Genomic DNA, 56,678 nt, shown 5'->3' with positions numbered 1-56,678 from the left:
CTCACTGCCGTGGGAACGGACCTGTTCGCCGCCGAGATCCACGCCGGCAGCGACGCCGCCCGGGTGGACTGGCGCAGCGACTACGCCGCCCTCAGCTACGACATCTGCGATGTGCCCGACGACGTACGGGCGGGCGTGCTGGGCTGGATGGAACACTTCCGGCTCAACTTCGGCGCGTTCGACTTCGCCGTCACCCCGGCCGGCGACTGGGTGATGTTCGAGTGCAACCCCTCCGGAGAGTGGTCCTGGATCCAGAACAAGACGGGCCTGCCGATCGCCGCGCACATCGCTGACCTACTCGCCGGAGAACGACCATGACGACGCAGACCGAAGAGCGCGCCGAGCAGCTGCGCGCGGCCCTAGCCGACGACCTCCTGGCCAGCGGCCAGCTGTACGACCCGACGTGGCGCAAGGTGTTCGAGACCGTTCCCCGGCACCCGTTCGTGCCGGAGTTCTGGAGCCTGGTCGACGCCGAGGTCCGGCATGTGCTGTTCACTGATCCGGACTGGCTTGACCTGGTGTACGTGGACGACGCGCTGGCGACGCAGATGACCGACGGCGTGGCCACCTCGTCGTCCACGGCGCCCGGCCTGATGCTCGCCATGCTGCAGGCTCTCGACGTCGCGGACGGGCACCGGGTGCTCGAGGTGGCCACCGGGACCGGCTACAACGCGGCCCTGCTCTGCGAGCGGCTCGGCAGCCACAAGGTCGTCACCATGGAGGTGGACCCGGAGCTCGCGCAGCTGGCGAGGAGCAGGCTGCGGCGCTGCGGATACACCCCGCAGGTCGTCGCCGGGGACGGCCGCGACGGGTACCCGGCCCCGGCACCGTACGACCGGCTGATCGCCACATGCGGCTTCACCGCGATCCCGGCCTCGTGGCTGGAGCAGGTGAAGCCGGGCGGTGTGATCGTCTGTCCGGTGGGCTGGGGGACGGTGCGCCTGGTCGTCAGCTACGACGGGCGCGCCGAGGGCCGGTTCCTTCCGGCGGGCTCGTACTTCATGGCCGTCCGCGACGCCGCCACCACCGGTACCGCGCCGCACCCGGGCAGTCCGGACTCGACGAGCGACCGGCCCACGAGCCTCGACCTGGTCGCGTTCGACGAGGACGACTCGTTTCGTTTCGTCGTGTCGCTGGCCGCACCTGGTACGGCGTTCGCCCTGGAGCGCAACGACGAAGGGCGGGTGGCGGCTGTGGAGCTGTGGGGCGCTGACGGAGCCTGGGCGCGGGCCGAGGGCGGGATCGTGTGGCAGGCCGGGCCGCGGGCGCTGTGGGACGCGGTGGAGGCCGCGCACGAGCTCTGGGCAGCGCACGGGCGGCCGGGCCGGGAGCGCTTCGGCGTTACCTCGACCGCCGCCGGGCAACGCGTCTGGCTGGACTCCCCAAGCCGTCCACTGCCCACCGCTGCCGTCGAGTAGCCGCAAGCTCCCCTTGCCGTGGACCGGAAACCGCGGTGAGGGGACCGCCCGCCCCGTTGGAGGACCGGAAACCTCTGGCGGGGCGGGCTTCGTTCTGCGCCCATGACCAGCCCGGGCGCCTAGACTTTCCTCTGACCCTCATGGCGCCTCCTGGGCGCCGCACGCGCGGCCCGCTGCACCCACCCGGCAGCGGGCCGTCCGCGTTCGCGGCCAGCGTCAGCACCCGCTGCCCCCGTCAGACCACGTTGGATTCCACGCCGAACTGGTTCAGCAGCCCGGAGGATAGCGACTGAGCGCAGTCCCGAAGCACAACGCGACTCGCTGCCCCGGGCAGCTCAGAGCCCGCAGGAAGGATCTTCATCGGCGTTCTCGCGTGCGAGGGCACCTCCAAGAACGAGTGATTCTCAATGAGCGGCGCGAATCCGATGTAGTGGAGGATGGGCGGCCTCTCATGAGCCGCGGGATCGCAGACGATCACTGCGGTCAGGTCGCTGCCACTGTCGATGCGACGTGCGAACCGGGACTCGTGGGCGAGAGCGACGGCCTCGCATACGCCGATCTGCACGGTCCTGGTTTCGACGGGCACGTACGGCATATGGATCGGACTCTTGGGGACCTCGTTCTTCTGCAGCACATAGCGCGACACGTCGACGGCGTACACGACCGTTCCGTCATGGTGCAGTTCCACCAGCATGAGTCGGCTGTTTGGATGTGCTCCCTGGAACGGCTGCAGGAAGTTGCCCTCAACCCAGCGCCGCAACCCGACCTTGGGCGCTCCGGCGAGGGCGTCGCGCATGAGGGCTGGGCCTCGAAAGTCGCCCAACATGTCGGCCGCCGTGCCGAGCGCAGCCCTGAGGACCTTCCGGGCTTCATCCCTTGTAGGTGCAGGCACTAGCGGGGGGACAGGCCGTGCCGGGCGGGATACGACGATGAGCCACGCGACCATCGGGTCACCCTCCGTCAAAACGACTTCCCGGGTCTGCTCAAGCTGCCGCGCCAGAGCTCGGTCGGCTTCGGCCTGCCGCGCGAAGCGCTCCCGGTAAGCCCTGTCGATCTCGTGCTCGGCGAGCCATCCGGTGTGGTCCGCGTACCGGAAAGGCACTGCAAACGCGTGCAACTGCTTCTCGCGGGGCGACGTGCCGAGGACGAAGTGTGGCGCCATGGCGCTCGCTGGGACATCGACTACCAAGACGCTCTTGCTGCCGTCAGCGGATGAGCGTATGTACGCATCGACGCCGGTCACGAAGGGTTGCGTGTTCGCCCGCAGCCATTTGTACAGATGCTCTGTGTTGGCGGCGTCCGGGTCGATGCCGGTGATGGTGCGGTCGTTGCGGACCCCATAGATAAGCAGGCCGCCGCGAGCGTTGGCCATCGCGGCGACGTCCTTCGCGAACTCGTTCCACTCGCCCGGCTCGGCCTTCTTCGGAAGATCGCGCTTCCAGTCGAGATCATCCCGCTCCCCCTCGATCTCGGCCGCAGCCTGCTCGATCATCTCGTAGGTGACCGGGACGGGCGGAGCGCCGAGTTCCTGATGAATGCGAGTCCATGAGGTGGCCATTGCGTCAGCATAGGAGCGCACAGCGGGGTGAGAGCTTTCCCCGAGCCGCCCGACCGTGCCACGGACGTGCCAGCAGCCATCGAAACAGCAGTTCAAAGACGCGGAACCGCGTCCCCTATGCGGTTACGGCCTCTGCCGCAGAGGGCGGCCACAGGGGCACACGCGAGACCAGGTCGACCGCCTCAACCCACTCGGCTGCCGGCAGCGACCGCTCGATGATGTACCAGGCGCCCGGATCTCCCCCAAACCGCGTGGACGTGAGCGTCTCGGCAGCTCCCGGAGGCAGACGCCGCCAGGCCCAAGGCACCCACCGGTGAGCCTCGGCGTCAGGGACCTTGACGGTGATCCGTATCGGGAGGGCGCCGAACTTCTCAGGGAGGGAAGCCGGATCGGGGCTGATGCTCAGGTGCACGGTGCACGGTGCGCGGGAGCTCCGGCATGTCGTCGGGGTCGCGAGGCCATCGGGCGCGGATCTCGCCGGACGCGACGATCCCTTCCCAGTGCTCAGCATCGGTGAAGTGGTACAGCAGCATCGCCGAACGATACGCGAGAGCACCGTTCGGGGCGGGGCTCGACGCTGCGCCCGGACGCCGCAGGAAGGAGCCGGGCCCTATCGGAGGCCCGGCAGTCCCGAACACCCTCAACGGCGGGACAGCACAAAGGTAGCCGTTCCGCATTGACGGAGGGGCCGAACATCAGCAGGCGGGGCCGACAGCCACCTGCACCTTCTTCAGGCGCTTCGCCGGCGTGGCGTCGGCGTTGTAACCCGGGTTATCGGACGCCCACGCCGCCTCGGTGCAGTAGCCGGCACCGGTCGGTGACGTGTGCGTGAGCGACTGGAATGTCGTCTCACAAGTCGCGACGTAGTAATTCCCCAAAACCTGTGCGCTGTCGGGCAGCTCGGGCGTCTTGTACCAGACGATGACGTCCCGCGTGGGCTCGCATGTCTTCGACGAACGGGAAGGCTTCGGCTTCTGCTTCGCCGCGTTCGATGCGCTCTTGGTGGGCGCAGCCGCTACGTGGCTGCTCTTCTTCGCGGCCGACCGAGGCGAGGCGTGCGCAGACGCTGATGCGGAGTGCCCCCCGCTGCCCCCGCAGGCGGTGGTCAGCAGGATGGCGGCGATGGGCAGGATGAAGCGGCGCACGGGGTCCCCCCTTGGACAGTGCTGCAGTTGCGTGCGGCCACAGTGGCAGCTGCGTCCGGAGCGCGGGTTGTTGTTGCCGGACCGTGACGGCAGGAGAAGCGTAGGACCGTCATAGTGCACGATGGAGGCCGGACCTGCATTACACACGTCCGGCCTCCTGACCAACGAGGTCAGCGCTTGTACGAGCTGTACGTCCTCGGATTCCGCATACCCAGCTGGAGCATCTGCTTCTCGACGACGTTCCGCAGGTTCCGCTCGGTCAGCACGTGGCCCTCGACCGTGATGGCCAGGTGGTAGTGGTTCACCACGCCACCCCCGCCACCGCCCATCGCCAGGCCTGTGCCGGCGAACGCTCCGGCTCCGGCCACGGAACCAGCGAGCCGGTTCACGGCCCGGGTCGCGTGATGAGCGCTGCCCTCCACGCCAGCCGCGAGGCGGCGGGGGATCCACTGGCCGATCTCGGCGAACACTCGGCTGGGGCTCTTGATACCGAGCGCTTTCTTGATCGCCTTCTGCATGCTCTTGGCGATCTTCATCATCTGCTTTTCGATGGCCTTCTCTTGGCTCTGCAAGCCACGAACCAGACCCTGCGCGGCCCGGATCCCGGACCCGTACATCGAGTCCGCGACTGCCCGGCCGGCGCTGTCCGCCGCGCGCTTGGTCGTCTTCTGCAGCGCGTTGATCTGGTCGATCTGGCCCTTCGACGCCCCGGCGAGAGCTGCCGCCGTGGCCCAGCCCTGATCGACGCCTGCGGCGGCGATCTGCGCCACGAGGTCGGCGCTCAGCCCCTTCTTCTGCAGGGCGCGTAGCTGGGCCGCGTAGTGTACGGCCTTGGTCATCTGGTCGCGCATCTTGTTGGCCACCTCCTGCGCGGTCAGGGCGAAGTCTTCCTGCGGGGCCTCCGTGACGATGCTGAAGCCCTGCATGATGCCGGAGGAGACGCCCACTTCCGCAAGTACCTGTGGAGCGAGCACTTCTGGTCACCCTCCTACTTCGCCGGCTCCTGCGGTGGGGCACCACTGGCCGTGGTCAAGGAGTACATCGAGAACCAGAAACGCCCGGACTGAGCCCAGCCCCGTCATGGGAGCATTTCCGAAGCGATGCGGCGGCGCTCCGCGCCGCCCCACTCAGGATGCGATTCCTCCCAAGCGTGAACGCCCCGGGTTCCTCGCAAGATCAGGCTGAATCCACGGCGACTTCCACGTCCCAGGCGTGCACGGACTGCTCCGAGAGCCGGTAGCTGGCGTACTCCGGGACGCTGAGGGGTCCGCTGAAGTAGGGGATGCGCAGGGCGGCCCGCTGGGAGCCGTCGACTGAGTCCGGCAGGGCCAGGTGCCGGGCATCCGCCTCCCGCCAGGCGTCACGACGGGCCGGCCCGGTCAGGGCGTTCCAGTGTTCCCAGACCGGCACGCTGTCCTCCTGCCGGTTTTGTGCACGGTGCGGTGCTCCCCGTGGACGGCGGCCGCACCGCCGTCTGACCCGTGGCATGCCCCGCGACGCGACGCCCTGGAAGCCGAGCAGGTCGCACTCGCCGCCCGGCACAGACCTGACCACGCATCCGCTCCGCCGCTGTCTCGTTCCTCTGCGGGCCCGGCGGACTCGAGGCCGCCCCGGCGGAGCGGCCATCCGGGGGCCATGGTCGCGGAAGTCCCGTGCCGAGACGACTGCACGGGTACTCAAGACCAGGGCACGCACGCGAAAGGGCTGTGACGAGATGCAGATCGATCTGAAGGGCCGTACCGCACTGGTCACCGGCTCCACCCAGGGCATCGGCGCGGCGATCGCCACCGGACTGGCCCGCGCCGGGGCCCGGGTGGGTGTCAACGGCCGTTCCGCCGAGCGCGTGGCGGACAGCATCGCCCGACTGATGCAGGAGGTGCCCGGAGCCGATGTGGTGCCGGTCGCCGCGGACGTCACCTCCGAGGAGGGCGCGCGCCAGGCGGCGGAAGCGCTGCCGCACGTCGACATCCTCGTCAACAATCTCGGGATCTTCGGCGCCAAGGACCCCCTGGAGATCACCGATGAGGAATGGCGACGCTACTTCGAGGTGAACGTACTGGCCGCGGTGCGCCTGACCCGTCTGTACCTGCCAGGCATGAGCGAACGCGGCTGGGGACGCGTCCAGTACATCGCCAGTGACTCGGCCGTCGTCATCCCGGCCGAGATGATCCACTACGGCGTGTCCAAGACGGCGCTGCTCGCGGTGAGCCGGGGATTCGCCAAACAGGCCGCGGGCACCGGTGTCACGGTGAACTGCGTCATCGCGGGCCCCACGCACACCGGAGGCGTCGAGGAATTCGTCTACTCACTCGTCGACCGGGAACTGCCCTGGGACGAGGCCCAGCGCGCCTTCATGCGCGAGCACCGGCCGCAGTCGCTGTTGCAGCGACTGATCGAGCCGGAGGAGATCGCCCACATGGTCGTGTACCTCAGCTCCGAACAGGCCTCGGCCACCACCGGGGGCGCACTGCGTGCCGACGGCGGTTACGTCGACTCCATCCTGCCGTGAACCCACTCCCCTCCGCAGTGCGCTGAGATGCGGAACCACGGGTGTGCACATAGCGTCTGAACCGCACCTCAGTGGGGGACGGCACCGGGCGCCGCGTCGTCGTGCGCGGTGCCTGCTCGGCGCGGGAGGCCGTCGACCATGCGCACCACAACAACCCCCCGCCGTGGACCGGCCCGGACGCCGCTCGTACGGCGGTGGCGGCAGGCGGCGGACCGGCATCTCAATCCCGTGCAGCGATCCTTGCTGGTGACATGGGTGTCCTTCGGGCTCACCTTCGGCGCCGTGCGGGTCGTCACCCACGGCATCCGCGGCGGATGGCTGCCCTTGGGAAACATCTCCGCGGGCGGAGAGCACCTGCACCACTACAACTTCGGGATCGCCACGCTCGCCGGACTGGGCCTGATCGCGGTGCGTGGGGACGAGCGGGCCGTCGGACATCCCGCCGTGGCGGTCGCCTACGGCTGCGGGACCGCGCTGATCTGCGACGAGTTCGCGCTGCTGCTCGACCTGCAGGACGTCTACTGGGCCAGGCAGGGCCGGATCAGCGTCGATCTCTCCCTGGGAGTGCTGTCGGTGCTGGGCGCCTACCTGACGGCCAGGCCCTTCTGGCACGAGATCGGCCGCATCACGGGCCACCATCTCGCCTCAGCGGCCGGCGGCGGAGCACGGGCGGCCGTCTGAGGGCCCGACCACACCGTCGGCGGCGCTCGACCGGCCGGGACGCATCCCGACGGTGCCGCGACGGGCGTTGCGTGAGGCACGAGGAGGATGGATGAGCCAGGGCGAGCACGCCACGGGATCCCCGCAGCGGCAAGCCGCCGGAAGCGACGCCTCCGGCAGGGACGACGGAAGACGGGGCGAAGAGCTCCGCCACCACACCGCGCCGGGCACCGGGAACACGGCCGGGGCCGGCCCTCCGGCGGCGAAGAGCCGTGAGGAGGGCCGGCCCGACGACACCACCGCCACACCCCACCCCCAGGAACCGGCCCGCGGGCCGGTTGCCGGCGCCGCGGCGGCGAACGGGTCGCCGGAACGCCGGGACGGGCAGCCGCCCCCGGCCCCCTGGCGTGACGGCGGAACAGTGTCCGAGGCATCCGCCGACGCCTCTCGACGGCGGCCGGGTACCAGCCGCACACCGCGGTGGCGCAAGGCACGGATGCGGATATCCCAGGCCGACCCCTGGTCGGTGATGACGACGAGCTTTCTGGTGTCGGCCGGGCTGGGCCTGTGCGTGATCGTGGCCGTGGCGGCGGTCACGATGATGATGAGCGTCCTCGGCCAGGAACCGGTGCTGTCGCTGGGCTGGCAACTCACCCTCGCCTTCACCATCGCCGTCGTGGCGGTGGAGGTCGCACTGGCCACCGCCCTCGCGACACTGGCCGCCTTCCTCTTCAACTGGTCGTCGGGCTTCGCCGGCGGGGTCGAGGTCACGCTGGCCGAGGACCTCCCGGCCCCGCCTGAGTCCGCCCCCGACGGTCCACCGGACCGACAGCGGTGAGGCGGGCGTGTCAGCGGTGCGCGGACAGGTAATGCGAAGAAGCCCTGGCGCGGTGGCCGAAGGCTTCTTCGTATCGGCTGCCGACGACGGCTGTCGCCCCGCTCAGCGGCGGTAGAGGCCCTCGATCTCTTCCGCGAAGTCCCGCAGCACCACGTTCCGCTTCAGCTTCAGGGACGGGGTCAGATGGCCCGAGGCCATGCTGAACTGGGCATCCAGGATGCGGAACTTGCGTACGGATTCGGCCTTGGAGACCGCGGCGTTGCCGTCGTCCACCGCGCGCTGTATCTCGGCGAGCAGCTCGGGGTCGTCGCGGAGTTCCGCCGGGGACACCCCCTTGGGCTTGTTGTTCTGCTCGGCCCAGCGCGGCAGGAACTCCTCGTCGATGGTCACCAGGGCAGCGACGAAGGGCTTGCCATCACCGACCACCATGCACTCGGCGATCAGTGCATGGGCCCGGATGCGGTCCTCGATCACGGCCGGGGCGACGTTCTTGCCTCCCGCGGTGACGATGATCTCCTTCTTCCGGCCGGTGATGCGGAGGTAGCCCTCCTCGTCCAGCGAGCCGATGTCGCCGGTGTGGAACCAGCCGTCGACGAGCGCCGCCGCGGTCGCCTCCTGGTTGTTCCAGTAACCCGTGAAGAGGTGCTCGCCGCGCAGCAGTACCTCGCCGTCCTCAGCGATGCGCACCGTGCTGCACGGCAGCGGCAGGCCCACCGTGCCGATCTTCTGCCGGTCCCACGGGTTGAGCGTGGTCGCGGCGCAGGATTCCGCCAGACCGTAGCCTTCGAGCACGGTGAAGCCGAGTCCGCGGTAGAAGTGGCCGAGGCGCTCGCCGAGCGGGGCGCCCCCGGAAATGGCGTGCCGGGCCCGCCCGCCGAGAACCGCGCGCAGCCTGCCGTAGACCAGCCGGTCGAAGAGCTTGTGCCGCAGCCGCAGCGGGAAGCCGGGTCCGGAGGAGGTCTCCAGGGCCCTGCTGTACTCGATCGCCGTGTCCACGGCCTGGTCGAAGATCTTGCCCTTGCCGCTCGCCCGTGCCTGGGCCCGTGCCGAGTTGTACACCTTCTCGAAGACGCGGGGCACGCCCAGCAGGAAGGTGGGCCGGAAGGAGGCGAGTTCCTCGGTGACGTCCTTGATGTCACCGACGTGCCCGAGTTTCACCGGTGCCATCATGGCTCCGACCTCGACCACCCGGCCGAGGACGTGCGCGAGCGGCAGGAAGAGCAGGACGGAGGAGTCCTCGGCGAAGATCGGCTTCATCCGGGTGATGGTGTTGCCGCACTCCGCGAGGAAGTTGCGGTGGGTGAGCAGGCAGCCCTTCGGGCGACCGGTGGTGCCGGAGGTGTAGACGATGGTGGCGAGCGAGTCCGCACCGGCGGCCCCGATGCGCTCGTCCACCTGAGCGTCCATCACCTTTTCGCCGAGCGCGACGAGTTCGTCGACGCCGCCCGCCTCGATCTGCCAGAGGTTCTTCAGCAGGGGGGTCCGCTCCCGCACCTGCTCCACGATCGCCTGGTGTGTCCCGGTCTCCACCACGCAGGCCACCGCGCCCGAGTCGCCGATGACCCACTCCACCTGCTCGGCGGAGGACGTCTCGTAGATGGGGACGGAGACCGCGCCGGCGCTCCAGATGGCGTAGTCCAGCAGCGTCCACTCGTAGCGGGTCCGGGACATGAGCGCCACCCGCTCCCCGGGCTGGACACCGGAAGCGATGAGACCCTTGGCGACGGCCCGTACTTCGGCGAGGAAAGCGGCGGCGGTGACATCCCGCCACTGTCCGGACACCTTGCGGGCGAGCACGGCCCGATCGGGGAACTCGGCCGCGTTGCGGACGACCACCTGCGCCAGGTTGCCGTCGGGGGGAACGTCGTATAAGGCCGGAACGCTGAACTCACGCAAGGCTGCTGCTCCTTGTCGGCGTCGACATCGGTGTCGGCTGCGGCGTGGGGGGCCGCGTCAAGGGCTTGCGTTCGACGGCCCGAACGGTACCAGCCGTGATCGGACACTACCAGCCGGTAAGTGAACACGAAAAGATGTCGGGCGTGTGTACTTCAGGAAGGCGTTCCCCGCGTCTTCATCCTCACATGTTCGAGGGGTTGATCAGGAAGGCCCGATTCCTCTGTCATGGAGGGCATGCCCGATCCTAGTCTGTTCGCATGGCCCCTCTACCGACCGGTAATGACGAACCCCTGTGGCCCGTCGGCCAGTTGAGGGGGAAGTATGTGTGCGTGCCGAGAGAGCGAACGGGGACCCGTTCCGCGGTCTCCGGCTGCCGGGATCCGCCCGGCGGCGCCGCGTCCCAGCGCCTCGACCGGTTCCGGCTCAGGCCGGCGTCGGGCCGGGGCTCTCACAGCGGCCGCGGCTGAAACGTGACGGTTCCAAGAAGGCTTCGGTGCGATCCGTGCGTGGGAGCGGTCCCTCGTGACCTCCTCGCGCAACTCGCTTACGACACCGATGCGTCCTGCGTGATGTCCAGTCCCGCGTCTCGTACCACAGCCGGCGACCTTCGATGCGACCGCCCGACCTTCGGGGGCGTCGGCAGAACGAAGAACGTTTCAACCGAGAGGTACCACGCAATGTACAGCCAAACAAGAACTGTAGCTTCGACGAACCGCCACCGCCATCCTCTGGCAGTTCTGCGCTCCAGGGCCGGTTTCACCCACGGCGAGTACGCCCGTTTGATCGCCAGGACACACGCGGAGCTCGGATTCGGCCAGATGGCCGCGCGGCGCGAGAAGGTCTCCCGCTGGGAGTCCGGCCGCGCCGTTCCGGAGCGGACCGCCCAGCTCGCCATCGCACACGTCCACGCGGTTCCCCCCGAGGAGGTGCTGCGACTCGACTGGCCGGACTGGCTGCATCTGGCCAACGGGGACGCACGCCAACTGGAATTACCGTGGACCACATCAGCCGTCCCCGAAGCGATACTCGACGCGATCGCCGGGCGCGAGGAAACCCAGCAGGATTACCTCATGGCGACCGGCTGGGCAGCCAGGTCGCTGATGGAGAACTGGCTGGACGCCATGGCCGAGAAGACGGCGACGGCGCCCGCGGATTCGACCCCTCCTGCCTCAGCTCGGGTGCGGGGGCCCGGCCTGGTCGGCGAGACCGAATCCGTGCTGGAGGCCTGCACCCGGCTCCGTACACTCCACCGGTTCGCGGCCAGCTTCTCCGCGGGCTGGCTGGTGGCCGCCAGCGAATCCGAACTGCGGCACCTGGCGGACCACTTCCTCGCCGCGCCGGAGGCCCTGCACCACGGCAGGGAGCTGCTGGTCCTGGCGGCCGAGGGGCTGGCCGTCTGCGGTTTCATCGCCCGGCTGCAGGGCCAGCACGTCACTGCGCAGCGGTACTACGTCGCCGCGCTGCGCTGCGCGACCGCCGCCAGTGATCCGGAGACGGCGGCGGCGATCGTCACCCTGCACGTCGGCCAGTACCTGGATCTGCATCTGCACGAGGAGGCCGCCGAACTGCTCGAGGCGGTCAAGAAGCTGTTGCGCCGCAACCAGGTGCATGTGAAGGACCCGACCCTGCTGGCGCTCCTGCAGACGCAGTCCGCCCGCGTCCACGCGCAGCGCGGGGACGACCTGGGACGCAGAAGGGCGCTGGCCGTGGGGCGCCAAGTGCTGACGACGGGGACCTCGTCGGCCGGCATACCGATCCTGCCGCTGCGGTCGGAGGACTGGCTCAGTTGCATGGACGCGGTCTCGCTGCTGGACCTCAACCAGCCGGACCGCGCCATCAAGCACTTCGAGCCGGTGCTGTCCGAGCATCACCCGAACCTGAAACTGCCGCCGTGCGTGCACGCCATGTACCTGCTGCGCGCGGCCGAGACGCAGGTCGCACTGGGAGACGCCACGGGCGGCGCGGAGTCCGCGAGCAGGGCGGCGACCTTGCTCGGTGGAGTGCGGGCTGCCGCGTCCGAGCGGGTACGGCTCGCCCTGCGCGCGTACGCGCATCTGCCGGAGGTCACCAGGTTCCTGGCCTCCGCCTAGCGCTGACGCTCCCGGGCCGGCGGTCACCGCCGCGCGCGGCGACGCGCGGGCCCGGGACACACAGCACCACTGACCACGAGGAGACGGAGGGACGAGGAGCCGGCTCCCGCGGCGGCACGGAACTCGGCCGCCCGGCACGTACAGGAGTGCCGGGCGGCCGAGTGCTGTTCGGGAAGGGGAGGGCGAGGGAGCGCAGGGGGAGAGCGCGAAGATCCGGGGAGGAGCAGGGGAGCGGAACGGCGGCGCTGCGTGACCGGTCGCCCCTGTGCGCCGTCGCACTCCGTAGCAACGACCGCGGTGCCGAGTCAATGTGCCTCGGGGGTGTCCCGTGCAGCCGCGCGACCGCGAGGCACGCCCGAAGCACACGGGGGGATGTGGAAAATCCCGGGATGTTGCGATGAGATTTCGGTGCCCGTCCCGAGAAGTCACGCAGTCCGCAATGGCCGCGTACGCCAAGGACGCGAGTATCGCCGCACGGCAGGGATCGGGCAGTGCTCCGGATGTTTTTCGCGACCATCACGACCATCAGGCTGGAGATTTGCTCATGAGCCGTTCTGTCCTGGTTACCGGCGGAAATCGCGGCATCGGTCTGGCCGTGGCTCGGCGGCTCAGCGCCGGCGGTGACCGGGTGGCGGTGACCAGCCGTTCGGGGGAGGCGCCCGAGGGACTGTTCGCGGTGCCCTGTGACGTGCTGGATCCCGCCGCCGTGGACGAGGCGTTCGAGAAGGTCGAGGCGGCCCACGGTCCGGTCGAGGTCCTGGTGGCGAACGCGGGCATCACGCGGGACAGCCTGCTGATGCGCATGACCGAGGAGGACTTCACCTCGGTCATCGACACCAACCTCACCGGCACCTACCGGGTGCTCAAGCGCGCCGTGCGGCGCCTGGTGCGGGCCCGGGGCGGACGGGTCGTCGTCGTCTCCTCGACCGCCGCGCTGAGCGGAGTCGCGGGGCAGGCCAACTACGCGGCGTCGAAAGCGGGCTTGATCGGCATGGCCCGGTCGCTCGCCCGCGAACTCGCCCCGCGCGGCGTCACGGTCAACGTGGTCGCGCCCGGGCTCACCGACACCGCGATGAGTGCCGCGCTCAGCGAGGAACAGCGCAAGAGGATCGTGGGCCAGGTTCCGCTCGGCCGCATGGCGGATCCGGATGAGGTGGCCGCGGCGGTCCAGTTCCTGACCTCACCCGAGGCCGCCTATATCACGGGTGCGGTAATTCCCGTGGACGGCGGCATGGGAATGGGGCACTGATGTGCTCTCGGTCACATATGGATCGAGGGGTCGTCATGGGGGAAGCGGTAAACCCCCGGTGACCGGACGCATTTGTTCCCCCAAGGGCCCACAAAGAATTCGGCTTCGCCCGGCCGAAAATCGACGAGGCCATTTCCTCGAACCGACCGACATGACTCACGGGCGAATCGCACCGACGCTGGGAGGCTACAGGTGAACCCGCAGACTGGACCCGGCCGGACCGGCAGGAGGGTCGCCGTCACCGGGATGGCGGTTACCACGGGTTACGGGCATGGTGTCGACGTGCTGCGCGACGGGATCTACTCCGGTGTTCCCGCCTTCGTGCCCGTGACCCGGTTCGACACGAGCAGGTACCGGGTCGGCGTCGCCGCCCAGGGCGCGGCCGAACTGGACCTCGACACGGAGCTGAAGACGCTCACCGAGGAGGCCTGCAAACAGGCCGGCCTCACCCAGGGGGAGCGCGCGAACACGCTCCTGGTCGCGGCACGGCACGCGGATCCCGCCGTCTCCCGCCTGCCCAGGCAGGAACAGGAGTCCCGGCCCATCAGCGAGACCGCGCAGTGGCTGGCGCGCGAGTGCGGCTTCGGCGCGGCCGGACGCACCTACATCAACGCCTGCGTCGCCGCCAGTACCGCCATCGCGGAGGCGGGCACCCTGATCTCCTCGGGCCGGCACGACCGTGTGGTGGTCGTCGCCGGTCACCTGGTGGACGCCGAGTCCTTCACCACCTTCAACGCCGGCAAGGCGCTGGCCGTCGACGGGCGGCTGAGGCCGTTCAGCTCCGGGCGCAAGGGGCTCCTGCTGGGCGACGGCGCCGGCGCGGTCGTACTGGAAGCGGCGGACAGCCGCGAGGAGATGAGCCCGCTGGCCTACCTGGACGGCTGGGGCATGGCGGGTGACGCGCACCATGTCTGCCAGCCGCACCCGCAGGGCCTCGGCATGGCCCGTTCGATACAACTCGCCCTCTGCCGAGCGGGATTGGGCCCACAGGACGTGGACTACGTCAACGCCCACGGTACCGGGACGCCGTACAACGACTCCGCGGAGACCGCGGGACTGCACCGGGCCTTCGGGGAGCACACGGAGCGCATTCCCGTCAGCTCCACCAAGTCGATGCACGGACACGCCCTGCAGGCCGCGGGCATGGTCGAGTTCGTCATCTGCGTCCTCGCCCTGCAGTCGGGACGCCTGCCGGTCAACTCCGGCTATCTCGGTCCCGACCCCGACTGCCGGCTCGACCTCGTCCTCGACACCCCCAGGGAGCGTGCGGCAGAGCATGTCATCAGCCTCAACTCCGCCTTCGGCGGGGCCAACACGGCACTGGTGGTGAGCGCGGCATGACCACGGCATCCAAGACCACCACCCTGGAGCACGTCGTCTGGCCCGCCGAGGGGGAACGCGAACAGCCGCCGAACCTCCCCGGCTTCACCGCCTCGCCGTTCGGCCCGATCATCGCCCACGTCGCCGACCGCTGCCTGAGCCGTCACTGGGGTGAGCCGCCCGCGCCGCCCGAACGCGCCGGCCGCACCGGGATGGTCATGGTCTCCCGGCTCGGTGACATGGCCACGGAGGCCGCCGTCACATCGTCGGTGGACTCGGGTACGAAGGCATCGCCGCTGCTCTTCTACCAGTCGGTGCCCAGCGCCGTCCTCGGTGTCGTCTCGGCGCGCTGGGGGCTCGGCGGTCCCGTCATCTGCATCAGCCCGGCCGGCGACCCGCTCGCCGAGGGCGTGGAACTCGCGGAGCTGCTGATCGAGGACGGCAGCGCGGCCGACGTTCTGGTGGTGCTGGTCGAACTGGCCACCCGCGAGGGGGAGTCGGACCGGGCGGAGGCGCTCCTCGTGACCGCCTCGGCGCCGCGGGGCGAGGAGGGAGGGGCATGACGGACACCAGCCTGGACTTCCCGCTGTCCACCGAGATCGCGATGCTGCGGCAGTCCTGGTGGCTGCATGACGCCCGCTGGTACCAGGCGGTGAAGAGCCGGTTCGGCCAGGATGTGGCCAACGAACTCAATGCCGAGGTGATGAAGTTCGTCGCCCGGCGCGTCGCCACCCTCTACAGCCGGCGTCACCCCGTGCCCTCGGATCCCACGCCGAAGGAGGTGGGCGAGAGCCTCGAGGCGCTGGCCCGGCTGATGTTCTCCTCGATGGTGCGTCTCGAGTCCGCGGAGTTCGACGACGACGGCGGCACGTGGGAGAGCGTCGTCAGCGAGCACTTCGCGCTCAAGATGCTCGCGGCCAGCCGTTCGCTCGAGGGCTATCGGTGTCCGTGTCTGGAACTGCGCGCCGGCTGGTTCGAGGGCCTGAAGGTCAAGGCCGACGACGAGGTCGTCGAGTGTATGCGCGACGGGGCGGCGGCCTGCCGCTTCCGTGCCTGCCTGAAGTAGCCCGGCCGCCGGGAGGCGCCAGGCGCGGACTCCGGGCCCCGGACTCCGGGTCCCGGACGGGTTCGACAGCTACAGCGAAGGGAGCGAGGTGCCAGCGATGCGACTGGTCGTGGCCATCACCGGTGCCACCGGAGTGGTCCTGGGCGTACGGCTGCTCGAGGAGCTGCGGCTCCACGAGGAGGTGGAGACGCACCTGGTGATGAGCCGGTGGGCGCGCTCGACCCTGAAGGTCGAGAGTGATCTGACGACGCGCCAGGTGAGCGCGCTCGCCGATGTGTCGTACGCCCCGGACGACCAGGGAGCCGCGATCGCGTCGGGTTCCTTCCCGGTGGACGGCATGGTCGTCATGCCGTGCAGCATGAAGACCCTGGCCGCCATCAGGACCGGCTACGCCGACGGCCTCGTCGCCCGGGCCGCCGACGTGACGCTGAAGGAACGGCGCAAGCTCGTCCTCGTGCCCCGTGAGACCCCTCTCGGCGACATCCACCTCGACAACCTGCTGGCGCTGTCCCGGATGGGCGCGGTGGTCCTGCCGCCGATGCTGACCTTCTACAACCGTCCGTCCACCGTCGACGACATGGTCGACCACATCGTCGCCCGGGTCCTCGACCAGTTCGGTATCGCCTCGCACCGCGCCCGCCGGTGGCGGGGGCTGCCGGACGCCTCCTTCCCCGCGGCCGGCCTCGACCGTCAGCCCGTCATCGCGAACTCCCCCGGAGGGCCGACCCCATGAGCCATATCGTCGATCTGCGTCAGTACACCGACACACTCGCCGCCCTCGGCGATCTGAAGACCATCAGCCGGCCGGTGAGCGCGGACCTCGAAGCGGCGGCCCACACCCGGCGCTCGTACGAACTGCGCGCTCCCGCCCCCCTGTTCACCCACATCACCGAGGACCGGATCGGGATGCGGCTGTTCGGCGCGCCCGTCGGTGTGAGCGCCCGGCCGGACATTCCGCTGGCCCGGCTCGCCCTCTCGGTGGGCCTGCCGCCCGAGACCGACGCCGAGGCACTGGTGGAGCACCTGGTGCGCACCCGCGACGCGGCGCCCCTGCCGCCGCGGACCGTGCCGCGCGAGGACGCTCCGTGCAAGCAGAACGTGCTGCTCGGGGACGCGGCGACCCTGGACCACTTCGCCGTGCCCCGTATCCACGAGGAGGACGGCGGACGCTATCTCAACACCTGGGGCGTCATCGTCGCCAAGACGCCCGACGGGAAATGGACCAACTGGTCCATCTCACGGATCATGATGCTCGACGGCAAGCGCATGACCGGGCTGGTGGTGCCCCCGCAGCACCTCGGCCTGGTCTGGCAGGCCTGGGCCGAGCGGGGCGAGCCGATGCCGTACGCCCTGGTGCAGGGCGGTGCTCCCGCCATTCCCTTCGTGGGCGGCATTCCCCTGCCCAGGGACGTGGACGAGGCCGGCTACATCGGCGCGCTGCACGGCGAGCCGCTCGACGTCGTCCGCTGCGAGACCGTCGACCTGGAAGTCCCCGCGCACGCGGAGGTGGTGATCGAGGGTCACCTCTCGGTGGGGCGGGACAGCCTGGAGGGACCGTTCGGCGAGTACGCCGGATACGCCTCGACCCAGACCTCGTTGCAGCCGGTGTACTCGGTGGAGGCGATCACCTACCGCGACCGGCCGATCTGGCCGATCGTCGCCGAGGGCCGGCCGGCGGACGAGTACCACACCGTGACCGGCACCGGACGGGCCGCCAACGTGCTGCACGCCCTGCGCCGCGCCGGCCTGCCGGTCACCACCGTGTGGATGCCGTTCCTGGCGGCCATGCACTGGACCGTGGTCACCGTTCCCGAGGACTGGCGTGCCGCGCTGCCGGGCGTCGATTCCACCGAGTTCGTACGGCGCATCGGTGAGGTCATCCACAACAGCGGGGGGCCCAGCGCGATGATGCCCGTCACCTTTGTGCTCGACGACGACATCGACCCCTCGAACGAGGCCGACCTGTTGTGGGCGCTCGCGACCCGGCTGCACCCGAAGGACCGGCGCGCGGCGTGGGACGGAGTGGTCCTGCCGTTCATGGCCTGCTACTCGGAGGAGGAACGCAAGGCGATGCGCGGCCCGAGCGTGGTCCACGACGGTCTGCTCCCCGCCTGGGGCGAGGGGCGCCTGCACCACAGTTCCTTCGCACAGGCGTACCCGCCCGACATCCGCCGCAAGGTCATCGACCACTGGGACGAGTGACCCTGCCCATCGACCGGGCCTGCCCACCGACCGACCCCGCCGACCGACCCCACCGACCGACCCCGCCGACCGACCGGTCACTCCGACCGACGGACTGCGCCGACCGACCGGTCACTCCCACAGACCGATTCCGCCGACCGACCGGTCACCCCCCACCCACTGACCGCGGCTGCCGGGCCGACCACCCCACCCGACCCCACGCCACCGGACCGACCACATGCGCGGACCGCGCGGAGCGGCCGGCCCGGTGCGCCGAGGACCGGGCGCACCCGCCGGCCACCGCACTCCGCGACGACCGGACGCTCCGGCCGCTCGCCGCATTCCGCTCGACACCCTGCTCGACTTCCCACCGATGGAGCGACATGGCGCTGAACCCGAAGTGCGTCGGGACGACGTACCCGCCCGCACAGCCCTACCCCGTGGAGCCGCAGGCGATCCGGCGCTTCGCCGAGGCGGTGGGCGACCCCGCTCCCGTGTACACGGACCCCGCGGCGGCCCAGAGCCTGGGGCACCCGGATGTGCTGGCGCCGCCCACCTTCCCGTTCATCGTGGTCGCCCGGGCGATGGAGGAGGTGTTCCGCTACGAGGACATCGGCTTCGACCCGACCTACCTCATCCACGGCAACCAGCGGTTCGACTACACGCGGCCGGTCCGGGCCGGCGACCGCCTGGTCACCACTCTGGAGATCACGGGGGCCCAGACACTGCGCGGCCGGGACGTTCTCGGTCTGCGCGCCGATCTCGCGGACGCCGACGGCTCACACGTCGTCACCACACACATGACCTTCGTATCCCTGAGCGCCGTGGAGGGCGGTGAGCGCGATGACGACCAGCGTGACGATCAGCGCTGAGGACGTGGAGATCGGGACCGAACTCCCCGCCAGGACGGTCACGGTCACCCGCACCGACCTCGTGCGGTACGCGGGCGCCTCCGAGGACTTCAACCCCGTGCACTGGAACCCGAGGGTGGCGCGCGAGGCCGGACTGCCCGATGTCATCGCCCACGGCATGCTCACCATGGCCGTGGCCGCCCGCACGGTCACCGACTGGGTGGGCGACCCTGGCGCGATCCTCGAGTACCGCACCCGCTTCAGCAAGCCGGTCGTGGTGCCGGACGACGAGCACGGCGCGACGGTCGAGGTCCACGGCCGGGTCGCCGCGAAACTCGACGACGCCCGCGTCCGCATCGACCTGGTGGTGACCAGCGGCGGCACCAAGGTGCTCAGCGAGGCACGAGCGGTCGTACGGCTCCCCTCGCCGTGAGCACCGCCGCCCGGCCACCGACGGGCACCCGGCCCGTCCACAGACGAGCCCGGGAACGGGCCCACGACGAACGGGGACGCGAGCCGAGTGCGGCCGACGATCCCTCCCTCGACCGCCGATCGAACGGAATACAGGACGGATGAGCAGTTCACCGGCTTTCCTCGTCGCGCCCCGCTACGTCCTGGGCGAGACCGAGGAACCCCACACCGCCCTCGAGAACCTCGCAGCCCGCGCGGCCCACTACGGCATCCCCATGGCCCCCCGCACCTGGGGCTGGGGCAGCTACTTCCGCACCCGACGCAGCACGGTCGAGCTCGCCGTGGCCAGCGGTATCGCCACACTGGAGGCGTCCGGCGCGGCACGTGCGTCGGTCGACGGGCTGATCGTGTGCACCAGTTCCTTCCCCAGCTCCGTCGACGACCACGCCGGCTTCCTCGGCGCGGTGCTGAACGGACTGGGACTGCCTGGAGTGTCGTTCGCCTCCGGAATGACGCTCAACCGGTGCAACAACCTGCTCGCGGCCCTTCACGTCGCCACATCGCTCGTACGGGCCGGCAGCCGGCGCCGGGTCCTCGTGGTCACCGCCGACCGGATCGCCGACGAGGCCGCACGGCTGGAGAAGTTCGCGCTGTTCAGCGACGGCGCGGCGAGCTGCCTTGTGAGCGCCGACGAGGGCCCCGACGGCTTCGCGGTCCTCGCTTCGGCCTCGGCGCAGGACGCCGATGTGCTCGGGCTGCGGGACCAGATCGACTCGCGGCTCGCCGTCGCCGTCAACGAGGAACTGGAGCGGGCGACCGGAATACCGCCGGAGAAGATCACCGCGTTGCTTCCCGCCAACCTGGTCCGGCCGCTGGTGACCATGAAGGAACGTCAGGCGGGCTTCACCACCGCCCAGATGCGCACCGGCAACATCGAGCGCGTCGGCCACTGTTTCGCCGCCGACCCCCTGATCAACCTCGTCGACCTCGTCGCCTCGGGCGAGGGGGAGCCCGACGGTCTGTATCTGCTGGCCTCCAGCGTTCCGGGCGCCCGGCACGGCGTCCTGCTCCGCAAGCTCGCCTGACGTCGAAAAGAGGTGTCCGAATCATGGTTTGGGTCGGGATGAGGACCGCCGCGGCCGCCGGGCCGACGCGCCGTACGCCGGCCGGTGGACGCGCCGCCCGGGGGGTGGCACGGTGACCGCCACGGCGCCCGGTCCGGCCCCCTTCCTCCGGCTGACCGGTGACTCCTTCGAGCTCGGGCGGCAGCACGGCGCCGCCCGCGCCACGGCGCTGCGCGCCTTCCTCGACGACGGTCTCGCCCGGATGAACCACCTTCTGGACACCCCCGTCTCCCTTTCCTCGCTGAGTCCCACCCTCACGGCCTTCCACAAGGAGATCGAGGCCGCCACGCCCGATCTGGCCGAGGAGATCCGCGGCCTCGCCGCCGGCGCGGGCATCAGCCACCAGGAGGCCCTGCTGCTCCAACTGCGCCGGGAGATCACGGGCTACCGCAGCACCCGCCGTCCGCACGGCGACTGCACCACCTACGCCCGGGTGGACGGCGCCGGCCCCCACACCGTCCTGGCCCAGACGGTCGACCTCAACGGGAACCTCGACGACCAGACCTGTGTCCTGTCCCTCGGCAGGACCGGAGCCCGGCGGAACGTGCTGATGCTGAGCTTCGGCGGCCTGCTCGGCTACCTCGGGATGAACAGCGACGGCCTTGCGGTCGGCATCAACCTCGTCCTGGGCGGGCAGTGGGGGCCGGGCCTGCCGCCCTACCTCGCCGTCCGTCACGTCCTGGACAGCGCCGGATCGGTGGACGAGGCACTGGACGTGCTCGCGGGCCTGCGGCTCGCCAGCTCCCGGTCCCTGACGCTGTGCGACTCCGGCGGCGCCGCCTGCGCCGAATTCCTGGACGGGCGGATGCATGTGGTGCGGGCCCGGCAGACAGTCCACACGAACCATTTCCTCCACCCCGAGTTCATTCCCTTCGACGAGCTGAACGTCTTCGCCAAGAACTCCTCGCTGCGCCGGCTGGACGCGGCCACCGTCCGGTTGAGCGCCCTGCCGGAGTCGGCGGCACCACGGGACCACCTCGCCCTGCTGACCACACCGCCGATCTTCGTGCCCGACAACGGCGACATCCGCCGCGAGCGCACCGTCGCGGTGGTGGCGATGCGGCCGGCCATCGGCGATCTGCACCTGCTGGGCTCCCGGCCGTCGGCACTGCCCCAGGTCTTCACGGCCGGGGAGATGAGCGGGGCGGCGGGCTCATGACGACCGGACGCCCCGCGTACGACGACACGGCCACCGGAGACCGGACGACGGCGCCCCGGGTCGAAGGCTGGCTCGTCGACCTCCGCGCGGCGCAGCACACCTGGGACGACGAGGCCCGCCGCAGTGAACTGTCGGCGGAGGAGACGCGGCGGGCGCAGCGGTTCCGCAGCCCAGACGCCGCGGTCACCTACATACGCGCGCGCTCCACCGTGCGCCGGGTGCTCGCCCGTACCCTCGGCGAGCACCCCGCCACGGTACGGCTCGCGGCCGCGCCGGGCGGCAGGCCCGCCCTGCCGGACCACCCGCAGTGGCATGTCAGCTGGTCGACGTCGGCGGGTGTGCTGCTGGTCGCGGTGCGCCGGGGCGAGCCGGTCGGCGTCGACGTCGAGGTGATGCGCACCGTGCCGTCGCCCGCCAGGGTGCTGCGGACCGTCTATCCGCACACGCCCGCGCTGGCGGAACTGGGCGAGCCCGAGACGTTCTTCTCGGCCTGGACGCTGCTGGAGGCGGCGGTCAAGGCGACCGGGCGCGGACTCGCGCGGGGAGGGCGGGACGTACGGCTGTACCGACCGCACGGGGCGCGCCGCTGTGCCCTCGCCGGGATCCGCAACGCCGGGAGTGCGCCGTGGTGCGGCCGCACCGAGCAGTACGAGGTGCCGTCCCCCCGTCCCACCGTTCCCGCCACACGGGTGATGACGGCCGTGGTGACCCGGGGCCGCACCGCCCCGGCCGTCCGCCTGAACGCCTGGCGGCTCCCGCACGCCCGGCACACGGAGTGCCCTGTGCGGCATTTGGCCGATCCCGTACACAACGAGAAGAACGGCAGGAGGTGACATGTCCGCCGAGGAACACACCCGGACGCCCGGAACCGACTCCGGGCTGCTCTCGCCCGTCTGGGCCGGCGCACCGGTCGAGGCGGTCACCTCGGACGAGGCCTGGCTGTCGGCGATGGTCGAGTTCGAGGCCGCGCTCGCGACCGCCCAAGCCGGTCTCGGCGCGGTGCCGCAGGGCACGGCGGCGGCCATCCGCGCGGCGGGTACCAGCGGACGGCTCGGTCTGGTGGACCTGGCACGCCGGGGGCGGGAGGCCGCCAACCCGGTCGTGTATTTCGTCAAGAGGCTGACCGAGCTGGTGGCGGACATCTCCCCGGAGGCCGCCGGGCACGTCCACGCCGGTTCCACCAGCCAGGACGTCCTGGACTCGGCGGCCATGCTGGTCGCCACCCGGGCGCTCACACTGCTGCGGGACGACCTGGGCCGGATCCGCGCGGCCCTGGCCGCCCTGGGACGCGACCACCGCACCACGCCCGCCGCCGCGCGCACGCTGACCCAGCATGCCGTGCCGACCACGTTCGGGCTCAGGGCCGCCACCTGGCTCACCCTGGTCGCCGACGCCCACGACCGGGTCCGCGCGCTGCTCGACCGCCGCCTGCCCGTCTCGCTCGGCGGCGCGGCCGGCACGCTGTCCGCCTACCACGACCACCTGCGAGCCGCCGGTGTTCCGGGGTCCCACCCCGAACTGCGGCTCGTCGAGCTGGTCGCGGACGAGCTGGGGCTTTCGGGGACCGCGTTGCCCTGGCACGCCGTCCGCACCCCGATCGCGGATCTGGCCGGCGTCCTGGCCTTCGTGGGCGGAGCACTCGGCAAGTTCGCCGCGGACGTCCTGGTGCTGTCCCGCACGGAGATCGCCGAGGTGTCGGAGCCCGCAGCGGCGGGCCGCGGCCAGTCCTCCGCGATGCCGCAGAAGCGCAACCCGGTTCTGAGCACGCTGGTCGCGGCGGCGGCGCGCCAACTGCCGGTCTACGCGCTGGTTCTCCAGCAGGCGGTGGTCACCGAGGACGAGCGGCCCGCCGGGGCCTGGCACGCGGAGTGGCAGCCGCTGCGCGAGTGCCTGCGGCTGGCCGGCGGCGCGGCGCATACGGCCGCCGAACTCGCCGAGGGACTGGTCGTCTCCGAGGAGCGGGTCCGCGCCAACCTGGTGCTGACCGGAACCGGTCTGGTCGCCGAGCGGCTGTCCGTCGCGCTCTCCCCGGACCTCGGGCGGCGTCAGGCCAAGGAGACCGTCACCCGTGCGGTGCGCTCCACGGAGACCGGTGTGCCGCTGGCCGAGGCGCTGCGGCTGGCCCTGAAGGAAACCGGACACGCGGACGGTTTCTCCACCCCTCTCGAGCAGTTGCTCGCCCCCGAGGACTACCTGGGAGCGGCCCTCCCCCTCACCGACCGCGCCGTGCACCGGGCCACCACCGTGACCCCCGGGGACCCCGTGCCGGCCACCATGCCCCCGCACCCGTACACCCATCCCACCCCCTCGTCGCACGACCGGGAAGACTAGGAGACTGCCAGATGATGATCAGTGAGGAACTCCGTCTGAAGATTCTCGCGGACAGGGCTCTGGGTGCGGGCAACGTGCTGCACCGGCTCACCGGGTACGGACGGTCCCTGGACGAGCAGGTGCTGTGGACGGACGGCTCCTGGCGCGCGCCCTCCGGTGACCACCCGGAGGTGCTGACGCTGGGCGAGCTGCAGGAGGTCGTCGCCACCTACGCCGGCTTCTACCACCAGGCGGGTGTGCGGGCGAAGGACGCGGTCGCCATCGTGTCCACCTCCATCACCGACTTCGCCCTCAACCTGATGGCGCTCACCAGTCTCGGCGCTATCGCCTCCCTGGTGAACGCGAACATGCCGCCCGAGGTACGCCGTGAGTACATCCGCCGTCAGCAGGTGGTCGGCGTGATGACCCGGGAGCCGTGGCACAGGGACCTGCTGCAGCACCTCGACGACGACCCCGCGCCGAAGTTCGTGGCACTCCAGTCGGAGATCACCCCCGAGCACCGGGCGCAGCGGCCGGAGAACTACCCGTTCCGCCACACCCCGACCGACCCGATTCTGATCTCCCACTCCTCGGGGACCACGGGCATCCCCAAGTCCGCCTTCCACACCCACGAGACGCTCTTCCACGGCGCGCTCAGCAGGCTGGAGGACGGCCAGGACTGCAGCACCCGCAAGCGGCTGCTCGCGCTGCCCGGCCACCATGTGTCGGCGATGTCGAACACCCTCCTCGGCCTGGTGCTCGGCGCGCCGCTGGTGCACTTCACCGACCCCAGCGGCCATGCCGTTCTCGACGGCATCGAGAAGCACCGCCCCACCATCGTGTTCGGCTTCACCCACACCTTCGCGGAGATGGCGGCCGAGGACCTGGCGGGCCGTGACCTGTCGAGCGTCGAGGCGTACTACGTCTCCGGGGACGCCGCGCACCTGGTGCACATCAAGCGCCTGCTGGAGAAGGGCTCGCACACCGTGACGGGCCGCGACCTGAAGCCGCACACGGCCCCCGGCGCGATCTTCATCGACATGTTCGGCTCCACGGAGATGGGCTATGTGCTGTTCGACTTCGCCCACCGTGCCGGCGGGCAGAACATCGGCCGCTGCATCGGCCGCCCGATGCGCTTCGCGCAGGCGGCCGCGCTCTCCGAGGACGGTGCGGTGCTGCCGCCCGGGCAGGTCGGACGGCTCGGCGTGCGGTCCCGTTCGCTGACGCCGGGCTTCTGGAACGACAACGTCCGCTGGCACAAGCAGTGGCTCGGCGGCTACTTCCTCACCGGCGACCTCGTCTACCGCGACGGCGCGAACAACTTCTACCACCTGGACCGCACCACCGACGCGATCCGCACCGAGTCGGGCTTCGTGTACAGCGCCTACACCGAGGAGGTGCTGCTCGGGGAGTACCCCGAGATCCGCGACTGCACGGTGGTCGGCATGGCCGACGAGGGCGTGAAGTTCGGCTGGGAGGACGACGGGGTGGCCGAGACCCATGTGTTCCTGAGCCTCGTCGAGGGGACGAAGGCGCCCGAGGACCCGACCGCCTGGGTCAACGCGGCGCTGTCCAAGCACGGTTTGCCCGAGATGGCGAAGGCGGTCGTCGTCGACGAGGACAGCATCCCGGTCGGCATCACCGGCAAGGTCCTCAAGCGCATCGTGCGGGACCAGGCCAAGTCGATGGTCGGCGGGTGCTGACAGGCACCGCGTCCTGACCGGGGAGGCGGCAGGCCCGCCTCCCCGGTCACCGGAGCGGAGACCCCCGCGGTCACCGGAGGGAGACATGGAATGAGCGTCGACTACGACGTGATCGTCATCGGCGCGGGCAACGCCGGGCTGAGCGCCGCGGCCACGCTGCAGCGCGGAGGAAAGCGGACGCTGCTGGTGGAGCGCCACAACGTCCCGGGCGGCGCGGCCACCTCGTTCGTCCGGGGCCGCTTCGAGTTCGAGGTGTCCCTGCATCAGCTCGGCGGCATGGGCGGCCCCGGCCCCCTGCGCGAGATACTGGACGAGATGGATGTGACGCGCAGGCTGCGGCTCATCCAGGACGACGAGCTGTACCGGACGGTCGTGCCCGGTGTGCTCGATGTGACGCTGCCCGCCGACTGGCAGGGCGCGGTGGACGTGCTCGACAGCCACTACCCCGGCAACCGTGCCGCGCTCACCCGCTTCCTGGAGATCGTCCGGGACGTCGGCCTGTGGCAGCTGACCGCCCGAGCCAACCTGCACCGGCTCAAGGAGCAGGTCGAGTGGCTGTCCGGCCTGTCCGACGTGCGCCGCTACGGCCTGCGGACCTACCGGGAGGTGCTGGACGAGTTCTTCACGGACGAGCGCCTGAAGTTCGTGCTGTCGTCGTACTGGAGCTACAACGGCCAGCTGCCGTCCCGAATGTCGTTCATGGACATGGCGCGCCTGCTCGCGCTGTTCATCGAGACCAAGCCGTACCAGATCGTGGGCGGCAGCCAGGCCCTGTCCTCGGCGATGCTGGAGTCCTTCCTGGAGGCCGGCGGCGAGGTCCGGTTCAACACGAGCGTCGAGAAGATCGTCACCCGGGGAGGCAGGGCCGTAGGGGTCCGCGTGGACGGCGGAGAGACCGTCTCCTGCCGGCTGGTGGTGTCCAACGCGCCGTCCAGCACCACGTACACCCGGCTGCTCGACCCTGCGGACGTCCCGTCCGGTGTCCTGCGGGACCTGGGCTCCCGGCGCATGGGCCCATCGGCCACCGCACTGTATCTGGGCCTGGACGCGCCCGCTGCGGAACTCGGCTTCGCCACGGCGACCAACTTCCTCACGACCGACCTGGACGAGCGCACCGTGGCCCGGGGCATGCGTTCGCTGGAGCCCGCCCCCTTCCTGCTCGCCAGCTGCTACGACGTCCGGCCGACCGGCTTCGCGCCGCCCGGCGCCTCGCAGGTCAACCTGGTCACCATCCAGTACGCCGACCCATGGGAAGCGGTCCCGGTGCGGGACTACCAGCAGGCGAAGTCCGCGTATGCGGCCTCGCTGCTCGATCTGCTCAAGGCCATCGCGCCCGGGGTGCGGGATGTGATCGAGGAGGCCGAGATCGCCACCCCGCTCACCTTCAAGCGCTACCTCAGCCAACCCGGCGGCGCCATCTACGGCTTCGACCAGGACGCCATGGACAGCTGGCTGTTCCACGAGGACGACCTCAAGCCCAACGTTCCGGGACTGGTCCTGGTCAGCAACTGGGTCACGGCCGGCGGTTACAACTCGACCATCGTGACGGCGGCCCGGCTGTGCCGGCGGCTGCTGGCCGTCCTGTGACGCACCATCGAGCGGAGTCAGACATGTCAACGTCCACCAACCCGTTGGCCCACCTGTTCGAGGGGGCGGACGACGTCGTCGCGGAGATCGAGCGGCGCGGCGCGGCCGGTGCGGACCATCCGGCCGACGCCCGGGAGGAGATCACGCCGTACCACCCGAAGGTCCTGGATCTGACGGTGGCGGAGGTCGTCGAGGAGACCGTGACGACGAAGACCTTCCGGGTGCGGCGCACCGACGGCCGCCCGCTGCCGCCGTTCCTGGCCGGCCAGTACATCAGCCTCCATGTACGGGTCGGCGACGTCCTGACGAGCCGCGCGTTCTCCATCTCCTCCAGTCCGGCGGCGCTCGACCACTACGACCTGACCGTGCGACGGCTGCGGGGAGGACGGGTCAGCAACCATCTGATCGACACCGTCAAGCCCGGCGACCGGCTCACCAGCGGCGGGCCGATCGGCACCTTCTACCACGACCCGCTGTTCCACGGCGACGACGTCGTCTTCCTCGCGGGCGGCTCCGGGGTCGCGCCGGCCATGAGCATGATCCGGGACATCGTCGACCACGGCCTGTCCCGTCGTATGACACTGCTCTACGGCTCCCGGCGCGCGGACGACATCATCTTCCACGACGAACTGGACGCCGTCGCACGGGAACACCGGGACATCACCGTCCACCACGTCATCTCCGATCCGGGTCCCGACTGGACGGGGGAGGTCGGGCCCCTGGACGCCGCGCTGATCTCCCGGCTGGCCGGCCCGCTGGCCGGGCGGATGACGTATCTGTGCGGGCCCCCCGGCAAGTACGCCTATCTCGTACGGCAGTTGGAGTCGCTCGGGCACCCGCGCCGCCGGATCCGCCTGGAGGCCAACAGCGTCGCCCTGCCGCCACCGGCCGACCCCCGCTGGCCGGCGGAACTCGACCCCGAGGAGCAAGTCACCGTCACCGTCCGGGGCCGGGGAAGCCTCAGGGTGCCGCGCGGACGGCCACTGCTCGACGCGCTGGAGGACAACGGCCTGCGTCCGGAGGCCTCGTGCCGCTCCGGGGAGTGTGCCCTGTGCCGCGTACGGGTGTGCTCCGGGGAGGTGTTCCACGCCGAGGAGGCGCGACTGCGCGCGTCCGACCGCCAGTTCGGCTTCGCGCACTGCTGCGTCGCCTATCCGCTCACCGACCTGGAAATTGACTTCTAGCGCCCCGCCGTCCTTTCTCGGGTGCCCGCAGACTGTCCGAAAAATTGCTCCACAGCCCTTCATATTCCGGCTGGAATGTGGTTTGCTGGCATTGCACACCGACCGGCCGGTTTGGCTGGAGGGTGGAAATTCTCCACCCTCGTACCGTGTGCTTCCCGAGCTCTCGCGGAGCTTCCCGGAGTACGTCTCTCTTTGCACCCGGCGAAATGCCGAGGCGTTCCCCGTGGTGTCCACACTCTCGACAGGAGGTTTGCAGTATGTCCTCTGACCTGCGCAAAGTAATGATCGACACGCTCCGGGACATGCACTTCGACACGGAGTCGGTGTCCGACGAAACCCCACTGGGTGACGGTGGCCTCGAATTGGAGTCGCTGTCGATAGCGGAACTGGTAATGCAGCTCGACAATTACGGCGTCGAATTCTCGGACGAGGAGATGGAAAAGCTGCCGACGATGACCTTCGGTGAATTCGCCGAAGAGGCCGCGCGGCGCGCCGCGACGAAGTAGGAAAAGCCCTCACCGTACCGTGCCCCGGCGCTCGTTTCGCTCGGGCGGACCGAAGGAAGGAGATGTGACCTTGCCGCAGCCGACCAAGGCGATCTGCGTCGTGGGCGCCGGTCCGCGAGGCCTCGCGGTCCTCGAGCGGTTATGTGCCAACCACACCGGCGAGCGCCGGCTGTCGGTCCACGTGGTCGACCCCTGCCCGCCCGGGCCCGGACACACGTGGCGCACCCGGCAGTCCCACCACCTGCTGATGAACACGGTGACCTCGCAGGTCAGCCAGTTCACCGACGACAGCGTGCACTGCGCCGGGCCCGTCCGGCCGGGCCCCAGCCTGTACGCCTGGCTCCAGCGGGCCGAGTCCGGAACCGGCACGGGCTGGGCGGGGGCCGAGCAGCTCGGGCCCGACGACTACCCCTCCCGCGCACAGTACGGCCGCTATCTGGAATGGGTGTTCTCCCACCTGGTGGAGACCGCCCCCGACACCCTCCGCATCGTCGTCCACCCGGCCACGGCCGTCGCGCTGGACGAGGACGCGACCGGTCAGTGCCTCACCCTGGACGACGGCACCCGGCTCACGGGCCTGGACGCCGTGGTGCTGTCCCTCGGGCACGGCCCCAACGAGCCGGCGGCCGAGGAGCGGCGGCTCGCGGACTTCGCCGGACGCCAGGGGCTGCGCTACCTGCCCGCGGCCAACCCCGCGGATCTGGACCTGGACGGCATCGCCTCCGGCGAGCCGGTCGGCCTGCGCGGCCTCGGACTGGCGTTCTTCGACGTCCTCTCCCTGCTCACCGAGGGCCGGGGCGGGAAGTTCGTCCAGTCCCCCGAGGGGCTGCAGTACCTCCCCTCCGGCCAGGAACCCGCGCTGTACGCCGGATCACGCCGGGGAGTGCCGTACCAGGCGCGCGGGGAGAACCAGAAGGGGCCGACCGGCAGACACGAACCGCTGTTCCTCACCCTCGACGCGATCCGCCGGATCCGGGCCACTCCCGAAGCGACCTTCCGCCAGGACGTATGGCCACTGCTGGACGCGGAGGTGCGCACGGTCTACTACCGGGCGCTCGTGGCCCAGCGCACCGACCGGAGTACAGCCGACCGGTTCCTGGCCGAGTACCTGGCATCCCCCGCGTCCGGGCGGACCGCAGTGCTGCGCCGTCACGGGGTGACCGCGGCCGACGAGTGGGACTGGGACCGCGTCGAACGCCCCTACGGCCGACGGGAGTTCGCGGACCGGGCCGACTTCAACCGGTGGCTGCTCGGCTACCTGCGCGAGGACGCCGGGCAGGCCCGCGGCGGCAATGTGGACAACCCGCTCAAGGCGGCCCTGGACGTCCTGCGCGACCTGCGCAACGAGGTCCGCCTCGCCATCGACCACGCCGGGATCACCGGCTCGTCCTACCGGGACGACGTGGTGGGCTGGTTCACGCCGCTCAACGCCTATCTGTCCATCGGCCCGCCACTTTCCCGCATCGAGGAGATGATCGCGCTCGTCGACTCCGGCGTCCTCCAGGCCGTCGGCCCCCGCACCCGGGTGCGGCCGGACCCTCGCGGAGAAGGCTTCCTCATCGGATCCGACGCCATACCCGGCTCGGAGGTGCGTACCACCACGCTGATCGAGGCGCGCATCCCCGACGTGGACCTGCGCCGCAGCGGCAACCCGCTGCTGCGGCACCTGCTGAAGACCGGACAGTGCCGGCCGTATCGCATTCCGGATTCCGGCGGCGGCTACGAGACCGGCGGACTCGACGTCACCCAGCGCCCCTACCGGGTGGTGGACGCCTCGGGCGTGTCCCATCCGCGCCGGTTCGCCTACGGAGTGCCCACCGAGTTCGTGCACTGGGCGACGGCCGCGGGGATCCGCCCCGGGGTCGGCTCGGTGATCCTCGAGGACGCCGACGCCATCGCCCGGGCGGCACTGGCGTCCTGACGGACGGCGCCGGCCCGGCCGGCCCGTGCCACCCCGGCGCGGACCCGCCGGCCGGCCCGACGCCCGATCCGGTCATCCGAACCGGCCGGGCCGCCCCGCGGCCCTGGTCCTCACCCGCACGGAGTTCCCCAGTGGACATCACCACGAGCTTCGACCCCGAAGCTCTCGCGCTTCCCTTCTACGACGACGAACACCGCAGCTTCGCCGAGGAGATCGGCGTCTGGTGCGACGGCCACGGCCCGCTCTGGGAGGCCGTGCGCCGGATGGACCCGGACGACGCCGGCCGGCGCCTGGTGGGCCTCCTCGGGGAGGACGGCTGGCTCGCCGCGCTCGACCCCCAGGCCGCGCCCCACCGTCTGCCCGGTGACCTGCGCGCCCTGTGCCTGGGCCGGGAAGCACTCGCCTACGCCGAGGACCTCGCCGACTTCGCGTACTCCATCCAGTCCCTGTCCGCCACGCCGATCATCCGGTTCGGCGACGCCGAGCAGCACAAGCGCTACCTGCCCGGCATGGCCGACGGCTCGCTCATCGGTGCCTTCGCGGTCTCCGAGAAGGAGGCCGGTTCGGACCTCGCGGCGGTGAGGCTCAGCGCCCGGCGCACCGAGGGCGGCTACGTCCTCAACGGCAGCAAGGCGTGGATCGCGCACGCCACCATCGCCGACCTGTTCGTCGTCATCGCCCGTACCGGGGAGGGACCGGGACCCCTCGGCCTCACCGCCTTCGTGGTGCCCGCCGACACCCCCGGCGTGCGGGTGAGCGAACGGCTCGAGGCCATCGCGCCCCGCTCCTTCGGGCATCTGTCCTTCGAGGACTGCCGGGTGCCGGCCGAGGCCGTACTCGGCCGGCCCGGCCGGGGCTTCGTCGTCGCCGTCGACATGCTCGAACGGTTCCGCATGACCGTCGGCGCCGCAGCCGTGGGCTTCGCCCGCCGGGCCGCCGACGCCGCGCTGGCCCACACCAGAAACCGGGACGCCTACGGCGGCACGCTCTTCGACCTCCAGATGGTGAAGGCCTCGCTCGCGGACATGGAGGTCCGGATCAACGCCGCCGCTCTGCTGGTGGCGCGCGCCGCCTGGGACTGCGACCGGGGCAGCCGCGGCTTCGCCCGCCACTCCCACATCGCCAAGGTCCATGCCACGGAGGCGGCGCAGCACGTCGTCGACGCGGGCCTGCAGCTCTTCGGCGCCGCCGGAGTGGTCAAGGGCGGCGTGCCCGAACGCCTTTACCGGCAGATCCGTTCGCTGCGCATCTACGAGGGCGCCACGGACGTGCTGCGCCAGGCCATCGCCGACGCCCTGGACGTACGGCGCGCCGCCCTCGCCGGATGACGGCCCGGCACCCCGGCCCGCCGCCGGGTCCCACCCACCCGCAAGGAGCCCGAGCTTGACCACCCCGACCCGCACAACGGCCCATCCGGCCCGCGTCCGCCGGGCCGGGGCACGTTACCCCTTCGAGGAGCAGCACTGATGTCGGACCTGCCCCGCCTGTGGCTGCGGCACGAGAGCCGTCCCACCGAACGCCGAGCGCCGCTCGTGCCGCGAGACGCCGCGCGGCTGGTGAGCCAGGGCGTCCAGATCACCGTCGAGGAGTCCCCCCAGCGCGTCTTCCCGCTCGCCGAGTACGTCCGCGCGGGCTGTGCCACCGCACCGGCCGGCAGCTGGACCGGGGCCCCCGAGGACCATCACGTCCTGGGGCTGAAGGAGCTGGCCGCGCTGCCGGGTCCGCTGCGCCACCGGCATGTGTACTTCGGTCACGCCTACAAGGGCCAGCCGGGCGCCCGGGAGCTGCTCGGCCGCTTCACGGCGGGCGGCGGCGCGCTGCTCGACCTGGAGTACCTCACGGACGACCACGGGCGGCGCCTCGCGGCCTTCGGCTACTGGGCCGGCTACCTGGGTGCGGCGCTGGCGGTCCTGCACCGGCGCGGCACGCTGCAGGCGCCGCTGCGCTCCCTGGACCGGGCGGAACTGGACGCCCTGCTGCGGGACGGCCGTGGTGGCGGGACGGCCCTGGTCATCGGGGCCCTGGGCCGCAGCGGCCGGGGAGCGTGCGACGCGCTGACGACCGCCGGAATCACGCCGGTCCGCTGGGACCTGGCGGAGACCCGCACCCTGGACCGGCAGGCCCTGCTCGGACACGACATCCTGGTCAACACCGTGCTGGTGACCCGCCGGGTGCGGCCGTTCCTCACCCCGGCCGACCTCGACGCGCCCGGGCGGCGCCTCTCCGTCGTCGTCGACGTCACCTGCGACGTGGGCTCCGACTGCAACGTCCTGCCCGTCTACGACGCCGTGACCGACTGGGCGCAGCCGGTCCGGCGGCTGCGCGGCGGTGACAGTCCGCTGGACCTGATCGCCATCGACAACCTGCCCTCCCTGCTGCCGGCCGAGGCCAGTTCGGACTTCTCCGCCGAACTGTGGCCCCATCTGGCGGACCTGGGCGCGGACGCCTCGCCCTGGCCCCGCTGCCTGCGCGCCTTCGCTGAGGCCGTGGCCAGGGAAGCGGCCGGTTCCGGTGCGCAGGGAGCCGAAGCCGTCTCCGCCGCGGCAGCGGACACGCACGGTGCCGGTCGAGGGGAGGGCGTCCGTGTCCGGTGACCGGATCGTGCCCGCAAGCGGCGTCGTCCACTGGATCGGGACGGGACTGTCCACCGGCCGCAGCGGCCTGGGGCTGCTGTGCGAACGCGCCCGGCGGCTGCTGCTGTGGGACCGTACCGCCGAGCGCGCCGACCGTCGGCTCGCGGCCCTGGGACTCGCCGGACGCGCACAGGCCCGCGCCCTCCGACCAGGCGCCCTGGCGGCCGGGATACGCCCCGGTGACGTGGTCGTCTCCATGCTGCCCGCGACCGAACACCCGGCCCTGCTCCGGCTGGCCACCGCCCGCGGGGCCCACTTCGCCTGCACCAGCTACACCTCCGAGGCGCTCACCGAACAGGCGGCCGCCGCGGCCCGCGCCGGCCTCGTCGTCCTGACCGAGGCCGGGCTCGACCCGGGCATCGACCATGTGCTGAGCCACCTGCTGGTCGAGCGGGCCCGCGAAGAGGTCGGCGACCGTGCGGAGTCGGTGACCTTCACCTCGTACTGCGGCGGCATCCCCGCCGAACCCAACGACTTCCGCTACCGCTTCAGCTGGGCTCCCTACGGCGTCCTGGCCGCGCTCCGCACGCCCGCGCGGCACATCGACGGCGGCAGGCGGCGCACGGCCCGCCACCCCTGGCAGGCCACCCGCACCCTGGTCCTGGACGGGGAGCCGTTCGAGGTCTACCCGAACCGGGACAGCCTGCCGTTCGTCGCCCAGTACCGCATCCCGGACGGCTGGCACCTCCGGACATTCGTCCGGGGCACGCTGCGCAACGCCGGCTGGCGCACGGCCTGGACCGAGGTCTTCGACACCGTCCTGACCGGCGACGAGGCCCGGATCCGGTCACTGGCCAAGGAACTCGCCGACCGCTACCCGACCACGCAGGCCGACCGGGACCGGGTGGTCCTCTCCGTCGAGCTGACCGTCCAGGACACCGACGGCGGGATCCGGTGGCGAGGATCCCACCTGCTGGACCTCCGAGGCGACGAGACCGAGAGCGCGATGGCTCGCTGTGTCTCGCTGCCGCTCGCCCACGGCGTGACCCGCATCCTCGACGGAGCCCTGCCGACGGGCCTGAACCGCGCCGCAGAGGACCCCGAGGAGGCCGCCCGCTGGGTGCGTTTCCTCCACGCCCACGGTGTGCCCACGACGTTCACCCGGACTCCGCCCACCCGCCCGGGAGTCGCACCATGACCCCCGTGCCAGGCCCGCACACACCCCTCGGCACCGCGTCGCCGAGCCCCCGCCGAGCGGTGGCGGCCGCTCGGTACGCGTCCGGCGGCCCGCCGGGCACCGCACGAGAACCGCTTCACACCATCGAGCGCGGCGACCCGCCCGAAGGAGAGATCCCACATGGCTCATGAGCCCACTCGCTCCGGCCCGACGCACTACCGATGCCTGGGAGTCGGCGTAGGCCCGGCCAACCTGAGTCTCGCGTCACTGCTGTACAGCCGGCCGGAGGTGACCAATCTGTTCCTGGAGCGAAAGGAGTCCTTCAGCTGGCACGACGGTCAGCAACTGCCCGGAAACACCCTGCAGGTCTCCCTGTTCAAGGACCTGGTGACGCTGGCCGACCCCCGCAACCCCTTCTCGTTCCTGGCCTACCTGCACGACAACGGCCGCCTGTACCACTTCCTCAACGCCCAGTTCGACGCCGTACCACGGGCCGAGTACCGCAACTACCTTGCGTGGGCCAGCCGTTGCAACAAGAACGTCGTCTTCGGCGAGACCGTACGAGAGGTCACCTTCGACGGGGTGTTCACGGTCCGCACGGACCGCCGTACCGTCACCGCGGACAACGTGGTCGTCGGCGTGGGCAGCCGCCCCTGGGTCCCGGAGCAGGTCCAAGGCGCCCTGGGCCCCACGCAGTTCCACGTCAGCGAGTACCTCCACCACGCCAGAAACCTGAGCGGCAAGCGCGTCGTGGTGATCGGCGGCGGACAGTCCGGGGCCGAGGCATTCCTCGACATGATCTCCCAGCCGGGCAAGGCCCTGCCGCGCCGCGTCTCGTGGATCTCCCGGCGGGGCAACTACTTCCCGATCGACGACTCGCCCTTCACCAACGACTACTACATGCCGTCGCACGCGGAGTACTTCTTCAGTCTCGACCGCGACGCCCGGCGGGCGTTCAACGACCGGCACATCCTCACCAGCGACGGCATCTCGGAGAGCACGCTGCGCGACATCTACCAGCGCGCCTACGTGCACCGGTTCGTCGAGGGCAACGTCGACCTGGTGGGCCTGTACCCCAACCGTGAGGTGACCGACGTGTCCACCGGCCTGTACGGCGGATGGCAGGTGTCCGCGCGGCACAACGACGACCACGAGGCCATGGAAATGTTCGAGGCGGACGTCGTGATCTGGGCGACCGGCTTCCGGCCCACCCGTATGGACTTCCTCGACCCCGTCGCCGACCGGCTGGAGCGGGACGGCGACGAACTGCGCATCGACGAGGACTACGCCGTTGTCTGGGACGGGCCGGACGACCGCCGGATCTTCGTGCAGAACGCGGCGCGCGGCCAGCGCGGACTCGCCGACCCCAACCTCAGCCTGAACGCCTGGCGCAGCCAGCGGATCGCCGACCGGCTCGGCAAGGTGTCGAGCAACGAGCAACTGCCGTCGTTCATCGAGTGGTCGACCAAGATGGGGGCCGGGGCCGGGAGGGACACATGAGCCCGACGCACAACACCCGGATCGCCGTGATCGGCGCCGGCGTGATCGGATGCATGATCGCGCGCGAGATCCTGGCCGCGGACCCGGGCGCGGAGGTGACGGTTCTCGACCGCGACCTGGTGTCCTCCGGCGCGACCCGGCGCTCCGCCGGTCTGCACTTCCCCCGCGGAGTCACCCCGGCGGTCCGGGCCATGGCCTCCGAGAGCCAGCGCTACTACGCCCAACTCGCCGCGCACCGCCCCGGGCTGCCCATCCACCCGCTCGGGATGACCGTGGTCGCGCCCGAATCGGCCGGGCGGCGCCTCGAAGAGGTGTACCTGCCCGAGTCGAACCTGCGGCGCGTGGACGATGCGCCGTCAGGCGCCGTCACCCTTCCGGAGGGCACGGCGGCCTGGGCCGGGGATGGCTGCCAGTTCGCGGACGTGCCCGCCCTCACCCAGGCCCTCGCCGCCGAGCTGCGTCCGCGGGTGGAGTTCCGTGAAGGGGTGACGGTGACCGGCGTCGAGCCGGACACGGAAGGGGTCCGGCTCACGCTGTGCACGGGCGACGTGCTCACCGCACGGCAGGTGGTGCTGGCCCCCGGGCCGTGGCTGGCGCATCCCGCCTGGCGCGATCTGGTGGCACCGCTCGGGGCGCGCGTGAAGAAGATCGTGGCGCTGCACATCGAGGACGTCCCGTCCGACGGGGACGGCGCGGTCCTCTTCCACGACGAGGACGCCTTCCTGTTGCCCTACCGGGCACGCGGCCACTGGCTGTTCAGCTACACCTGCAGCGAGTGGGACGTGGACCCCGACACCGTCGATCCCGGTCTGACCCCCGCCAACCGGGCTGAGGCCGTGGAGATTCTGGCCCGCTACGCGCCCCGGCTGGCGGACCGATGCCGCTCGGGACGGGTCTTCTGCGACGCCTACAACCCGGGCGGCGGTCCACTGGTGCGCACGCTCACCGACGACGGGCGCCTGCTCTTCGCGGGTGCCGCCGGCGGCTCGGGCTACCGCCTGGCACCGGCCATCGCCGCCGAGACCGTCCGCCTGCTGTCCAAGCACGCCGCCTGACCGACGCCTCCCCGAACCCTTCCCGGTTCCCGAGCAGCCTTACCGGGCGTCTTCCGAAGGCCTTGCCGAGCCGTCGGAACGTCCTCCCGAAAGGATCCGACATGATCTTCAGTCGCTATGACGCGCGTGCCCTCCACGACGCGTTCGGCATCCGCATGAGCAGCATCGAGGGGCTGGGCGTGGGGGCCGGCTGGGGGCGGGTCGCCCCGGGGCAGGCCTCCACCGGCCACCAGCACGACGAGACCGAGTTCTTCGTCATCGTCGCGGGCCGGGGCGAGTTCGTCGTGGACGGCCGCAGGCACCCCGCCGAGCCGGGCACGCTGGCCCTCTTCGAGCCCTTCGAGACCCACGTCCTGGAGAACACCGGCGACACCGACCTGATCTTCGTCACCCAGTACTGGCGCGATGCGGGCCGCGCCCTGAAGTCCGCCGACAACGCCGAGCGCCGGGCCTTCGGCGACCGCCCGGTGTTCGTCTTCTCCACGCCGCCCACACCCAACGGCGACCTGCACCTCGGCCATCTGTCCGGCCCCTACCTCGGCGCCGACGCGTTCGTCCGCTTCCAGCGCATGAACGGCACCGAGGCGTGGCACCTGACCGGCAGCGACGACTACCAGAGCTATGTGGTGGGCGCCGCCCGCCAGGAGGGCCGCGAGCCCGCCGAGACCGCCGCGCACTACAGCGCCGAGATCGCCCGCACCCTCGACCTGATGGACATCAGGCCCGACCAGTACACCGTCACCGACGCGGAGCCCGGCTACCGCGACGGCCTGCGTGACTTCTTCTCCCGGGTGGTCGCCTCCGGCTGGGCCACCGTCACCGAGAAGGACGCGCTCTTCGACGCCGAGAGCGGACAGTACCTGTACGAGGTGGACGTCAAGGGTGGCTGCCCCGGCTGCGGCTCGGGCACCAGCGGCAACATCTGCGAGGAGTGCGGCGAGCCCAACACCGTGGTGGACCTGGCCGAGCCGCGTTCCGCCGGCTCCGCGGCCGAGCCGCGGCGCGCACCGCTGGCCCGTTACTCGCTTCCGCTGCACCTGTTCCGCGACGAGGTCACCGCTCACCACCGCCTCGGCCGTGTCCCGGCCCGGCTGCGCGAGCTGAGCGACCGGCTTTTCGCCCGCCCCGCCATGGACATCCCCCTGACCCACCCGTCCTCGTGGGGCGTACCGCCCGCGGAGACGGACGTCGACGGGCAGGTGATCTGGGTCTGGCCCGAGATGTCCTACGGCTTCCTGCACGGCATCCAGTCGCTGGGCCTGAGGCTGGGGCGCGACTGGAAGGCGGCCGAACCGGACCAGGACTGGAAGATCGTCCACTTCTTCGGCTACGACAACAGCTTCTACCACTCCGTGCTCTACCCGGTGCTCTACCGGCTGGCCCACCCCGACTGGGAGCCGGACATCGACTACCACGTCAACGAGTTCTACCTGCTGGAGGGCAGCAAGTTCTCGACGAGCCGGCGCCACGCCATCTGGGGCAAGGAGATCCTGACCCCCGACTCCGTCGACGCCGTCCGCTACTTCCTCTCCCGCTCCCGGCCCGAGGGCGAGCGCACCGACTTCCGCCGCGCGCACTACGCCAGGACGCTCGACGAGACCCTCATCGGGACCTGGCAGCGCTGGCTGCACGACCTGGGCGCGCGGGTCGTCAAGCACTACGACGGCAAGGCGCCCGACGCCGGCAACTGGACACCGGAGCACTCCGCTTTCCTCGCCCGTCTCGGCGCCCGCCTCGCGGCCGTCGGCGGAAGCCTGCGCGCGGACGGCTTCTCGCTGAACCAGGCAGCGGCCGAACTCGACGGACTGGTCGAGGACACGGTCCGGTTCTCCCGCCAGGAGGCGCTCACCGCGCAGAGCGCCGGATGGCAGGACGAGGCCCGCACCGCCGTCGCGCTGGAACTGGCCGCGGCACGGCTGCTCGCGCACGTCGCCGTGCCCGTGATGCCCCGCTTCGCCGGCCGGCTGGCCGCCGCGCTGGGTCTGCCGGAGCCCACCAGCTGGCCGCAGACGGTCGAACTGGTCGCGCCGGACAGTGAGATACGGCTCGCCGAGACCGTCTTCTTCCAGCCGGACGACACATCCGGCACGGGCCTGCGACCGGCCGAACAGGCAGCGGGGGAGGGGGACCGATGACTCAGGACACGCTCGGTCGCATCGTCGCCACCGAGCCGGGGGACGGGCACATCCGCGTTGCGAGCCTGCTGGGCACCCAGACCCTGACCCTGCGCGAGCTGTACCGGCGCTCCGGCCGGGTCGCCCGGTGGCTGACGGGGCAGGGGGTCCGCCCCGGCGACCGGATCGGCATCCTCGCGGCCAACAGTCTGGAATGGGTCCTGCTGGATCTGGCGGCGCTGCGCCTGAAGGCCGAGACCGCCGGGTTCGAGCCGGGCAAGTTCGCGCCGACCGGCGATCTGATCCGGCGTTACGGCATCCGGCTGCTGTTCACCGACCGACCCGCCGAGGCGCCCGGCGCGGTCCCCATCGGCGAGGTGACCGAGGTGTCGCAGCGGGCGGACCTGGATGGGGTGCCGCTGCGGCCGGTGACGTGGGGTCCGAAGGACGTCACCACCGTCAAGTTCACCTCGGGCAGCACCGGCGAGCCCAAGGGGCTCGGCGCCACCGCGGGCAGCATCGACAGCTCGCTGCGGGCGGTGCAGCAGATCTTCGAACACGGCCCGGGTGACGACCTGTTCGTGTTCCTGCCGCTCTCCCTCCTCCAGCAGCGCTACTGGATCTACTCGGCGCTCCTGCACGGCCACGACGTGACGGTCAGTACCTACGAGGCCGCGTTCGCGGCGCTGCGCCGGGTGCGGCCGACCGTGGTGATGGGCGTCCCGGCCTTCTACGAGACCGCCAAGCGCCAGATCGAGGCCAGGATGCGCCGGGCGGGCGACGGACAGACCGTGGGGCAGGCGGCGCGGGCCGTCTTCGGCGACCGCATCCGCTACCTGTGGACCGGATCGGCACCCGCGGCCTCGAGCATGCTGCGTTTCTTCACCGAGGCCGGACTGCCCATCTACGAGGGCTACGGGCTCAACGAGACATGCATCGTCACCAAGAACCATCCCAAGGCCCACCGCGACGGCAGCGTCGGCCAGGTACTTCCGGGCAAAGAGGTGCTGATCGGGGAGGACGGCGTCGTCAGCGTCCGCAGCGAGCACCCGGTCAACGACCACTACGCCTACTGCCGGCCGGGCGACTCGGAGCGGGTGTTCGGCCCGGACGGCACCGTTCGCACCGGCGACCTGGGCTATCTCGACGAGGACGGATTCCTGTTCATCCGGGGCCGGGCCGACGACGTGATCGTTCTGGACAACGGCAAGAAGGTGATCGTCCGGCCGATCGAGGAGGACATGAAGGCCGATCCGGCCATCGCCGAGTGCGTCCTGTTCTGCCCGGGACAGACCGAGCTGGTGGCCGTGGTGTCCCCGGCCGCCGAACCCGCCGACGAGAAGGCGATCGCCGCCCGGCTCGCCCTCACCAACGCCGTGCGCGCCGCCGACGAGCGGATCGGCCGCGCCATCGTCGCGGATCCTCCGTTCTCCATCGACAACGGCCTGCTCACCTCGCAGTACAAGCCGAAGCGAGGCCGGATCCTCGACGTCTACCACGACGCCGTCCACGACCCCGAGGAGGGAATCCATGCTGTCTGAATCCACGCTGCCCGAGCTGGAGACCGCGGCCCGCGAGCAACTGGCCGCCGTGCTGACCCACCACATCGCGCCGACGGCGCTCGATCTGGACGCCGACATGGCCGGTTCCTATGCCCTGACGTCCTTGAACAAGGTCCTTTTCCTGACGGAGCTGTGCGAGGCTACCGGGGTCGACCTCGCCCATTTCACCGAGGACGACCTCGACCGGATGCGAAGCCTGCGTGACGTCGTAGAAGCACTGGCCCCACACTCGACCAAGGGATCCTGACACATGACCTGGGCACAGAAGGCGGCGGCCGTCCTGGAGAACGAGCATGTGCGACTCCACCCGGTGACGGAAGCCGACCGCGAGGGTATCCGGGCGGTCGCCATGGACCCCGACATCTGGCGCTACTTCGTCTCGGCCGTGGAGAACGAGGCCGACTTCAAGGTCTTCTTCGACACCTGCCTGGCCGACCAGGCGGCCGGGCGCAGGGTCGTGTTCGTCGTCACCGACAAGTCCTCCGGCCGGATCGCCGGCAGCATGTGCTACGGCAACCTCGCCGAGGCGGACGCCCGGCTGGAGATCGGCTGGTCCTGGCTGGGCCGCGACTTCCGCGGCAAGGGTGTCAACCGGTGGGTGAAATACCTGCTCCTGGAGCACGCCTTCGAGCGACTGGACGCGGAACGGGTCGAGTTCAAGACCGACGTCCTCAACGAGCAGGCGCGACGAGGGCTGCGCAATATCGGCGCCACGGAGGAGGGCGTCCTCAGGAGCTTCAACTACATGCCCGGCGGGCGCCGCCGTGACGCCGTCTTCTACAGCGTTCTGCGCGCCGAGTGGCCTCGGGTGAAGGAACACCTGTTGACCGGCGGGGCATGAGGAAGGGGGTGCCGGTACATGTTCGACGGCCTGTTGCTCCGTAAGTTCCTTCGCGGCCACGCACGCCGGATCGGTTACCGCTCGCCCGCCACGGGCTACGCCGCGCTCGTCGACGAGACCGAGTACGAGTACGCCCATCTCTCGGGTGCCGAGCTGGTCAGGGCGGTGCACGGCTCGTACATCGACTGGATGGGCGGACGCCGGGTGGTCGGGGTCATGGGCCGTCTCGGGCGCCTGGCACCCCGCGCGGCGGCCCGGGCCCTCACCCTGGCGACACCGCAGCTGTTCCGGTGGCTCGTCGGCCCGATGAAGCGCACGGGCCGGACCGAGCTGGTGGTGGAGCGGTGCAGGTTCCTCACCAGCACCTCGCCGGAGATCTGCCTGAGCATCTGCAAGGGCCCCACGGAGACCTTCTTCACCGACTCCCTCGGTATCCCCACGACGCTCACCCCCGACTTCCAACGGTCCACGTGTGACGTCTCCTTCACCCCGTCACCGCGCCGGCCCGGGTGACCCGCGCCCCGCAGCCCCCCACCGGCGAGGTGGGGGCCGGGGCGCGGCACCGCGCCGACCACGGCGACGGATGCCGGGCAGGGGGGCGATGTCCTCGGTGCCCGGGACGGAAGGGATCATGGAGGTATGCCTGAAACCTCTAGACGCGGTCTTCTCGCCGCACTTGTGGCCTCGGCCGCGGCCGTCCCACTCACCGGTCTGGCCGCCGGCCCCGCGCGCGCGGCGGGCTCGTCCGCAACCGTGCCGCCCTTTGCAGGTCCTGCCGGATCGAGCCCGGCCCGTTCCTCGGTGACCCTGCCGCCGCTGGACGCCTCCTACTTCACCCCGGTGACGCTCACCACCCCGCTGACCGCCACGGTGCTGGCGGGTACCCCGGCCCGCACGGAGGTCACCTCCGGTGGCCGGCGCGTCGCCCTGCTGACCCACGGCGCGCGGACCGTCGTACTGCCCGGGCCGCAGCGGGTGTTCGCCGAGAACAAGCGGCCCTTCGTGGACGGCTTCCAGCGCACCCTGCCGGATCCGTCCCTGCCGGAGGCGGACCGGCAGTACTGGGGGAGCTCTCCCGGGGGCGGGAGTTGGTCCACCCTGGGTCCGGCGGACACCGACTACTCGGTCGTTCCGGGCGCCGGCGTGATCAGCCTGACGACCGACTTCGCCAGCCGCCACGCCACGCTCAGGGACGACGAGATCACCGATGTCGATGTGCGGTGCGTGGCCCGCTTCGACAAGGTGCCCACCGGCCAGGCGTGTTCGTTCGCCCTGTCCTTCGGCTACCAGGACACGCACAACAACTACCGGGCCCGGCTGTCCTTCCTGACCACCGGCGCGGTCGAACTGCGGGTGGAGAAGGAGGTCGCCGACACCGTCACCCAGCTGGCCTCGGCCCTGACCCTGGCCACCGACGTGCCCGCGGGCTCCGACTGGACGATACGCATACGCCGCGAAGGGGCCCGTATCCAGGCCAAGGCCTGGCGCGGGGGTTCGGCCGAGCCGTCCGCCTGGTCCGTCGACGTCACCGACAGCACGTTCACCAAAGGCCGCGTGGGGGTGCGCGCCCTGGCCAACAAGGGCTGCACCAACCTGCCCGTCAAGCTGTCCGTCAGCCGCTTCGAGGTGTCCGCCGCGAACTGGGAGGCTCCGCCGACCGTCACCCACGGTGACTGGGTGCGTGTCCTTGCCGAGCCCTTCGACGGCACCTGGAGCGGCCAGCTGGAGCAGACCATCCGTGCCTGGGCGGGTTCCACGGTTCCGGACGTACTCGCTCACGCCGCGATGTTCCTGGGCGGCGCGCCCGCCGTCACGGCCGGATCGGGGCCCGCGCAGGGCAAGCAGGTGCTGGGGGAGGCCGGTTACGGCTATCTGGATCCGCAGGGCTACCGGTACGAAGGCGCCGACTTCCACGAGTACATGAACGTGGGCTGGACCTTCGACGACGGCACCCACACCGGGCCGTCGAGCAAGCAGGTGGGCAACCTGGACTGTTCCGGCTATACGCGCATGGTCTATGGCTACCACATGGGTGTGCCGATGGCCGCGGGGCAGGACACCTCCGGGCAGAGGCTGCCGCGCAAGTCCCGCGACATGGCCGACTACGCGCCCGGGGTGCGCATCGACCGGACGGACGGCACCAACCCGCCGGCCGCAGCCCTGCTCCAGCCCGGGGACCTGGTGCTGTTCAACGCCGACTCCAGTGACGACAAGGTCACCGTCACCGTCGATCACGTAGGCATCTACCTGGGCCAGGACGCGGCCGGCAAGCGCCGCTTCCTCTCCAGCCGCAAGACGGTCAACGGGCCCACGATGGCCGACCTCGGCGGCGCCTCCGTGCTGGACGGCACGGGCACATACGCCAAGAAGCTGCACACCGTGCACCGCATCTGACATCGGCGCGGCCCGGGGGCGCCGCCGCGCGCGGCGGCTCCCCCGGGCCGGAGGGACCTCGTCAGGAAGGCTTCACAGCCGACACCGCGGTCACGGTCACCTTGTTGTCGCACTCGGCGAACTGGCCGTCCGACATCGCCACTTGGTGCTGACCGGCCCTCGGCAGGCCCACCACCAGGGTCGGATACACGACGGGCGTGGAACCGGATACACAGTAGCCGTCGGCCTCGCCCTGGACCTGGACGAAGGTCAGCTTCGTCCATGCCTTGCCGCCCGGTGCCAGCCGCACGGGTGACGCGGAGCCCGAGCGCGTCACCGACAGCGGAGCGTTGTGCTGCGGGGAACCGTTGCCCGCACCCGCCACCGTCGGATGGCCCTGCACGACACAGGGCTGCTTGGAGACGTTGGTGAACTCGACGATCGCCGCTCCGGTTCCCGTACCCACCGGGCGGTGGACAGCCTGGTACACGGCCGCGTTCAGGTCGGTCGGGGTACACGCCTTCGCCGTGCCCGCCGACGGTGTGACCGCCCGCGAAGCACCGGCCACGGGCGCCGCCGACGCGCCCGAGCCGGAAGGCTTCGAGGCCGCGGAGTCCGGCACGCCCGACGAGGCGGCCCCGGCACTCGGCGCTCCTGACGGCGCCACCGACGGCGCTGCCGAAGCCGCCCCGGCGGCCCCCGGCCCATCGCCGGGCTGGCACGCGGTCAGCGCGAGCGCGGCCGAGACCGCGGCCGTCACCAGCGCGGCTCTGCGATGGGTCTTCTTGTACTGCATGGCATCCCCCGAATTCGGATTGTGCGGACAGCCGGTCGTGCACCGGCACTCGCCGCTACAGACGAGGCCGGCGCACGGCGGGTTCGCCGGCCGATCATCTGTCACACAGCGGTGACAAGATCAGTGTCGGCCCGTGACCAGGCGATCTGCGTTCTCCGCCGGGTGATGTGCGCCCCGGCTGCCCTCATGGACATTGACGTGGTGTCATATCGAGTGGTTCAGTGGCTCAGCCACTGAACCACTCATCCGCCAAGGGGCCGAAGTGGAACCACTGCCACGCGAGACGATCGTCGAGGTGCTGGAGGAGCGGCTGCGCGAGGACATCCTCGACGGACGCCATCCGGCCGGGAGCTACCTGCCGCCCGAACGCGAACTGGCCGACGTCTTCGGGGTCACGCGCACCACGCTCAAACACGCCTTCGGGCGGCTGGTGCACGCCGGGCTGCTGGAGACACGACACGGAGTGGGAACCCGCGTACGCGACTTCCTGCGCCTCGGCGGGGCGGACATCCTGCCCATGCTCGTGCGCCACAGCCCGGACTGGATCGGCGAGATCTTCGAAGTCCGCCGCAGCATCGGCGCGTTGATCGCGGAACGCGCCGCCGCACATGCCTCGCCGTCGCAGATCGCCGAACTGCGCTCCCTGCTGGCGGCCGTCGGCGACGCCACCGGCGGCGACCCCGTGCAACTGGCGGACGCCGAGGTGCACCGGGCACTCGCCCGCGCCACCGGCAACCGGGTGTACGTCCTTTTGACCAACACCCTGTTCAACGCCTATCTGCCGGTACGCGCGGCCCTGGTCGGTCCCTTCCGGGATCCCCGGTCCGCGCACGACCGTCTGGCACCGGTGATCGAGGCCGTGGCCGCCGGCGACCAGGAAGCGGCACGCACGGCCGCGGGCGACTACCTGTCGGCGACGGAACGCATCATGCTCGAAGGGCTGGCGCATGCCCACGGACGCCGGGACGGTGCCCGATGACCCGACGCGGCACGGTCTTCGAGGAAACGATGCTGGGCCGTGTGCGCCTGGTCGCGGAGGACCGCGACCGCCCGCTGCGTCTCGACCTCCGCGCCCGAGCGGACCGTGTCCTGCTGCCGCACCGTACGACGCGGGCGCGGCTGACCGGACGGGTGCGGATAGCCGGACGGGCGGACGACCCGGAAGCGGTGGGGGAGTTGGAGATCTCGCCCCTGGCCCGGCGCAGAATCCGCTACCGGATCACCTTCACCCTGGAGGGCCGGCGCCTGACGCTGGACGGCTGGAAGTCGGTGTCGCCCCGGCATCCGCTCGCTTCGATGACCGTATTGCCGTACACCCTCTACGAGGACGGCGAGCGCGTCGGAGACGGCACCCTGCGCTTCCCGCTCGTCACCGGCCTGCTGCCCTTCCTCACCAGTTTCCGGTTCCCCCCTGCCGCCGTGCCCGCCGCGGACCGTGACACGGCGTCGCGCTGGGACGGGAAGCCGGGGCGCACCGAGGTCTGGTACACCACCCTGACCGACCAGGCGACCGGCAGCGGGGTGTGGTTGCACCATGAAGTGGTCGCGCCGACCGACGGCAGCGGCGCCTACGCACACGGCTGGGTCGCCGTCTTCCCGAAGGACGGCCCCGTCGAGCACGCCCGCTTCGGCCCCTTCCCCTGGGAAGCGGCTCCCCAAGGCTTCGCCGCCGAGGGCATCCGCGCGCTCCCCGGCCGGCTCACCGGCTCCGCGGAGCCGTTCTCCTGGGCGCTCACCGAGGAACCCGACGGCCCGCCCCTCCACACCTTCCCCGGCTGGTCCTGGCGACGGCCCTGGCTGCCGGCCTCACAGATGCTGCCCGCCGCCCGCGCCCGCTACAGCGGCACGGTGCGGTACGGCACCGGCGAGCTGCGCCTGGACGGCGCCCCCGGTGCGAGCGCCCGTATCTACGGCCACGGCAACGCCCGCCGCTGGGCCTGGCTCCACGCGGACCTGGGCGGCGGCGACATACTGGAGATCATCGCCGCGGTCTCGATGCGCCGCGGACTCGACAGGCTGCCTCCTCTCGTCTTCCTGCGCCTGCACCGAGACGGCCGCACCTGGCCCCGGCGTGTGGAACGCTCCGCCGTGGGCTGGGCGGGAGTCGGCCGGTTCCGCGCGGACATCCGACTGCCCGAGTGGCGGGTGGAGGGCAGGGCCGGCCGGCGCCGTATACGGGTCACGGTGACCCAGCCGCCCCACCGGACGCTCGCCCTCGGCTACACGGACCCGGACGGCTCCGCCGCGGTCTGCCGCAACAGCGAGACAGCGGATGCGGTGGTCTCTCTGGAGCGCTGGTGGGGCAGGTGGCGGCCGGAGGCCGCATGGCGGCTGTCGGGCACTGCCCACGCCGAGGTCGGTGAACGATGAGTCACCGGCCCCCCGCCCCGCTGACAGGACTTGTCGCCGCGTTCCTGGCGGACGACGGCACCGCCGACTGGGCACGAAACGTGCCGCGACGGCTCGAAACACTCCTCGGCACGATGCCCGCCCCGGCACGGGCAGCGGTGCGCGGCGCGGCCGCGGTGATCGACGCCTACGCCGTGGCCCGCACCGGCGGGCGGCTGTCCGGTCTCGGCCCCGCGCAACGCGAGGACGTCATGGCGTCACTGGTCTCCCGTCGGGCCCTGCTGCCCTTCCTGGACGCGGTGAAGGTACCGCTGCTGCTTGCGGCCGGTACCGAACGGATACCGCACCAGGGCGCCGCGCCCGCGCGGCCCGCGCCCGACGATCCGCCGCTCGACTGCACGCCCTCCGGCCAGTGGCCCACGCGGTCCACCGCGGACGCCGTCGTCATCGGATCCGGTGCCGGCGGGGCCATGGCCGCCAGGACCCTCGCCCGCGCGGGCCTGCGCGTCGTCGTCCTGGAGGAAGGAGAGCACCACAGCACCGCGTCGTTCGCCAGGCGGGCTCCGCTCGACCGCTTCGGCGACCTCTACCGGGACGGCGGAGCCACGATCGCCGTCGGCAGCCCGCCGCTGGTCGTGCCCGTGGGCCGCGCGGTCGGCGGCACCACCGTCGTCAACTCCGGGACCTGCTACCGGACTCCCGACGACGTCCTCGCCCGCTGGTCGCGTCGCCACGGATTCGCGGCCGCCGAAGGCTTCGAAGCAGATCTCGACGAGGTCGAACGCACCCTGAGGGTGGCGCCCCAGCCGCTGGACGTCCTCGGCGGCAACGGACTGCTCGCACTGGCCGGGGCACAGCACCTCGGCTGGGCCGCGGCACCTCTGAACCGCAACGCCCCGGGCTGCGCGGGTTCCTGTCAGTGCGTCGTCGGCTGCCCCACCGGCGCCAAGCAGAGCGTCCAGCTGTCCGTGCTTCCCCAGGCCTGCGCGGCCGGCGCCCGCATCGTGACGAGCGCCCGCGTGCGGCGGATCCTCACCGACCCCGACCGCCCCGGCGGAGCCCGGGCCGCGGGGGTGCTGGTCCGCCGCCCCGACGGCAGCGAACTGGAAATCCTCAGCCCTCTGGTCGTGGTCGCCGCCGGGGCCCTGCAGACCCCGCCGCTGCTCCGCCGTTCCGGACTCGGCGGGCACCCCCGGCTCGGCCGGAACCTCAGCGTGCACCCGGCCATCAGCGTCGCGGGCCGCTTCAGCCGACCGGTCACCAGCTGGAAAGGCGTCCTGCAGAGCGTCGGAGTGGAACACCTGCGCACCGACGGGATCCTGATCGAGGCCACCGCCGCGCCTCCGGGCATGAGTTCGTTCGTACTGCCGGGCGTCGGACGCGAACTGCGCCGTGAACTGGAAGGAGCGGACCGGCTGGCGACCATCGGCGCCATGATCGCCGACCGCCCCTCGGGCCGCGTTCACGGCCGGGATCGCACACTCATCCGCTACGACCTGGCACCGCGCGACGCCCGCCGTCTGCTGCGGGCGCAACGGGCCATAGGTGCGCTGCTGTTCGCCGCGGGCGCCGAGGAAGTACTGACCGGAGTTCCGCACGCGCCACGCGCTCGCACCCCCGCTCAGCTCGAGGAGCTGCTCGACGGGGTGACCGCCGGCAGGCTCCATGTCTCCGCCTTTCACCCCACGGGTACGGCCGCCGCGGGCGCGGACCCCGAGCTCTCGCCGGCCGACCCGGACGGGCACCTGCGCGGCGCGCGTGGCGTACTGATCGCCGACGGCTCCGTGCTGCCCAGCTGTCCGGAGGTGAATCCCCAGCTGAGCATCATGGCGGCCGCCCTGGCCATCACTCGGCGCTTCGTGGCGAAGGCTTCCTGACATCCGTGGAGCACGGCGGACAGGGCCGGCAGGCCGCCCCAGGTGTGCCGCGTTGGATTGCGACGACTATGGAAGGAGGCAAAGCGGCCACCGGGGACTACCTGGGCCGCGACGTACTGGAAAAGGGGATCGTGCATGGGGACGACGGACTCCTCCCGGCCCTTGAGACGCCCGGAACCGGTCGATCCCGCGGCGCCGCCCAGTGGCCTCCTCGACCTGCTCAGCGTGGCCGCGGTGGTGCTGGACTCGGAAGGCCGGGTGGTCTTCTGGAGCCCTCACGCTGAGGAATTGTTCGGTTACACGGCGGGCGAGGCGCTGGGCCGGTTCGCCGCGCGGCTGTTGGTCCACGAGGAACACTGGGACGAGGTGATCCGGCTGTTCGCCGAGGTCATGGAGTCCGGCGCCGACTGGGCCGGGGCCTTCCCGATCCGGCACAAGGACGGCAGCACCCGCCTGGTGGAGTTCCGCAACATGCGGCTGCTGGACGAGCTCGGCGAGACCTTTGCGCTGGGCCTCGCCGCCGACCAGGCGACCGTCGCGCGGGTCGAACGGGACGTCGCGCTGTCCACACGCCTGGTCTCCCAGTCCCCGATCGGGCTGGCCGTGCTGGACGCGAAGCTGCGCTTTCTGACCGTGAACCCGGCACTGGAGCGCATCGTGGGCCTGTCCGCCGCCGAGTACCTCGGCAGGCCGGTCGGCGAGGCCCTGTCCTTCCTCGACGTCCCGACCGCCGAGGAGCGTCTCCTTCGCGTACTGGAAACCGGTGAGCCGGTCGTCGACCGCCAGGTCGTCTGCCGTCCCCCCGTCGACCCGGAGCACGAGCACGCCTGGTCCGTCTCGTACCACCGGCTGGAGGACCAGGGCGGGCGGGTGCTCGGCCTCGCCTTCTCCGTCATCGACATCACCGAGCGTTACCGTGCGGCCACCGAGGCGGCCCAGGCCCGGCAGCACCTGGCCCTGATCGCGAGCGCGTCGGCGTCCGTGGGAACCACCCTCGACCTGGAGACGACGGCGCGCGAGCTCGCCGACGTGGTCGTACCGGTCCTCGCCGATGTGGCCGCGGTGAACGTGCTCGACAGCGCTCTCGCCGGCCGGGCCGCGCCGTCCACGGGCCCGGCCGGCTTCCGTGTCCTCGCCGTCAGCGCGGCCCGCCCCGCAGAGGCCTTCCACGCGGACGACCCGCCCGGGACGGTCACCACCTACGACAGCGAACACCTGATCACACGATGCGTGCACACCCGCCGACCGGTTCAGGTGTCACACACCACGCCCGCGGATCTGCCGCGCATCGCACACCACGAAAGCGCCGCCGCCGTTCTCGCGGCGGCCGGGCTGCACTCCTACCTGGCCGTGCCCCTGGTGGCCCGGGGCGAAGTCCTCGGCGCCCTCGCCCTCACACGCACGCAGCACCCGGCCCCCTTCGACGAGGACGATGTGTTCCTCGCCTGCGAGCTGGCCTCCCGCGCCGCCGTCTGCATCGACAACGCCCGCGGATACCAGACCCAGCGCCACGCGGCCCTCACCCTGCAACGCAGTCTGCTTCCCGAACTCCCCTCGACCCGGCCGGGCCTGGAGGTCGCCTGGCGTTACGAGCCGGCGGGCGCCACCAGCGAGATCGGCGGTGACTGGTTCGACGCCATACCTCTGCGTGGGGACAAGACCGCCCTGGTCGTCGGGGATGTGATGGGAAGCGGCATCAACGCCGCGGCCACCATGGGCCAACTCCGAAGCGCGACACGTGCCTTCGCCGAGCTCGACCTGCCCCCCGCCGAGGCCCTCTGCCATCTCGATCACCTGAGCGAGGGCATCGGACAGGCCATCACCACCTGCATCTACTGCGTCTACGATCCCCATCGCGGTCAGTGCGACGTCTCCCTCGCCGGCCATCTGCCGCCGGCCCTGATGCGTTCGGGTCATCCGGCGCGGCTGCTCAACCTGCCCGCCGGGGTGCCACTGGGCGTGGGAGGCGTCCCCTTCGACACCACCACCATCGCCTTCCGTCCCGGTGACCAGCTCGCCCTCTACAGCGACGGTCTGGTCGAAACGCGGAGCGACCCCATCGACGTCCGTCTGGACATCCTGCTCGCCGCCCTCTCCGCCACCCAGCAGCATGGCTTGGAGGAGACCTGCGACCGGCTTCTGGCGATGCTGCGGCCTCCGTACGGCTCCGACGATGTCGCCCTGCTCATCGCCCGAGCCCGGGCCTGAGCCCGTGATGTGAGTCCCGAAGTCCCGGGCACGCTCGCGGATCGCGGATCGGCCGGCCACCGGTCGGGCACTGCTCGGCCGGAAGTGTTTGCCGTGGGTGCGAGCGGTAACGCGATGCCCATGACTGAACAGAACAATGGAACGCATCGGAAGACCGAGACCGAGCGGACGCCCGCGGCCAAGGCCAAGCGGACCGCGAGCAAGGCGACCGCTCCTGCCTCGCGGGCCGCGAAGAGCGCCGCCGCCGGTACGGATGACGCGGTGTCAGCGGCCAAGTCCGGTGTGGAGCGCTCGGCCGAGTCGGCGACCGGAGCCGTGCACGCCGCGGCCAGGGGCGTGGAAGCGGGCCGCCAGGCGATCATCGCCTCCTCGGGCCAGGTCGCGGCCACCGCCAAGACCGCCTGGACGGTCATCGCCCACCGTAAGCTCGTCGCCGCGGGCGTCGGCGCCGGTCTGACGGCGCTGAGCGCCGCGTCGTATGCGGTGGGCCGCCGCGCGGGGAACCGCCCCCAGGGCCCCCTCACCCGGCTCACCGGCGGGCGGATCTGACGCACGAGGGGAGCCGCACGCCGGGCCTGTCCGGCCGCGCCGTCACCGCTGAGCGGGTCCACAGCGGACGGCGGTGGCCCCACGGAGATCACCGACTCGGTGGCCCGGTGGTCAGGCGACGGTGGCCGGTCGGGCCGCCGCCGTCGGCGGCCCGACCACGGCCGGTGAAGTACCGAGGACGGTCAGCGGACGTTTCCCAGACGGGCGTCCTGCCACAGGTCCACGCCGCTGTCGGCGGCGTACTTGTCGATCTCGGCCAGTTCCTCGCTGCTGAAGTCGAGGTTCTCCAGCGCGGCGACGTTCTGCTCCAGCTGTTCGGTGCGGGAGGCGCCGACGACGAGCGAGGTGACGCGTTGGTCGCGCAGGGCCCAGGCGAGGGCCATCTGAGCCAGGGTCTGCCCACGGCGCGCCGCGATGTCGTTGAGGGCGCGCAGCCTGTGCAGCATGTCGTCCGACAGCCATGCCGTGTCGAACGACGTGCCCTGCGCGGCACGCGAACCCTCGGGGATGCCGTCGAGGTAGCGACCGGTGAGCAGTCCCTGGGCGAGCGCCGTGAAACCGATGATGCCGAAACCGTCCTCCTGAGCCGCGTCGAGCAGGCCCTCGGTCTCGATCCAGCGGTTGAGCATGCTGTACGACGGCTGGTGGATGAGGAGCGGCGTGCCCAGCTCCCGGAGGATGGCGGCCGCCTCACGGCTGCGCTGCGTGTCGTAGGAGGAGATACCGACGTAGAGGGCCTTGCCCTGGCGGACGGCGGTGTCGAGCGCGCCCATCGTCTCCTCGAGGGGAGTGGTGGCGTCGAGTCGGTGGGAGTAGAAGATGTCCACGTACTCCAGACCCATGCGGCTCAGCGACTGGTCGAGCGAGGCGAGGACGTACTTCCGTGAGCCGCCGCCCTGGCCGTACGGGCCGGGCCACATGTCCCAGCCGGCCTTGGTGGAGATCACCAGCTCGTCCCGGTACGGCGCGAGGTCCTGCTTCATCAGGCGCCCGAAGTTGATTTCCGCGGAGCCGTAGGGCGGACCGTAGTTGTTGGCGAGGTCGTGGTGGGTGATCCCGAGGTCGAAGGCGCGCAGGGCGACCTCGCGCTGCGTCTCGAACGGCCTGTCGTCCCCGAAGTTGTGCCAGTAACCGAGGGACAGGACGGGAAGGTCGAGCCCTGAGCGCCCGCTGCGGCGGTAGCGCATGGTGCCGTTGTAACGCTCAGGATCCGCGACGTGGTTCATCGGATGATCTCCGGATGGTTCGGTGAGAGGTGGCCCCGCCGGAAGACAGGGGACATACCCACACTGCCTCTACGTGATCCTGAAGTCCAACAGCTCCCTTTCATGGGATTCAGAGGTGGGGCTTCTGAATCGCGACGTTGGCGTGAGGAGTCCCGAGGATCGTTCGGACCTGTGTGGCGTGGGTGGCCCGTCCGGGGGTAGGCGCTGGGTGTGAACGGGGTGGCAGAGGCGGTCCGGATGCATCCATTTCCGCGCGGCGAGAGCCGCACGAGGCCGGTGGACGGCCAGACACAGATCATGATCGCGCTGGACGGCGGCGGTGCGTGCATCGCCGACGCCCGGCACCTCACCGGAGCCTTCCTGGCCCGGCTCCAGGCAGAGCACGGGCTTCCGGTGTCGGCCCGGGCGATGGACCTCACCCAGCTCGTGGTCAGCGAGCTGGTCACCAACGCCCGCAAGTACGCTCCCGGGCCCGCTTGGCTGGAGCTGTGCGTCGTCGGCGCCATGGTGGAGGTGACGGTGTGGGACAGCGACCCGGTGCTGCCGGTGGCCAGGGCGGCGGATCCGGGAAGAGTGGGCCAGCACGGCCTGGAGATCGTGATGGCCCTCGCCGAGGGGTTCGAGGCGCGGCGGGAATCGCCCGGCAAACGCGTCACCGCCCGTATGGCCCTGTGGGACGCCGGGGGCGGCGGGCACCCGTGACGGCCGGCGGCACCGCCACCGCGTCGGGGCGTACCCGGCGATCGTAAGGCTCCGGAAGCGGCCGGCGCTGTCCGCCGGCGGGCCGCACACCAGCCGCAGGCCCCATGCCGGTCCGGACGTCAGGGCGGGGTGATGCGGGGGGCGAGTGCGATGGCTTGGGCGCCGGAGAGTTCGTCGAGCGAATGGCCGCGTGTCTCGACGCGGAAGGCGAAAGTGACGAGGAATCCGCACGCACAGGCCCCGGCCACCGCGTAGAGCAGTGCGGCCTCGCCGATGCCCGCGAGCAGTACGGGGAAGAGGAAGGTTCCCAGAGCCGCTCCGAGTTTGCCGCAGCCTGCGGCGAACCCGTGTCCTGCCGCGCGCATCTCGGAGGGAAACACCTCGGCGGGCAGGGTGAACGTGGTGGCGTTGGGCCCCGGCTGGCCGCATGCCATCCTCCGTACGCGATCGCCCGGGAGACGGACGACGGGCGATGCGTCGCGCCCAGGCACTCGAAAGGGCGTACCCGCTCCGGCCGGGCTCCGGGCCCGCGGGAGGTCGCAGGCCGGTGCACTGGTTGCCTGCTTACCCCCACTCACCTGCTGGGTTTTTTTGTGATACTGGGTAGGCTGAGGGTATGAAACGGACGTCGTTCTCCGCCTGGCCCTGTTCCATCGCCCGGACCATCGACTTGCTGGGTGACTCCTGGACTCCCCTGGTCCTGCGTGAGGCCTTCTACGGCATCCGTCGCTTCGACGAGTTCCAGCAGGAGCTGGGGATCGCCCGCAACACCCTGACCGACCGGCTGCACCGCCTGGTGGACGAGGGAGTCATGGAGAAGCGGCTCTACCGGAGCGATCCGCGGCGCTACGAGTATCTGCTGACGGAGAAGGGGCGGGACCTCTTCGGCGTGCTGGCCGCCATGTCCCGCTGGGGTGACCGGTGGCTGGCGGGCGCGGAGGGCGTCCCCGTGGTGCTCCACCACGACAGGTGCGGCCACGACACCCAGGCCGAGGTGGTGTGCGCCGCGTGCCACCAGCCGCTGGAGGCCGGGGAGACCTCGATGCGGATGGGGCCCGGCTACCCGGAGCGGCTGAAACGCCGGCCGGATGTGCAGCGGCGCTTCGGCACGGCCTGAGCGCCCCGGGCGCGCGGTCCCTTGACAGGTTAGTCTCGTAAAGCAACTCTGGTGGTCAGATCCCTCGGTGCGGAGGAGTTGGCTGACGTGGAGTGGACGGGTGCGCGCTACGCGGACAAACCCACCCTTGAAGTGCGGACCTGGATCGACGCACCGCCGGAGCGGGTGTGGGCCTTGGTCTGCGACATCACGCTGATGCCGGGCCTGAGCGACGAACTGCAGTCGGTCGAATGGCTCGATGGTGCGGCCGCTCCCGCCGTGGGCGCCAGATTCCTCGGCCGCAGCAGGCACGAGGCGTTCGGGGAGTGGGAGACGACCTCGCACATCGTCGAGTACGAGCCGGGGCTGGTGCTCGCCTGGGCGGTGGAGGACCCGGCCAACCCATCCGCGATCTGGCGCTTCCGGCTCGAACCCAAGGACGGGGGAACCGAACTGTCGGAGTGGATGCAACTGGGCCCCGGCCGCTCCGGTCTGTCGGTGGCCATCGACCGGATGCCGGAAAGGGAACAGAAGATCGTGTTCGTGCGGCTGCGCGAGTTCGAGCGCGCCATCGCCTCGACTCTGGAGAAGATCAAGGAGAGGGCGGAGGCCTGATGCGCACTGCCACAACCATCGAGGCGTCCGGCGGCGAACCGTGGTCTCAGCAGGCCGCATTCGTCGTCGAGGCCGAGAAGCTGGGCCTGGACATCTGCTGGGTTGCCGAAGCGTGGGGCTCCGACGCGCCCTCCGCGCTGGGCTACTACGCCGCTCTCACCGACCGCATGCTGCTGGGATCCGGCGTCATGCAGGTCGGCACGCGCACCCCGGCGGCCGTGGCGCAGACCGCGATCACCTTGTCCAATCTGTCCGGCGGCCGTTTCCTGCTCGGCCTCGGGGCTTCCGGTCCCCAGGTGATCGAGGGCCTGCACGGGGTCCCGTTCGCCCGTCCGTTGAGGCGCATGCGTGAGACGGTGGAGATCGTGCGACAGGTACTCGAGGGCGGCAAACTCTCGTACTCCGGATCGGAGTTCCAGATTCCACTGCCCGGCGGTGGCGGCGTCCCGATGCGGCTGTCGATGCGGGCCGAGCACGAGGTCCCCGTCTATCTGGCCGCACTGTCACCGGCCATGCTGCAACTGACCGGGGAGGTCGCCGACGGCTGGCTGGGTACCAGCTTCGTACCGGAAGGCGCGGCCGGCGCCTACTTCGCCCACCTGGACAACGGTCTGGCCCGCAGCGGGCGCACCCGGGCGGACCTCGACATCTGCCAGGGCGCCGAGGTCGCCTTCGCTCCCGACGAGGACGCGCTCGGCGAGATGACCGCCGCACGGAAGAAGGAACTGGCCTTCAGCCTGGGCGGCATGGGAACGGCGTCCACCAACTTCTACAACAACGCCTACAGCCGCCAGGGCTGGGCCGAGGTCGCCGCCGAAATCCGTGCGCGCTGGCAGTGCGGTGACCGGGACGGCGCGGCCGGCCTCGTGACCGACGAGATGGTGTTGGGCACGACGCTGATCGGTACGGAGCCCATGGTGCGCCGGCGGCTGAAGGTGTGGCGCGACGCCGGTGTGGACACCGTGCGCCTCTACCCGGCCGGGCAGACACTGGAAGCCCGGCTCACCACTCTGGGGAGGGCGATCGAACTCGTCCGCGAGGTGGACGGCATGTCGTGAGCCGCCCCGGCCGCGCCATTTCGACGGCAGACGTTGGATTCCATCCCTGATCTTGGGTGGGTATCCCCGGCTTCAGCCGGGGAGGGAAACGCGTTCTTGGACCGGAGGCGCGCAGCGCCGGAGTTCGCTGCGCCTCCTCGGTGAGGGTCAGGTGGGCTGCTTCTGGCCTTCGATGTACTGGCGGACGATGCTGAGCGGTGCGCCGCCGCACGATCCGGCGAAGTAGGAGCGGGACCAGAACACAGAGCCGATGCCGATGCGGTTGATACGGCCGGTGTACTCGGCGCGCAGGTACCGGGAGCTGACGCCCTTCAAGCTGTT

At 71.1% G+C, this 56,678-nt stretch carries 53 protein-coding genes and 1 pseudogene (1 of these 54 running past the window's edge); 44 read left to right on the top strand and 10 right to left on the bottom strand.

Annotated elements, in window-relative coordinates; all coding sequences use genetic code 11:
* Positions 1 to 318: the end of an ATP-grasp ribosomal peptide maturase gene (gene tgmB, locus LZ604_RS21300; protein ID WP_234517016.1), read on the top strand. 660 nt of this gene lie to the left of the window's left edge; 318 of the gene's 978 nt are visible here — the last part of the coding sequence; the start codon falls outside the window, past its left edge; the stop codon is at positions 316 to 318.
* Entirely contained in the window at positions 315 to 1,418 is a 1,104-nt protein-coding gene (locus tag LZ604_RS21295) for a methyltransferase domain-containing protein (protein ID WP_234517015.1), read from the top strand. The genes tgmB and LZ604_RS21295 overlap by 4 nt, the downstream gene beginning before the upstream one ends.
* Before the next feature lie 235 nt (positions 1,419 to 1,653).
* On the opposite strand, the gene LZ604_RS21290 is transcribed toward LZ604_RS21295, so the two are convergent.
* From LZ604_RS21290 to LZ604_RS21275, 4 genes are all read right to left on the bottom strand, one after another.
* A complete protein-coding gene (locus LZ604_RS21290; RefSeq protein WP_234517014.1) occupies positions 1,654 to 2,976 on the bottom strand; it encodes an AlbA family DNA-binding domain-containing protein in 1,323 nt (440 codons plus the stop codon).
* Positions 2,977 to 3,347: 371 nt separating this feature from the next.
* Positions 3,348 to 3,509: a hypothetical protein gene (locus LZ604_RS21285; RefSeq protein WP_234517013.1), complete on the bottom strand. Its 162-nt coding sequence runs from the start codon at positions 3,507 to 3,509 to the stop codon at positions 3,348 to 3,350.
* 162 nt (positions 3,510 to 3,671) lie between these two features.
* Positions 3,672 to 4,121 carry a hypothetical protein gene (locus LZ604_RS21280; protein WP_234517012.1) on the bottom strand — a complete coding sequence of 150 codons (450 nt, stop codon included), beginning with the start codon at positions 4,119 to 4,121 and terminating at the stop codon, positions 3,672 to 3,674.
* A 170-nt stretch (positions 4,122 to 4,291) separates the two neighbouring features.
* On the bottom strand, positions 4,292 to 5,095 hold the full coding sequence (locus tag LZ604_RS21275; RefSeq protein ID WP_234517088.1) for a hypothetical protein: 804 nt from the start codon (positions 5,093 to 5,095) through the stop codon (positions 4,292 to 4,294).
* A 3-nt stretch (positions 5,096 to 5,098) separates the two neighbouring features.
* Between LZ604_RS21275 and LZ604_RS21270 the strand changes: the two are divergent.
* A pseudogene (locus tag LZ604_RS21270) lies at positions 5,099 to 5,188 on the top strand (transposase); the annotation flags it as partial.
* A gap of 109 nt (positions 5,189 to 5,297) precedes the next feature.
* On the opposite strand, the gene LZ604_RS21265 reads toward LZ604_RS21270, so the two are convergent.
* Complete coding sequence (locus LZ604_RS21265) at positions 5,298 to 5,531, bottom strand: maleylpyruvate isomerase N-terminal domain-containing protein (protein WP_234517011.1); 234 nt, start codon at positions 5,529 to 5,531, stop codon at positions 5,298 to 5,300.
* A 304-nt stretch (positions 5,532 to 5,835) separates the two neighbouring features.
* Between LZ604_RS21265 and LZ604_RS21260 the strand changes: the two genes are divergently transcribed.
* The 3 genes from LZ604_RS21260 to LZ604_RS21250 all read left to right on the top strand — a co-directional run bounded on the left by LZ604_RS21260 (position 5,836) and on the right by LZ604_RS21250 (position 8,128).
* Positions 5,836 to 6,630 carry an SDR family NAD(P)-dependent oxidoreductase gene (locus LZ604_RS21260; protein ID WP_234517010.1) on the top strand — a complete coding sequence of 265 codons (795 nt, stop codon included), beginning with the start codon at positions 5,836 to 5,838 and terminating at the stop codon, positions 6,628 to 6,630.
* 138 nt (positions 6,631 to 6,768) lie between these two features.
* Complete coding sequence (locus tag LZ604_RS21255) at positions 6,769 to 7,311, top strand: hypothetical protein (RefSeq protein ID WP_234517009.1); 543 nt, start codon at positions 6,769 to 6,771, stop codon at positions 7,309 to 7,311.
* 91 nt (positions 7,312 to 7,402) lie between these two features.
* Positions 7,403 to 8,128 carry a DUF3566 domain-containing protein gene (locus LZ604_RS21250; RefSeq protein ID WP_234517008.1) on the top strand — a complete coding sequence of 242 codons (726 nt, stop codon included), beginning with the start codon at positions 7,403 to 7,405 and terminating at the stop codon, positions 8,126 to 8,128.
* A 102-nt stretch (positions 8,129 to 8,230) separates the two neighbouring features.
* Here the strand turns inward: LZ604_RS21250 and LZ604_RS21245 are convergent, their stop codons facing one another.
* Positions 8,231 to 10,024 carry an AMP-dependent synthetase/ligase gene (locus tag LZ604_RS21245; RefSeq protein ID WP_234517007.1) on the bottom strand — a complete coding sequence of 598 codons (1,794 nt, stop codon included), beginning with the start codon at positions 10,022 to 10,024 and terminating at the stop codon, positions 8,231 to 8,233.
* Between the two features lie 779 nt (positions 10,025 to 10,803).
* Here LZ604_RS21245 and LZ604_RS21240 point away from each other — a divergent pair.
* The 29 genes from LZ604_RS21240 to LZ604_RS21100 all read left to right on the top strand — a co-directional run bounded on the left by LZ604_RS21240 (position 10,804) and on the right by LZ604_RS21100 (position 43,902).
* Positions 10,804 to 12,114, top strand: coding sequence for an NsdA family TPR-like regulatory protein (locus LZ604_RS21240; RefSeq protein WP_234517006.1), 1,311 nt, complete (start codon positions 10,804 to 10,806; stop codon positions 12,112 to 12,114).
* 544 nt (positions 12,115 to 12,658) lie between these two features.
* Positions 12,659 to 13,363, top strand: a complete 705-nt coding sequence (fabG, locus tag LZ604_RS21235; RefSeq protein WP_234517005.1) for a 3-oxoacyl-ACP reductase FabG — start codon at positions 12,659 to 12,661, stop codon at positions 13,361 to 13,363.
* A 192-nt stretch (positions 13,364 to 13,555) separates the two neighbouring features.
* Positions 13,556 to 14,704 (top strand): beta-ketoacyl-[acyl-carrier-protein] synthase family protein, encoded by a 1,149-nt coding sequence (locus LZ604_RS21230; RefSeq protein WP_234517004.1) that lies wholly within the window; start codon positions 13,556 to 13,558, stop codon positions 14,702 to 14,704.
* The gene (locus LZ604_RS21225) at positions 14,701 to 15,246 is read left to right on the top strand and encodes a beta-ketoacyl synthase chain length factor (RefSeq protein WP_234517003.1); all 546 of its coding nucleotides are present in this window, start codon (positions 14,701 to 14,703) and stop codon (positions 15,244 to 15,246) included. Before LZ604_RS21230 ends, LZ604_RS21225 begins: the two co-directional genes overlap by 4 nt.
* On the top strand, positions 15,243 to 15,749 hold the full coding sequence (locus LZ604_RS21220; RefSeq protein WP_234517002.1) for a hypothetical protein: 507 nt from the start codon (positions 15,243 to 15,245) through the stop codon (positions 15,747 to 15,749). The genes LZ604_RS21225 and LZ604_RS21220 overlap by 4 nt, the downstream gene beginning before the upstream one ends.
* Before the next feature lie 97 nt (positions 15,750 to 15,846).
* On the top strand, positions 15,847 to 16,482 hold the full coding sequence (locus LZ604_RS21215; RefSeq protein ID WP_234517001.1) for a non-oxidative hydroxyarylic acid decarboxylases subunit B: 636 nt from the start codon (positions 15,847 to 15,849) through the stop codon (positions 16,480 to 16,482).
* Positions 16,479 to 17,951 (top strand): UbiD family decarboxylase, encoded by a 1,473-nt coding sequence (locus tag LZ604_RS21210; RefSeq protein WP_234517000.1) that lies wholly within the window; start codon positions 16,479 to 16,481, stop codon positions 17,949 to 17,951. The genes LZ604_RS21215 and LZ604_RS21210 overlap by 4 nt, the downstream gene beginning before the upstream one ends.
* A 362-nt stretch (positions 17,952 to 18,313) precedes the next feature.
* Positions 18,314 to 18,802 (top strand): FAS1-like dehydratase domain-containing protein, encoded by a 489-nt coding sequence (locus LZ604_RS21205; RefSeq protein ID WP_234516999.1) that lies wholly within the window; start codon positions 18,314 to 18,316, stop codon positions 18,800 to 18,802.
* Entirely contained in the window at positions 18,774 to 19,214 is a 441-nt protein-coding gene (locus LZ604_RS21200) for a MaoC family dehydratase (protein ID WP_234516998.1), read from the top strand. The genes LZ604_RS21205 and LZ604_RS21200 overlap by 29 nt, the downstream gene beginning before the upstream one ends.
* A 139-nt stretch (positions 19,215 to 19,353) precedes the next feature.
* Positions 19,354 to 20,277, top strand: a complete 924-nt coding sequence (locus LZ604_RS21195; RefSeq protein WP_234516997.1) for a beta-ketoacyl-[acyl-carrier-protein] synthase family protein — start codon at positions 19,354 to 19,356, stop codon at positions 20,275 to 20,277.
* A 112-nt stretch (positions 20,278 to 20,389) separates the two neighbouring features.
* Positions 20,390 to 21,475: a C45 family autoproteolytic acyltransferase/hydrolase gene (locus LZ604_RS21190; protein WP_234516996.1), complete on the top strand. Its 1,086-nt coding sequence runs from the start codon at positions 20,390 to 20,392 to the stop codon at positions 21,473 to 21,475.
* Positions 21,472 to 22,308: a 4'-phosphopantetheinyl transferase family protein gene (locus LZ604_RS21185; protein ID WP_234516995.1), complete on the top strand. Its 837-nt coding sequence runs from the start codon at positions 21,472 to 21,474 to the stop codon at positions 22,306 to 22,308. Before LZ604_RS21190 ends, LZ604_RS21185 begins: the two co-directional genes overlap by 4 nt.
* A gap of 1 nt (position 22,309) precedes the next feature.
* A complete protein-coding gene (locus LZ604_RS21180) occupies positions 22,310 to 23,806 on the top strand; it encodes a lyase family protein (RefSeq protein WP_234516994.1) in 1,497 nt (498 codons plus the stop codon).
* Positions 23,807 to 23,817: 11 nt separating this feature from the next.
* Positions 23,818 to 25,488, top strand: coding sequence for a class I adenylate-forming enzyme family protein (locus tag LZ604_RS21175; RefSeq protein WP_234516993.1), 1,671 nt, complete (start codon positions 23,818 to 23,820; stop codon positions 25,486 to 25,488).
* Positions 25,489 to 25,578: 90 nt separating this feature from the next.
* A complete protein-coding gene (locus LZ604_RS21170; protein WP_234516992.1) occupies positions 25,579 to 27,075 on the top strand; it encodes a phytoene desaturase family protein in 1,497 nt (498 codons plus the stop codon).
* A gap of 23 nt (positions 27,076 to 27,098) precedes the next feature.
* Positions 27,099 to 28,259 carry a 2Fe-2S iron-sulfur cluster-binding protein gene (locus LZ604_RS21165; RefSeq protein WP_234516991.1) on the top strand — a complete coding sequence of 387 codons (1,161 nt, stop codon included), beginning with the start codon at positions 27,099 to 27,101 and terminating at the stop codon, positions 28,257 to 28,259.
* 257 nt (positions 28,260 to 28,516) lie between these two features.
* Positions 28,517 to 28,765 carry an acyl carrier protein gene (locus LZ604_RS21160; protein ID WP_234516990.1) on the top strand — a complete coding sequence of 83 codons (249 nt, stop codon included), beginning with the start codon at positions 28,517 to 28,519 and terminating at the stop codon, positions 28,763 to 28,765.
* A gap of 64 nt (positions 28,766 to 28,829) precedes the next feature.
* Positions 28,830 to 30,686 carry an FAD/NAD(P)-binding protein gene (locus LZ604_RS21155; protein WP_234516989.1) on the top strand — a complete coding sequence of 619 codons (1,857 nt, stop codon included), beginning with the start codon at positions 28,830 to 28,832 and terminating at the stop codon, positions 30,684 to 30,686.
* A gap of 131 nt (positions 30,687 to 30,817) precedes the next feature.
* A complete protein-coding gene (locus LZ604_RS21150) occupies positions 30,818 to 32,014 on the top strand; it encodes an acyl-CoA dehydrogenase family protein (protein ID WP_234516988.1) in 1,197 nt (398 codons plus the stop codon).
* Between the two features lie 138 nt (positions 32,015 to 32,152).
* The gene (locus LZ604_RS21145; RefSeq protein ID WP_234516987.1) at positions 32,153 to 33,280 is read left to right on the top strand and encodes a saccharopine dehydrogenase; all 1,128 of its coding nucleotides are present in this window, start codon (positions 32,153 to 32,155) and stop codon (positions 33,278 to 33,280) included.
* The gene (locus tag LZ604_RS21140; protein ID WP_234516986.1) at positions 33,270 to 34,457 is read left to right on the top strand and encodes a saccharopine dehydrogenase family protein; all 1,188 of its coding nucleotides are present in this window, start codon (positions 33,270 to 33,272) and stop codon (positions 34,455 to 34,457) included. Before LZ604_RS21145 ends, LZ604_RS21140 begins: the two co-directional genes overlap by 11 nt.
* Before the next feature lie 159 nt (positions 34,458 to 34,616).
* Positions 34,617 to 35,936: a lysine N(6)-hydroxylase/L-ornithine N(5)-oxygenase family protein gene (locus LZ604_RS21135; RefSeq protein WP_234516985.1), complete on the top strand. Its 1,320-nt coding sequence runs from the start codon at positions 34,617 to 34,619 to the stop codon at positions 35,934 to 35,936.
* A complete protein-coding gene (locus tag LZ604_RS21130; RefSeq protein WP_234516984.1) occupies positions 35,933 to 36,991 on the top strand; it encodes an NAD(P)/FAD-dependent oxidoreductase in 1,059 nt (352 codons plus the stop codon). Before LZ604_RS21135 ends, LZ604_RS21130 begins: the two co-directional genes overlap by 4 nt.
* Before the next feature lie 101 nt (positions 36,992 to 37,092).
* On the top strand, positions 37,093 to 39,126 hold the full coding sequence (locus LZ604_RS21125) for a class I tRNA ligase family protein (RefSeq protein WP_234516983.1): 2,034 nt from the start codon (positions 37,093 to 37,095) through the stop codon (positions 39,124 to 39,126).
* Positions 39,123 to 40,646: an AMP-binding protein gene (locus tag LZ604_RS21120; RefSeq protein WP_234516982.1), complete on the top strand. Its 1,524-nt coding sequence runs from the start codon at positions 39,123 to 39,125 to the stop codon at positions 40,644 to 40,646. Before LZ604_RS21125 ends, LZ604_RS21120 begins: the two co-directional genes overlap by 4 nt.
* Positions 40,636 to 40,914: an acyl carrier protein gene (locus tag LZ604_RS21115; protein ID WP_234516981.1), complete on the top strand. Its 279-nt coding sequence runs from the start codon at positions 40,636 to 40,638 to the stop codon at positions 40,912 to 40,914. Before LZ604_RS21120 ends, LZ604_RS21115 begins: the two co-directional genes overlap by 11 nt.
* 3 nt (positions 40,915 to 40,917) lie before the next feature.
* Positions 40,918 to 41,508, top strand: coding sequence for a GNAT family N-acetyltransferase (locus LZ604_RS21110; RefSeq protein ID WP_234516980.1), 591 nt, complete (start codon positions 40,918 to 40,920; stop codon positions 41,506 to 41,508).
* Positions 41,509 to 41,526: 18 nt separating this feature from the next.
* On the top strand, positions 41,527 to 42,021 hold the full coding sequence (locus tag LZ604_RS21105; RefSeq protein WP_234516979.1) for a beta-carotene isomerase domain-containing protein: 495 nt from the start codon (positions 41,527 to 41,529) through the stop codon (positions 42,019 to 42,021).
* 126 nt (positions 42,022 to 42,147) lie between these two features.
* Positions 42,148 to 43,902, top strand: a complete 1,755-nt coding sequence (locus tag LZ604_RS21100; protein WP_234516978.1) for an NlpC/P60 family protein — start codon at positions 42,148 to 42,150, stop codon at positions 43,900 to 43,902.
* 61 nt (positions 43,903 to 43,963) lie between these two features.
* Here LZ604_RS21100 and LZ604_RS21095 read toward each other — a convergent pair whose 3' ends face one another.
* Positions 43,964 to 44,677 (bottom strand): DUF4232 domain-containing protein, encoded by a 714-nt coding sequence (locus LZ604_RS21095; RefSeq protein ID WP_234516977.1) that lies wholly within the window; start codon positions 44,675 to 44,677, stop codon positions 43,964 to 43,966.
* A gap of 262 nt (positions 44,678 to 44,939) precedes the next feature.
* Between LZ604_RS21095 and LZ604_RS21090 the strand changes: the two genes are divergently transcribed.
* From LZ604_RS21090 to LZ604_RS21070, 5 genes are all read left to right on the top strand, one after another.
* Complete coding sequence (locus LZ604_RS21090) at positions 44,940 to 45,656, top strand: FadR/GntR family transcriptional regulator (RefSeq protein ID WP_234516976.1); 717 nt, start codon at positions 44,940 to 44,942, stop codon at positions 45,654 to 45,656.
* On the top strand, positions 45,653 to 47,047 hold the full coding sequence (locus LZ604_RS21085; RefSeq protein ID WP_234516975.1) for a tocopherol cyclase family protein: 1,395 nt from the start codon (positions 45,653 to 45,655) through the stop codon (positions 47,045 to 47,047). Before LZ604_RS21090 ends, LZ604_RS21085 begins: the two co-directional genes overlap by 4 nt.
* Positions 47,044 to 48,903 (top strand): GMC family oxidoreductase, encoded by a 1,860-nt coding sequence (locus tag LZ604_RS21080; RefSeq protein WP_234516974.1) that lies wholly within the window; start codon positions 47,044 to 47,046, stop codon positions 48,901 to 48,903. The genes LZ604_RS21085 and LZ604_RS21080 overlap by 4 nt, the downstream gene beginning before the upstream one ends.
* A gap of 135 nt (positions 48,904 to 49,038) precedes the next feature.
* Positions 49,039 to 51,111: a SpoIIE family protein phosphatase gene (locus LZ604_RS21075; RefSeq protein ID WP_234516973.1), complete on the top strand. Its 2,073-nt coding sequence runs from the start codon at positions 49,039 to 49,041 to the stop codon at positions 51,109 to 51,111.
* A 114-nt stretch (positions 51,112 to 51,225) separates the two neighbouring features.
* A complete protein-coding gene (locus LZ604_RS21070) occupies positions 51,226 to 51,660 on the top strand; it encodes a hypothetical protein (protein ID WP_234516972.1) in 435 nt (144 codons plus the stop codon).
* 182 nt (positions 51,661 to 51,842) lie between these two features.
* Here LZ604_RS21070 and mgrA read toward each other — a convergent pair whose 3' ends face one another.
* On the bottom strand, positions 51,843 to 52,886 hold the full coding sequence (gene mgrA / locus LZ604_RS21065) for an L-glyceraldehyde 3-phosphate reductase (protein WP_234516971.1): 1,044 nt from the start codon (positions 52,884 to 52,886) through the stop codon (positions 51,843 to 51,845).
* Positions 52,887 to 53,183: 297 nt separating this feature from the next.
* On the opposite strand from mgrA, the gene LZ604_RS21060 reads away from it, so the two are divergent.
* Entirely contained in the window at positions 53,184 to 53,588 is a 405-nt protein-coding gene (locus tag LZ604_RS21060) for an ATP-binding protein (RefSeq protein ID WP_234517082.1), read from the top strand.
* Positions 53,589 to 53,707: 119 nt separating this feature from the next.
* On the opposite strand, the gene LZ604_RS21055 is transcribed toward LZ604_RS21060, so the two are convergent.
* Positions 53,708 to 54,022, bottom strand: coding sequence for an MFS transporter (locus LZ604_RS21055; RefSeq protein WP_234516970.1), 315 nt, complete (start codon positions 54,020 to 54,022; stop codon positions 53,708 to 53,710).
* A 182-nt stretch (positions 54,023 to 54,204) separates the two neighbouring features.
* On the opposite strand from LZ604_RS21055, the gene LZ604_RS21050 reads away from it, so the two are divergent.
* The 3 genes from LZ604_RS21050 (at position 54,205) to LZ604_RS21040 (ending at position 56,357) form a co-directional block, all read left to right on the top strand.
* Entirely contained in the window at positions 54,205 to 54,705 is a 501-nt protein-coding gene (locus tag LZ604_RS21050) for a winged helix-turn-helix transcriptional regulator (protein WP_234516969.1), read from the top strand.
* Positions 54,706 to 54,792: 87 nt separating this feature from the next.
* The gene (locus LZ604_RS21045) at positions 54,793 to 55,299 is read left to right on the top strand and encodes an SRPBCC family protein (protein ID WP_234517081.1); all 507 of its coding nucleotides are present in this window, start codon (positions 54,793 to 54,795) and stop codon (positions 55,297 to 55,299) included.
* Positions 55,299 to 56,357, top strand: coding sequence for an LLM class flavin-dependent oxidoreductase (locus LZ604_RS21040; RefSeq protein ID WP_234516968.1), 1,059 nt, complete (start codon positions 55,299 to 55,301; stop codon positions 56,355 to 56,357). The genes LZ604_RS21045 and LZ604_RS21040 overlap by 1 nt, the downstream gene beginning before the upstream one ends.
* Before the next feature lie 147 nt (positions 56,358 to 56,504).
* On the opposite strand, the gene LZ604_RS21035 is transcribed toward LZ604_RS21040, so the two are convergent.
* Positions 56,505 to 56,678 (bottom strand): transposase (locus LZ604_RS21035; protein WP_234517080.1); only part of this gene is annotated, 174 nt, incomplete at its 5' end.

Origin of the sequence: Streptomyces glomeratus (genome assembly GCF_021462825.1) — a bacterium.
GTDB lineage: Bacteria > Actinomycetota > Actinomycetes > Streptomycetales > Streptomycetaceae > Streptomyces > Streptomyces glomeratus.
This window is presented reverse-complemented; position numbering and strand designations above follow the sequence as displayed.

Excerpts from the sequence above, each read along its gene's own strand:
- LZ604_RS21160 (WP_234516990.1), top strand. The coding sequence starts at position 28,517 with ATGTCCTCTGACCTGCGCAAAGTAATGATCGACACGCTCCGGGACATG.
- LZ604_RS21080 (WP_234516974.1), top strand. The coding sequence starts at position 47,044 with ATGAGTCACCGGCCCCCCGCCCCGCTGACAGGACTTGTCGCCGCGTTC.
- LZ604_RS21075 (WP_234516973.1), top strand. The coding sequence starts at position 49,039 with ATGGGGACGACGGACTCCTCCCGGCCCTTGAGACGCCCGGAACCGGTC.
- LZ604_RS21135 (WP_234516985.1), top strand. The coding sequence starts at position 34,617 with ATGGCTCATGAGCCCACTCGCTCCGGCCCGACGCACTACCGATGCCTG.
- fabG (WP_234517005.1), top strand. The coding sequence starts at position 12,659 with ATGAGCCGTTCTGTCCTGGTTACCGGCGGAAATCGCGGCATCGGTCTG.
- LZ604_RS21210 (WP_234517000.1), top strand. The coding sequence starts at position 16,479 with ATGAGCCATATCGTCGATCTGCGTCAGTACACCGACACACTCGCCGCC.
- LZ604_RS21180 (WP_234516994.1), top strand. The coding sequence starts at position 22,310 with ATGTCCGCCGAGGAACACACCCGGACGCCCGGAACCGACTCCGGGCTG.
- LZ604_RS21295 (WP_234517015.1), top strand. The coding sequence starts at position 315 with ATGACGACGCAGACCGAAGAGCGCGCCGAGCAGCTGCGCGCGGCCCTA.
- LZ604_RS21205 (WP_234516999.1), top strand. The coding sequence starts at position 18,314 with ATGGCGCTGAACCCGAAGTGCGTCGGGACGACGTACCCGCCCGCACAG.
- LZ604_RS21130 (WP_234516984.1), top strand. The coding sequence starts at position 35,933 with ATGAGCCCGACGCACAACACCCGGATCGCCGTGATCGGCGCCGGCGTG.
- LZ604_RS21085 (WP_234516975.1), top strand. The coding sequence starts at position 45,653 with ATGACCCGACGCGGCACGGTCTTCGAGGAAACGATGCTGGGCCGTGTG.
- LZ604_RS21095 (WP_234516977.1), bottom strand. The coding sequence starts at position 44,677 with ATGCAGTACAAGAAGACCCATCGCAGAGCCGCGCTGGTGACGGCCGCG.
- LZ604_RS21185 (WP_234516995.1), top strand. The coding sequence starts at position 21,472 with ATGACGACCGGACGCCCCGCGTACGACGACACGGCCACCGGAGACCGG.
- LZ604_RS21200 (WP_234516998.1), top strand. The coding sequence starts at position 18,774 with ATGACGACCAGCGTGACGATCAGCGCTGAGGACGTGGAGATCGGGACC.
- LZ604_RS21255 (WP_234517009.1), top strand. The coding sequence starts at position 6,769 with ATGCGCACCACAACAACCCCCCGCCGTGGACCGGCCCGGACGCCGCTC.
- LZ604_RS21145 (WP_234516987.1), top strand. The coding sequence starts at position 32,153 with ATGTCGGACCTGCCCCGCCTGTGGCTGCGGCACGAGAGCCGTCCCACC.
- LZ604_RS21165 (WP_234516991.1), top strand. The coding sequence starts at position 27,099 with ATGTCAACGTCCACCAACCCGTTGGCCCACCTGTTCGAGGGGGCGGAC.
- LZ604_RS21115 (WP_234516981.1), top strand. The coding sequence starts at position 40,636 with ATGCTGTCTGAATCCACGCTGCCCGAGCTGGAGACCGCGGCCCGCGAG.
- LZ604_RS21100 (WP_234516978.1), top strand. The coding sequence starts at position 42,148 with ATGCCTGAAACCTCTAGACGCGGTCTTCTCGCCGCACTTGTGGCCTCG.
- LZ604_RS21195 (WP_234516997.1), top strand. The coding sequence starts at position 19,354 with ATGAGCAGTTCACCGGCTTTCCTCGTCGCGCCCCGCTACGTCCTGGGC.
- LZ604_RS21170 (WP_234516992.1), top strand. The coding sequence starts at position 25,579 with ATGAGCGTCGACTACGACGTGATCGTCATCGGCGCGGGCAACGCCGGG.
- LZ604_RS21105 (WP_234516979.1), top strand. The coding sequence starts at position 41,527 with ATGTTCGACGGCCTGTTGCTCCGTAAGTTCCTTCGCGGCCACGCACGC.
- LZ604_RS21055 (WP_234516970.1), bottom strand. The coding sequence starts at position 54,022 with ATGGCATGCGGCCAGCCGGGGCCCAACGCCACCACGTTCACCCTGCCC.
- LZ604_RS21250 (WP_234517008.1), top strand. The coding sequence starts at position 7,403 with ATGAGCCAGGGCGAGCACGCCACGGGATCCCCGCAGCGGCAAGCCGCC.
- LZ604_RS21110 (WP_234516980.1), top strand. The coding sequence starts at position 40,918 with ATGACCTGGGCACAGAAGGCGGCGGCCGTCCTGGAGAACGAGCATGTG.
- LZ604_RS21220 (WP_234517002.1), top strand. The coding sequence starts at position 15,243 with ATGACGGACACCAGCCTGGACTTCCCGCTGTCCACCGAGATCGCGATG.
- LZ604_RS21125 (WP_234516983.1), top strand. The coding sequence starts at position 37,093 with ATGATCTTCAGTCGCTATGACGCGCGTGCCCTCCACGACGCGTTCGGC.
- LZ604_RS21070 (WP_234516972.1), top strand. The coding sequence starts at position 51,226 with ATGCCCATGACTGAACAGAACAATGGAACGCATCGGAAGACCGAGACC.
- LZ604_RS21225 (WP_234517003.1), top strand. The coding sequence starts at position 14,701 with ATGACCACGGCATCCAAGACCACCACCCTGGAGCACGTCGTCTGGCCC.
- LZ604_RS21175 (WP_234516993.1), top strand. The coding sequence starts at position 23,818 with ATGATGATCAGTGAGGAACTCCGTCTGAAGATTCTCGCGGACAGGGCT.
- LZ604_RS21120 (WP_234516982.1), top strand. The coding sequence starts at position 39,123 with ATGACTCAGGACACGCTCGGTCGCATCGTCGCCACCGAGCCGGGGGAC.
- LZ604_RS21060 (WP_234517082.1), top strand. The coding sequence starts at position 53,184 with ATGATCGCGCTGGACGGCGGCGGTGCGTGCATCGCCGACGCCCGGCAC.
- LZ604_RS21285 (WP_234517013.1), bottom strand. The coding sequence starts at position 3,509 with ATGCTGCTGTACCACTTCACCGATGCTGAGCACTGGGAAGGGATCGTC.
- LZ604_RS21050 (WP_234516969.1), top strand. The coding sequence starts at position 54,205 with ATGAAACGGACGTCGTTCTCCGCCTGGCCCTGTTCCATCGCCCGGACC.
- LZ604_RS21290 (WP_234517014.1), bottom strand. The coding sequence starts at position 2,976 with ATGGCCACCTCATGGACTCGCATTCATCAGGAACTCGGCGCTCCGCCC.
- LZ604_RS21040 (WP_234516968.1), top strand. The coding sequence starts at position 55,299 with ATGCGCACTGCCACAACCATCGAGGCGTCCGGCGGCGAACCGTGGTCT.
- LZ604_RS21215 (WP_234517001.1), top strand. The coding sequence starts at position 15,847 with ATGCGACTGGTCGTGGCCATCACCGGTGCCACCGGAGTGGTCCTGGGC.
- mgrA (WP_234516971.1), bottom strand. The coding sequence starts at position 52,886 with ATGAACCACGTCGCGGATCCTGAGCGTTACAACGGCACCATGCGCTAC.
- LZ604_RS21260 (WP_234517010.1), top strand. The coding sequence starts at position 5,836 with ATGCAGATCGATCTGAAGGGCCGTACCGCACTGGTCACCGGCTCCACC.